This window comes from Psychrobacter sp. AOP7-B1-24 (genome assembly GCF_052376215.1).
Lineage (GTDB): Bacteria > Pseudomonadota > Gammaproteobacteria > Pseudomonadales > Moraxellaceae > Psychrobacter.
Genome location: NZ_JBQSVL010000001.1, coordinates 1 through 57671 on the forward strand (window position 1 = coordinate 1; position 57671 = coordinate 57671).

The window sequence follows — 57671 nt, forward strand, 5'->3', positions numbered from 1 at the left end:
GGAAGTGTCATCGCGGAAGTGTAGAATGAGAAGGTCGTCATCTTCTGTTTCATAGACAGATTTGGCTTTACCTTTGTACAGCAATTTTTGCTTTTGCATTATAGGATTTCCTGTTCGTTCAAGCTTATGTGGTAAAAACGCGCAGCTACCGCTACATCTGATATGAAAAAGTCACTTATAGTGAAACAAGTAATCATAACAAGCTAGCGGTATAAATTGAGAAATATATTTAATTGGAAAGAGTGCTTACCGTACGTTGAGGTTGTGGTAATTGATACTGCTTACCCGACTCATTCTTTAGTTCAAGCGTATTTGCACCTGCGTTAGGCGTTGCGTATAAAGGCACAAAAGGCGCTGTTTCTTTAGCGGCTGGTAGCTCTATTGGATCAAGCTTTGCACTTTGTTGGTATGCTAAGCTACCGTCGTCACGCTTACCAAGTAAGTTTTTAGTCGCTTGGCAACCGCTCAATACTAAGGTACTACCCAATATTAAAGTCAGCATCGCAGGGAATATTTTTGTAGTCGTTGATGATATTTTCATCATATTATCTCTCTGAGTTAACAATCATTGCTCATTTGGTACGGTGTTTTTTACGAATCTATATTAAGTTTGCACGTACTAAGGCTTCATCAATAGTGGCATGATGTTGCTCAGCCAACCAAACCAATGGTAGGCGCATACCAGTATCTATTATGCCCATTTTATTCAATGCATATTTGACAGGAATAGGACTTGATTCGATAAATAAATCACGATGTAAATGCTTGACCACATCATGAGCTTTATTAGCCGCTTCGAAATCACCTCGGAGCGCTGCCGTAAAGGTATCGCTCATTGCCTTCGGTGCGACGTTAGCTGTCACTGAAATATTGCCTTTGCCACCTACTTTCATCAATTCAAGCGCAGTACCATCATCGCCAGACAGGACAACCATTCGATCGCCAACCGCTTTGATCAATTTTTCGCCACGTTCGACAGAGCCCGTCGCATCTTTGATTGCTACGATATTTTCAATATCAGCCAAACGCTCTACGGTTTCTTGAGCAATATCAACGACTGTACGTCCTGGTACATTGTACAACATTTGCGGAATATTCACCGCTTCAGCAATCGCTTTATAATGTTGGTATAAGCCTTCCTGAGGTGGCTTATTATAGTAAGGCGCAACGAGCAATGCACAGTCTGCACCAGCATCAGCAGCATCTTGAGTCAGCTTGATTGCTTCCATTGTGTTATTGGCACCTGTGCCAGCAATGACAGGTACACGACCTTTGACATGCTGTACAAAGTAACGAATCACATCGCTATGCTCTTGCATAGATAGGGTCGCTGACTCACCAGTGGTACCAACTGCAACAAGGCAATGGGTACCTTGCTCAATCTGCCAATCTATGAGGTCTGCCAGACGTTTATAGTCGACCGTGCCGTCAGGATGCATGGGCGTTACCAAAGCTACCATTGAGCCTTGTAGTCGGGTTTTAATCTCGTCGTATGCTGTGCTCATAACCGTGCCTTACTGTATTATCCTAGCTTTTGTCAAAGCTGTCACATGATAGGTCGTTTGCAAGTGTCTGCAGTTTACATGACTACTAATGCATATCTTAACGGATGCATTCATAGATGCTGCTGACTAAATCTTGCTTGATGTTGGTAATAAATTATTTATACATAATAACGTCATAGACGCCACTTTTTATTTACTGCCAATCTAATTGATAGATAACAATAAAAACGCCTGCTAGTGTAGCATATTTTGATTTGACCGCTATCAATCAATTGACTCTCAATACCGTTATTCAATACCATGATTACGTACCAAACCCTGCCAAAGCTTTTTAGCGTCAAGGTTCCTTGTCTGAAAGCCACTGAAAAATAGGCTTGTCATTTGAGCTTAATACTTTAACAGTCAGTTTAGCGCAATGCATAAGTACTGATAAGTCTTTTGGTGCATATTAACGAATCGTCAACACATCGATAGTAGGCCGATACAACCGAAAAGGTAATCCTCGCGTGCCAATGCCACTACTGATAAATATCTGCGCACTCCCATGTTGGTATAAACCACGCTGTTTACCCATACGACTATTATTCAGCATGGTTGATTGCTTATCACTGCGATGAACATCTTGATTTCTTTGACCCAACCATATGGCTTTTTGTGGCGCTTTGGCAGCACCTGTAATCAACAAGGGTCGTGGTTGCAAAGATTTTGGCAAGTCGCTAAGACTATCAAATCGTGATGCCAAAATAATAACAGGCTTAGTAGCATTAGCGATTTTAGCACCAAGCGCTACTTTGGCAGCGGTGTTTGCATTCTCATTATCAGTGAGTTTTTTAGGCATATCTTGCCAGCCACAGAGTGCGGCAACAATTGGTTTAGCGTCTACGTCTTTTTGCCTGATGGCCTCTTGAGTATCGACAGACACACCTGAAGAGTTTGTTAATGGTCGACTGTCCACAGCGCTCATGCACTTAAGTGGCAATGAAGTACACTGCTGGCCAATATAACTGATATCGAGCACATCAAACGCTTTGGCCAACGTATCTTCTAACAGCGGCTGACCTTGATTCGTCGTATTAATCGATTGATAGCACAAATCCGAAGTACTCATTACCGTATAGACAGGCTTATTAACCGCTTTGAACAACATCATTTGTCCAACCAAGTCGGCACTTGGATAATATAGCCAGTCTCCAGTAATTAAAACTGCATCTACCGATAGCTCATTAATAGTAGCAACGAGCTTACGAATATGACGCGGCTTACCGCTATATAACCCAATGCGCAAATCAGCCAGCACAGCTACTGTCAGCGGCGTTGATAAGTTTAAATCAACAGCATGATGCTCTACTCGTAAACGATTGGGTTGCACCACTACGGTATAAAAGTACAGTCCCATTGCTAATATGGCAATCAATACAGATGACACTGACAACTGCGCCAGCACTGGCAGCACATCTTGCGACCAACTTATCACTAACAATACAATCCAAACAGGCATGGTATAGGCCGTGTAATAAAGCAACAGCTTAACCCAAATACGCATAAAGCGCTTGGTGACACTGGCATTGAACGTTTGTAATACTGACCACAGTATGATGTACGCTAGCAGTGCTGCTGACATGGAAGTACAGAGTATATAAAAAACATGGTCAGTCATAATTACCTGATGGTTATGTAACGATATGAGGCTATCAAATGGCTTATCAGTATTAGGCCGTGTCTTCAATTCACCCGATAGTCATCTAAACGGGCTAAAACGGATACAAGGCAGCTGACTGCATATTGTGCCAATAGCACCTCTAAAAGAGATAACACTGTAGTAGCTTAGTATTTCTTTGACTACCCATCTCACTAAAGACACATCCTCTGTCATATGATAAAAAATCAGCCATTATAGAGGTCGATCTCTATGATAGACAAGTACAATTATCGTCTCTCAGCGTCATATTTTGTTCATTTATACTGTTATAACAGCGTTGCTTTCATTGTAGATTGACGAGCTTTTTGTGACTGCCTACTCAATACGCAAACCAATAATAGCCGGAATACCCTGACGGATAACTTCCATGGTCACCACACCTTTTTCAGGTAACGATGAAATGGCACTTGAAAAGTCCGTGACATCCTTAATTTGTTTTTGATGAAAATTGGTAATCACATCCCCTGCCAATATACCTGAACGTGCCGCAAGCCCAGTCGGATCTACAGTAGTAACCAAAACACCTGTTTTATTGTCCGTAGCAATTTCAGCTTGCTCATCAGCGGTCAAATTACGTAGACGCAAGCCCAATTGTATATCATCACTCTGTTGGTCACCGCCTTGCGCCTTGACATCATCAGGAGCATAAGCAAGCTGACCGTTGACAATCATCTGCTTACCATTACGCTGAATCTGTGCACGGAAGGCATCATTTGGCTTCGCACGATTGAGCAAGTTCAATAGATCTGAAGCCTGCTGAATCTGCATATTATTGTATTGCAAAATAATATCACCAGGTTTGAGACCTGCCTTTTGTGCAGGTGAGTCTGGTGACACTCGTGTCAATAACGCACCTTGAGGACGAGCCAGTTTGTAAGCTTCGGCCAAATTACGATCGATATCTTGTGGATAGACGCCCAAATAAGCACGCACCACTTCACCATCCGTTTTTAGCTGCTGATAGATATCCATCGCTGCATCAATCGGTATCGAAAAAGACAGACCCATATAACCACCAGTACCGCTAAAGATACGCGAATTAATACCGATAACCTCACCACGCTGGTTGAATAATGGACCACCTGAATTACCGGGATTGAGTGCCACATCTGTTTGGATAAACGGAACACTGGTCTCACGCGAAAAATTACGGGATTTGGCACTGACAATACCAGCGGAGGCTGAATAATCAAAACCAAATGGTGAACCAATTGCTAATACGGGTTCTCCTACTTTTATGCCGTTTGAATCACCGATAGGCAATGCTGGAAATGGATTGCCCTTCACTTTCAATACTGCAACATCTGAGCGCTCATCACTACCGACCAAGGTTGCATCAAGCTCTGTTCTATCATTGAGTGTAACCGTGATTTTATCAGCACCTTCCACCACATGATGATTGGTTAACATATAGCCATCAGATGTCACAAAAAAAGCCGTGCCATACGCATGCTCAATCGCGGGCATAGTAGCTTGTTCGGGAATACTGAGACGATCGCCAAAGAACTGCCGTAACAATTCAGCAGTCTGTGCCTTGGCAAGCTCAGCTTCGCTCACTGTTTTTGTGACGTTCACACGAGCGACAGCAGGGGTTACTTGTTGTACTAAGTCAGAAAAGTCGGCTGTCGTGACCGCTGCCTGAGCGCTGACCATCGTTGTGGCAGTGATACCAGCAACCATTGATGTGCTGACTGCAAGTGCCAACGCACTACGCTGTAACCAATGCTGCATCTTACATGTAGATTGTGCTGTAAACATATTGATAGGCATATCATCCTCCATATGGGTGATCGTTATTATTTTTAATCGGCATGTCTTGGCTGTTATTAATGGCTATTATAAGATAATGTGGCTTTCGCTCGGATTATTTTAGCAAGACTTTCATCGCTACTTCATTTTTATTATTTATTAAATGACAATCATTTGATGATACTCGCTAGGTGCATGATAAATGCCTCTACTGTATGATAAGCCGTAACATTATCTTTTATCTTATCGTCATTTCGATAATGCAGAATAACCCAGTGCCCAATTATTTCATAACAGTCTATGCAATATGACAGCATAATATGTTGATCAGCCCATCACGATAATGACAAAAATGTATAGCCGGGTGAGGTTAACGTCTTAGTAGTTTTATAGTGAGTATCTATATCGTGGTACAGTCAGCCTCAGTAAGTATGAGATAAAATCATGTTATGATAGCAAGCCAAATAGTTTTATAATTAAACAAAAGTTATCTAGAAAACTCTATTACTGACTGTCATACATTTATACAACTGGCTATCATCACCCTTATTTTCCATCTTTTGCATATCTAGAGGCGCTTTATACCATTTCTAAAAACATAAGTAGCAAGGAAAACAAGTGAACCTACTACCGATAACAAGTTAGTAGAGCAAACAATGTTGACACCGCTAATCGTACTTTTGAAGGTGGTATTATTTATCTAGGCATGCTTTTGTCTTTACTACTTTATAGTATATATATCATATCTGGCTCATGTTGTGATTCATGATAATTATCATTGCTACTATTTAGCTTTGCTAAAAACAGACCTCTACAAAGAGTGATATCAAATCATTTATAGTGCTGCTTATAGCAATTATTCAAGAGCTATTGATAGATATAAAATATGACAAGATTATAAAAGGATCAATTTATGGATACCGCCCTATTATTATCTGGCGTGGTTGGGATCGGCATTGCCGCCCAATGGTTGGCTTGGTATTTAAAGCAACCGTCCATTTTATTTTTATTACTGATTGGTATTATCGTCGGCCCTGTGCTGGGTATCTTCGATCCTGACTTAATATTGGGGGAGCTTATGTTTCCCTTTATTTCTTTGGGTGTGGCAATTATTCTTTTTGAAGGGTCTCTGACCTTAGAGTTCGATGAGATCAAACAGCATGGTACGGTCGTACAAATGCTAGTGTCGGTCGGTGTCTTGATTACCATTGCTATCGTGGCGTTATCGACTTATTTACTATTTGATGTCGATCCATTGATTGCCTTGCTATTCGGCGCACTGGTCTGCGTCACTGGGCCAACGGTGATTATGCCGCTACTGCGCAGTGTGCGACCTAATAAGACGATATCGAACATCCTCAAATGGGAAGGTATTATCATTGATCCAATCGGCGCCATCGCGGTGGTATTAGTCTATGAATATATCATTTCTGGTGGGGAAGCCAGCAGTATCTTACTGTTTGCCAAAATTGTTGTATTAGCGACTGCAATGGGTATGGCAGGTGCTTGGTTGCTCGCATTCCTCATGCGCCGCCATATGATTCCTGAATTCTTGCGCAATGTCTTTACCCTTGCTTTTGTCTTGGTTCTGTTCTCAATATCCAACCACTTAGAGCATGAATCTGGTCTATTAACGGTTACGGTACTGGGTGTGGCCTTGGCAAACTGGCCAAAATTCCCACGTGAGACGATTTTAGAATTTAATGAATCCTTAACGATTCTACTTATCTCGGTACTCTTTATCATTCTTGCTGCCCGTGTGGAGCTGGCAAGCTTGATGAGTGTGGGTTTTGCTGGATTGGTGCTACTCGCTATCGTCATGTTCGTAGCGCGCCCATTGTCTGTTTGGGCATCGGCTATCGGCTCCAATTTAAAAACCAATGAAAAACTGATGATCAGCTGGATTGGCCCACGCGGTATCGTCGCCGCAGCTATTTCATCATTGTTTGCCATTCGTCTACAAGAGTATGATATTCAAGGTGTTGAGCTACTCGTTCCCTTAGTATTTATGGTCATCATTGGCACGGTTATGATTCAGGGCTTAGGCTCAAAAGTGGTCGGCAATTTGCTTGGCGTTCGTGAGCCTGAGACCAACGGTATCCTTATCGTTGGTTCAAACCCCATCGCCCTACTGATAGCCACGTCTTTAAAAGACCAAGGGTTTGATGTCATCGTCGCGCACAACAACTATACCAATATCGCCCGTGCGCGCATGAGTGGTTTGCGTACTTATTTTGGCAACCCCATCTCTGACCATGCCGATCACAATCTCGACCTAATCGGCATCGGTCGTCTGTTTGCCATGAGTATGGATAAAGAGATGAATACCTTGTCCGAGATTCATTATCGTCATGAATTTGGTGAGCGTAAGTTATACCGTCTTAAATTCAGTGATGAAAAAGTCAAAAGTGAGCGTGAAGACAAGCAATCAAACTTCCAATCACAGTGGCTGTTTGGCAAAGACGCGACTTACACTAAGCTTGCCAGTATGCTGTCGAAGAAAGCTCGCATCAAAATCACCAATATCACAGACAGTTATAGCTTTGAACAGTATAAAGCAGATAACAAACAGTTTGTCCCGCTTTATACCATAGACAAAGAAGGTAAATTGCATGTCATCACAGATAAGTTCGATGGCACGGTACCACGTGATCGCAAGCTTATCTCACTGGTAATAGAAGATGAAGTACAGCCAAAGCCAGTCGATGTCACCCCTAAGCAAGAGCAGGCACGTATGGCCGCTGATGCCAGTTTTGAGTCCAGCTCAAAAGCGCCTGAAAAGCGTAAAGAAAAAGAGCTGATCGATGACGCCTCTGAACAAACAGCTGATGATGATAACAATAGTGATGTCATTAAACAGAAAGGCGCTAGTGATGCAGCCATAGATCCAAGCAACAATGCTAAATCTGAAGACTCAACAACGTCACTAGCAAAAAAGACTACTGACAAAACCGTCGAGTCAACAGCAGTGCCTGCTTCTGTGGTAAATACAGGAGTGATGTCAGCAAACTCAACCGCTGTATCCAAGACTAAAGCATCTGCCAGTAGTAATACCAACGGTAACGGTAATGCTCCTAAAACCAAGAAGGGCGCACTTGACCCCAATCGCTTTCCTGACTCTGGTAAAGACACGACTACCCATTCTGAGGTCGATATCACTAAAGACACTGAGCTTAAGAGCGTGGATAGCTGTGTAGATGATAACCTAGATAAATAGACGTCAATCGATAAGGTTGTTTCGTTCAACACGCCCTAGTAACCAAAAAGCCCTAACACAATGTTAGGGCTTTTTATTGCATGTCTATTTATAGTTGATACTAGGGCATGTCCTCAATTCAAACGAGTATCCTCTAAATGGGCTAAAAATAGCTAAATTTTGCCAAACATCGTCAAATAGTTGGTCAATATCTCGATATTATCTGCACTATTTTCCTCGTTTGACGGCAATTTATCTCATTTTTATCACCATTTTTAAAATGAGGACACGCCCTAAAATTATAGGCAATACCATGCACAAAAATTAGAGTAGCAAGGAAAACGAGTGCAAGTACTACTCACTGTAGACTAAACAAGTTTGACACCGCTAATCGTATTTTTTGGGATTGGTATAATACTGCAAATGAAGTTCATGCTGTCAATTTTTATAGTGAGCTCACTTTATTCAATATCCCACTTATTCTGTACCGTTGTCCATATTCGCGCACTCACCTCAGCGGTACTGCCTGAGGCATCAATACGCTGTATACGTTCAGGATAGTCACTGGCAAGCACGCTAAACCCTTGATGAACCCATGTGAAAAACTCAGTCGCCTGCTGCTCAAAACGATCGGCAGCGCTGCGCTTGTTGGCACGTGCCATGCCTTCTAGTACGGGCAAATCCAACCATAAAGTCAGCTCAGGCAACTGCGGCACAAACTGCTCAATAAGCGCATCAATCTTAGCTCGTACCGCTACATCACCATGCGCTCGACCAAATCCTTGATAGGCAATACTTGAATCAGTAAAACGGTCGCATATCACCCATGTGCCGCGTTGTAGTGCTGGCAAAATTACTTTCTGCATATGGTCACAACGTGCGGCAAATAATAGCAACAGCTCAGTATCATCATCTATATCAGTCGTAGGATCTAACAATACGGCACGCAGACGCTCTGCAAACGGACTTCCACCCGGCTCACGGGTACGCAGATAATCGATGCCATGGTCCTGTAGGCGTGAGCACAGTTTCTCAATAGCGGTGGTTTTCCCCACGCCTTCTGTGCCTTCAAAGCTGATAAAACGCCCTTGATTGGACATGATGTCATGGGTTTCTTTAGGTGCGGTTGTTTGAGATAAATGCTCTTGTATCGATGCTGACATGGTATGACCTTATGTCATTGATGAGCGTTATATAGTTATATAATCCATCCTCTATAAACTGGATACGGTGTCAGTCTCATTTAGCCTACTATTCGTAGTACTTTCACTCGGCTTCCTTGTATCCAAATTATATTGAACCGACTATATAGGTAATTACACAACGCTCAGTAAATGATAGGTTTTTAAGAAGCTATAGAGGTGCTGATTTTATAGACGGCTACTGTGATGCTGCTTGTGCTTTCTTTTCACGCATGACTTTTAGATAGTCTTTTACCGCTTGGTTATGCTCAGCCAAGCTGTTGGTAAACTTGTGACCACCATTACCCGTCGCTACAAAATATAATGCCTCGCTGTCTGCTGGATGCAAAGTTGCCTCGATGGAGGCCGCAGATGGCAGTGCGATTGGGGTTGGTGGCAAGCCATCAATTTGATATGTATTATAAGACGTTTTTTCATTGATATCCTTACGACGAATATTGCCGTCATAACGGCTGCCCATACCATAGATAATGGTCGGATCAGTTTGCATGCGCATGCTTTGATTCAGACGGTTTCTGAATACTGCTGCAACCAAAGGACGTTCGTCTGCCACACTGGTTTCCTTTTCGATAATAGATGCCATTATCAGCGCCTCATAAGGTGTCTTATACGGCAAGTCTGGCGCACGGTTTTCCCATGCCTCTGTCAACGCTTGCTGCTGGCGCTTGTACAAGTCGAGCAATACCTGTTTGTCACTCGTATCTTCGCCATAGTAATAAGTGTCAGGGGCAAACCAACCTTCAAGATTATAGTTGACGATGGGGTCACTGCTGTTAATGACGTCATCAGGCAATATAGCACCCAAATCTAACGATTTAGCAATACTGGCATTGTCGCTACCATCGATTAGCACTTCTTTTGTGATGCCATTAGTATCACGCAATGTTTGATACAAGTCTTGAGAGGTTTTGCCTTCGATGATTTGCACTTTTACCATCGCTGCATCTGCCCCCTGTGCTAGTACTTGCAAGGCTTCAGCCATGGTCGGGTTTTCTGGTAGTTGATAAATACCGGCATGTAATGGCGCATCGACTTGCGATTTGACATACATCTTGGCCACGCTCACCGAAAACAGCGGAATCTGCTGTTGCCACTGCGGCAGTAAACCATAATACGTCTGACCCTGCTCAATCGTAACCTTCTGCGCTGGTTGCTCGATACGACCAAACAATGTCTGATAGACCATTACTAGGAAAAATGCGGCAATCAGTCCAAGTACGAGCAATACCTGATAGCCACGCTGCATGAAGAACGACTGATTGTCCACTTTATAGGTACGCGGCTTACTCTCTCCACTGATAAGCGAGACATTGGTCGCAGGCTTATCGTCTCCTGTCGCAGGCTGCTCTTGCTCTTCATCATCGACTGGTTGGGTATCCGACAATGTGGTGTCGATAGGCTCCTCAATGAGTCTATCTTGCTTATTTGATGGCGACTCATTAGGATGTTCAGGAGGTGTTTCAGGTGTGGGCTTGCTCATGGCAACTCGCGGGGCAGAAGTTTGCTAGAATTTAGCACTGAACCGTTCGATTTTCAATGGTATTTGCTTAGCTTATCAATTATCTTGCTACTGATGTCCATTTATATGGCTTAATACTCAGACGCTTTTTCGGTATTTTTAGCTTATCTACTAATAATGAAAACATCTTATGAATCTACATTTCAATAAAAGTCTTGCCAAAAACTATAAATCACCTAGCCAGATAATTCGAGTATTAAGTGAAAACTGGGTCGCAACCAATAGCTACTGCCCTAACTGCAACACCCAACCATTATCAGAATTTACGAATGGTAAACCTGTTGCTGATTTTTATTGCTCACATTGTAGCGAGCAATATGAGCTAAAAAGTAAAAAATCTAAATTAAGTAACATTATTAATGATGGTGCTTATAAAACAATGATTGAACGCATCAATAGTGAAGACAATCCCAATTTTTTCTTCCTGACATACTCAAAAGAGCTTACCGTGAATAACTTTTTGATTATTCCTAAGCAATTTTTTAAGCCTAATATTATTATCAAGCGTAAGCCATTATCAGCGACTGCCAAGCGTGCAGGTTGGGTCGGCTGTAATATCGACTTACGCCAAGTACCAGAATCAGGCAAAGTATTTTTGGTCAAAGACCAGCAGGTCATATCACGCGATGATGTCACCCAGCAATTTCAAAAGACCTTATTTTTACGTGAGCAATCTACTGCTTCTCGTGGTTGGACACTCGATATCTGGCAGTGTATCGATAGACTCGATACGGATTTTTCGCTAAAACAAGTTTATGGTTTTGCTGACGAGTTAAAACTTAAACATCCCGAAAACAACCACATTCCAGATAAAATCCGTCAACAATTACAAATGTTACGCGATAAAGGCATTATTGAATTTGGGAGCCGTGGTCATTATCGAAAGCTATACTAACCGCTTCTCGTTGTAGCGCTCAGGTCTTGGCTTTCCTTTTTTATCACGGTATACATCGGCAATTAGCTCATCTCTATCATCCCATAGTGGTAGTCTTGCAGTAGCAACAAGGCGCTGATGAAACTTATGCGCTGGATACTCCCAATCAATCTCATCATTAATTTTGAAAAAATGCTCTTCACGATAATCAACATAAGCGTGCATTCTATTTTTCACATAATCATTCCACTGCCATAAAAGCTGAACTGCATTGCGAGTAGGTTTGGTAAAAGCTTTTAAGTTGACCGTCAATGCACACATCACTAGCTCATCATTAGGAGTGACAGAAATACGCTGCTCAATAACCTCCTCTCGCGTGTACGCATACTCGAACATACCGCCAAAGGCTACAAACCTTTTAAAGTCTAGTAAATACATCACACCAAATGATAATTGAGTATAAGGCGATAAATGCACAATTTCATCAGGCTTACTTCTAGCCAGTTGGCAAATTTCATCAAAAATCATCAAACGACGGATTTGTAGCGGAATTCGTTTATCTTCATAGACTGAGTGCATGCGATTTTATCCTTTAAAAAAAAGGATCATTGATCGATTTGCTCTAAGACACAAGTCCACGTAACAAAAGACGATCACTTCTTTTGAGCGCTTTTGCTAGTCTAGTGGACATGAATGACTGTAGTGATGTGATTTGTGAGAAATGGAAGTGAATACGATGAAAAAAGATGAGACAGCAGCGCAAAAATTTCAAATAGAGATTGTCGAAACACTAAGTAATATCGTGGAAGTGGTTGCAGAAGATAGTGAAACGGCCCTACTAAAAGCGCGAGAAATATATCGAAACGAAGACATCGTTTTATATCCCGATGATTTTATCGATACTAAATTTAATATTTTTGGGAGAGAGTAGATTGTTTTATTTGGCTGATATGTGACAGTTATTTAAACCCCACAATATCACCCGACAACAACGTCAAACTGCTCATTGGCACAATACCACGCAGTGCATTGCAAAAAAACAACTGCGTTAATTTAGGCAAATCTTCATCTTGTAGCGACCTTATCACGACTGGATATTGTGTCCTTGATAACGCATCAATAATGACTTGACGCATGACACCATCGACACCCGATTGCGCCATAGATGGCGTATACCATTGACCAGCGGTTAAATAATTTTGACTATCCTGATTACCCTTAGCAAAGTTTTTAGAGTTCGATGACGCTGTGTCCAACAGCTGATAAAACACGTTGCTCATTGTACCTTCTACCCACTGCCCGCGCATATCACGCAGCAGACCCTCGCCGATGCTTTTTTCAGTATTGCATTTTGGTATTTGAGCTCTGATATCTTGCAACTCACCACTCGCCAGCACGTTATCTAAGCGATTGAGTGTTTTGAGTCCTGCCAGTGACGGCGGTAGACAAGAAATCTGCGACGACAGGCAAACCGCAGTGCTAATAGGTTGTAGGGGAATTAAGCGATCATCTGGTAGACGCAATTGCTCCGCCGTATCCACCCTCATCGCAGAGGATTTGAGCCACACCTCACAAGCACTACCAGATGTACTTGGCATATAGCCATAACCACGGACATCTTGCGTGCTGCGCGTGACAATCAGCTTGAGCATACCTTGCTGTAGCTGCTGAGCATGCGTCTGTAACTCATTTAACAGTAAGTCGCTGTCTAGCTCAATATGTAATGCCTTGCTATGAGAGGTAAGGCGCTGATGGTGATAATCTAACCACAGTATCTGCCCGTCGATGACACCCATGGTGGTAAAAAACCCATCGCCGTACGCCAATCCACGACTATCCAGTGACATACTGACTGCTGAGGTATCAGAGGTATTCTCTGCAGAGTGCAAACATAACCAGCCAGTCGGCGAGGAATGAGCTGTCACGGTTTAATCATCGTCTTAGCTATCATCGGTTGGGGCCTCAGCTTTGTTAATGACTAACATACAACTGTAGAACTCGCACTTTGCCAATTCTACCTTCTGACCACCGATCGTTTTATTTTTAATGATTTGCACATTGAGCATATCAGACACCAACTTACCGCCTTCATCACCCATCAGTTGACGCGCGAGCTTATAGGCTTTTTCAGCATGCTCTTGGCTCAGCTCTTTTTCTTCATCGGAGTCGGCAGGGTTGGCAAAATACCAACCAAGCTCGAGATATTTTTCAGAATCAATAATATCTAAGTAAGGCGCATCGGTATCCATAAAACGATATTTGGCAGCCGGATTACTGGCATAGTCCAAGCTGTTTTCATCGGTACTCACCACTTTACCAAAAGTCGCTTGGATACCCTCTAAGTCATCAACATTGAGTGATTCTACATTTTCGCTACCCCATGCTGAGATATCATATTGCACTTGTCTGCCTGGCTGAACAGCTGCACCCTCTACGTCAGTATTCGTTGCGGTATTGTCCTCTGCTGATGTAGTTTCCGCGACGGTCTGCTCACTAACTTCCGCATCGACGCCTGCTTTATCTTGGACATCATCTGTGCTGCTATTACAGCCACTCAACGACACACCAACTGCCATTATCGTACCGACCAAAAAGGTCTGTAGGCTATTATTCCACATGGGCAATTTACTCACACTTTTAGATTTATCTCAAAATAATATTAACGAGCTAGCAGATATGCCGCTGTTAATGAATAAGGTTGTTTATAAATAAGTTTTCTGATGACTTTCTTGGATTTACTGAACATCCAAAGTCAATTTTTTATCACTTAATAGGGCGTGTTGAACACCTTGATATCACATTTTTATGTTACATAGTGTACCCAACTGCTTAACACTTGACCACCCTTTACGTTACGGATAACAATCCTAGAAGGTACAGATTTGTTAATTATCTAACAGGTCAAAAAACGCTATCACTCCACGTATTTATTCACGAACGCCTTGGTTTGTCAAACATCACGTTATCCCTTATGATGATAGCGATTCAACGACTTTCTGATAAGCTCTAACTAAGAGTTTTGACCTTTTATAGCCAGCGGACCTTTTATGACTCAGCATTTTATCGTTATTGGCAATCCTATTGCTCACAGTAAATCTCCTGAAATCCATACCCTGTTTTCAGAACAAGCAGGTATTGATATTAGCTACCAGCGCCAATACTGTCCTGACGATGCTGCCAGTTTTATGGCGGTGATTGAAGCATTTTTTCAGGGCGGCGGTGTCGGTGCCAATGTGACAGTACCCTTTAAACAAGTTGCTTATAACTGCTGCTTAGCACGTGGTGGTTTGTCTGAACATGCCAAAGTTGCAGGGGCAGCTAATACGCTATCATTGAACCAAACACTGCTAGACAGCGGCACACCCATCGCAGAAGCAATCTATGGTGATAATACCGATGGTCAAGGGTTGGTCAATCACATTACAAGCTTGGACTGGCCGCTTACAGGCGCGCGTGTGGCACTCATTGGTGCAGGCGGTGCAGCCCGCGGTGTCGTACTACCGCTGATTCAGGCAGGTATTTCATCCCTGACCATTGCCAATCGTACTGTGAGCAAGGCTGTCAATTTGGTCACTGGGCTAAGCGAATCTAGTGAGACGATCGATAAACACAGTATCGAAACCTGTGCAACTAGTGAATTAACTGGACAGTTTGATATCATTATTAATGCCACATCTATTGGACTGTCAGGCGATACATTGCCATTGAATGATGATTTAGACTGCCATTATGCTTATGACATGATGTATGGTCGCACGTTACCGTTTTTGCAGCACTTTGTCACGCGTGGTGCGCAGACTTCTGATGGTTATGGCATGCTTATCGGACAAGCAGCCTTGAGCTTTGAGCGTTGGACGGGTTACAACATTGATGTGGCAACAGCGACTGACGCATTGATCAACCGATAAGCAATCTATAGTCAGTCCAATATACAACAGACACAGCGAGATTGGGATGAATTTTTTGCAGCCTCTGTCTGCGTAGGCGCAGCACGCCAGAAAAATTTATACCAGTTTCGCGTTATTAGATACTGTACCTTTTTTATTGCGTATCGACTATAGCCCGAGTCTTCATTTTGAAAGTAATGATAGGCATAAGATAAAAAGCCGTTAAACAAAAGGAATAGCACAGATAATATCGAGATGTTATAAGGAATAGCACAGATAATATCGAGATGTTATTGTGCTACTTGGTGATGCTTGACAGGACTTAGCCATTTTCAGCCTATTTATATGGTGAGTGAACTGAAAACACGCTCTAGCTAAAATGTCCCAGTAGCCAATTTTCTAAGCGGCGTAACGGTATACGCAGTCTCTCCGAATGAATGGCCAATCCACCACTCAGACCAACTGCACAGCCGAGTGCTGTATCGAGTATACGTGCTTGTATGATTGCCTCAGCAACAAGTGGTGTCGCCGTCATGCTGCCATACTCTGCGATAAATATCGTCAGCGGCGTGATAAATATCACAGCCATGCCATAATGCCTATCGACCAATGACTCAATCAACAACATCATGACTAGTATAGATATAGCCACACCCCATATCGACAGCCCCCATGACAACATCCAACCAGCGACAGCCATCCCCGCTACAGTGCCTAATAGCCGATGCAACTGTTTAATCCACATCGTTCGTAGCTGCATGCCTTGAATAATGATAAAACAACTCATCGCCGCCCAATACGGGTAAGGCATCTCAAACAGTACAGCGATGGCCAATGTCAAGCTAACAAAGCCCGCTACAATTAGGCTGTCACCAATGGTATCTGCCTCATATCGATAGACAGGAGCAGGCAGAACAGGCCGCGATATTAATAAAAACAGCGTATATAACAGGGCGAGTAACATCGAAAAGCCACTGCCTAACATCACTAGCCCAATCGCAGATAATACTTGTGTTAGCGGTACCGTTATAAATAATGCTATCGCTCCTGCCATCATCATAAATAGACCTGCAGGTGGTGGCTGCCGATAATAACGACCCAACATCACAACACAAAACGCGATCAGAGCAAATACTGGCAACCGAAGCCAAGGCAACTGCTGAGCAATCAAACCTAATGCAAAACTGAGTGCCATAGCAAAGCCCCAAGCCATGACTGTAACCAACCGATATGGTAGTGCACCTGATAATGGTAAGTTCAAGATAATCATTGCACCTAGCGATGCTTTGATACCTGCAGACAAAGCATCAAAATACGCCCCAGTAAATACTGGGAAACTAATCGCAATTGCCGCGATAATGGGCATGTGCCACGGTCTTTGACTACGGTTAACAGTGAGTAAGTGTCCTAGCTCACCTTTCATTAACATCTTTATGCGAGTCAATAATCTGGTCAGCCACGATACTTGATTTTTCTTGTGCATAAATGCACTCATAACTGTCTTTCCTTATGCCATAAGTACAATGAATGACATTTTTCTACTACGATTTTATTTGTGATAAATATACACTCAGTCATAAGTCTTAATAAAAAGTGACATTTTAAACACAACTAATTTTTTTAATTTAACTTAAAATACATGAATATTAGTTATTAGTTATATATTTGTGGCTATAGAAGACTTATACTGATATCAGTGCCACAACAAACATTTTAGCTAAGACACCTTAACGGCAATCAAAGTGGATGAGCTGTTCTTTATAGATTTTACCGACAATCACTGATACTACCTACCTTTACTAAAATAACTAAATAATCGTTGATATAAACCGTGGCTTATATGCCAAGCCAACAGTCTATGTTAGCGAACAACCAAAGAGAATGATTATGTTAACTTATAAAGCACCTCTACGTGATATCAAGTTTTTGATCAATGATGTTTTTGACTTTCAAACCCATTATAAAGACTTGGATAACGGTGAGAACGCAGACTCTGAAACAGTTGATATGATTTTGCAAGGCATGGCTGATTTCGCTGAAAACGTCCTCGCTCCGATCTATCAGCCAGCTGATGCAGAAGGCTGTCATTTTGACAATGGTGAAGTCACCACGCCTAAAGGCTTCAAAGAAGCCTATGATCAGTTTGTCGAAGGCGGTTGGCAAGGTATTTCGTACCCTGAAGAGTTTGGTGGCATGAACTTACCTATGTCTATCAACCTAATCAAAGCAGAAATCATCGGTACGGCTAACTGGCCTTGGGCAATGTATCCTGGTTTATCAACAGGTTGTATCAATACCATTTTGCAATATGGTACAGATGAGCAAAAAGAAACTTACTTGCACAAACTGGTTGAAGGCTCTTGGGCTGGTACTATGTGCTTGACTGAACCACAATGTGGAACAGATTTGGGACAAGTCAAATCAAAAGCCATTCCACAAGATGATGGCTCTTACAAACTTAGCGGTACCAAAATTTTCATCTCAAGCGGTGAACATGACCTAACGGAAAACATCGTACATATCGTATTGGCTCGCCTACCAAATGCACCAGAAGGCACACGTGGTATCTCGCTATTTATCGTACCGAAATTTTTGCCAAATACTGATGGCGAAATAGGCGAACGTAATGGCGTCACTTGTGGTTCTATCGAGCACAAAATGGGTATTAGCTCATCAGCGACTTGTGTATTGAACTTTGATGACGCAGTCGGTTACCTAATTGGTGAACCAAACAAAGGCTTAAAAGCCATGTTTACCTTTATGAACACCGCACGTATCGGTACTGGTATCCAAGGTTTGGCGCATACAGAATTGTCATTCCAAAATGCACTACCGTATGCAAAAGACCGTCGTTCTATGCGTACGCTATCTGGCACTAAAGAACCTAAAAAAGTAGCGGATGCCATCATCCATCATGCTGACGTACGTCGTATGCTACTGACCCAAAAAGCCTTTGCTGAAGGTGGTCGCTCGATGATTTATCACTCAGCGCGCTATGCGGACAAAATGGCACAAGGTATCGCCAACGGCAATGACGAAGAGTTTGAAAAGTGGGATGACAAATTAGGTTTCTACACCCCTATTTTAAAAGGCTTCTTAACCGAGCTAGGTATCGAAGCTGCCAAACACGGCCAGCAAGTATACGGTGGCCATGGTTATATTAAAGAATGGGGTATGGAGCTGATTGCTCGTGATGCCCGTATCGCGACCATGTACGAAGGCACCACTGGCATTCAAGCATTAGATTTGTTAGGTCGTAAAGTCATCTTACAGTCTAAAGGTAAGATCATTCGCGACTACACCTCAAGTATCATGAAATGGTGTGGCGAGTATGCGCTTGATAAAGACATGCGCAAGTTTGTATGGGCACTGACTAAGCTGTGTGCTGAGTGGAATACTTTAACAGTACGTTTGATGCTAATGGCACGTAAAGATCGTGAAATTATCTCTGCTGCTTCAGAGGATTTCTTAATGTACTCAGGCTATGTGATGATGGGTTATCATTGGGCACGTATGGCGGCGGTTGCTTACGACAAGCTTGAAAACGGTGGTACTGAAGCGCCAGAATTCTACAAAGCAAAAATCCAGACTGCGGAATTCTACTTTGATAAGCTGTTGCCACGTACCTCAGGTCATGCTGAATCAATGGTCGCACCAAGTGAAAGCATGACGTCAATGGATATCGAAAACTTTGCTTTCCTAGACTAGGATTAAAAAACTAATCAACGATGCATAAAAAAGCGCCTAAATATAGGCGCTTTTTTGTACGTAACAGATATTCATTGAGATATTTGGCTCAATCGTTCTGACCTTAGCTGCCTAAAACTTTTTTCTTATACACTGCACTTAACTCTACAACCTCAACACATATTTGTAGAGAGGTACGATCTGATTGTGCTGTTGCCAGCTCTGCTTCTAATGTCGTCATTAATATCTCAGACAACTCATTACGTATGGTCATATCACGGCCTGCCATCAATTTAAAATTAGCATAGACAAATCCATTCACCTGTTCATCATCTTCTACGCCAACCAAAAATGTCTCAAGAGGTACGATGCGTGCTTTGATATCCGTTGGCTTACCAAAATGTCCACTATTCCATAGTGCTTGATTTAGAGACTTAAGCAATGACTCTTCATGAGGGATAGTGACATTAGGAGTCGCTTGCAAGGTTAAGTGTGGCATGAGTATATCCTTATAAAACATGAGTAAAAGTAAAATTATTATAAAAGAATAAACGTATTTGATATCAGCGACAATACTTTTTAGTCATCAGCAATCTAGTCAACAATCTAATCATCAATAATGTTACTAAAATGTGCCTTAAGCGTGCTAGCCAACTGTAAAGGTGGTAACTCAATCTCTAATCCTCGGCGACCAGCACTGACATAAATCGTAGGTTGAGACTCTGCTGAGCTATCGATGATAGTCGCTAAGCGTTTCTTTTGACCTAATGGGCTAACACCGCCCAACACATAACCAGTACTGCGCTCCACTTGTTTTGGCTCTGCCATTTGCACTTTTTTGCACGATAGCACTTTATTAGCAGATAAGGCTTTCGCCATTTTCTTAAAATTCAGCGTTTTATGAACTGGCAAGATAGCAACAGCCAATGTACCCGACTCTGTCATGACGACCAAAGTTTTAAAAACTTGTGTGACATCCACTCCGAGCTTTTCTGCAGCTTCTAAACCAAAGGAAGGCGCATTACTGTCATGAATATATTCGTACAATTGATAGTCAAGATTTCGCTGTTTGGCAAGATTGATAGCTGGAGTCATAGTGATTTAAGGTGTTTGAGTGAAATAAATAAGTAAATAACAATGCCATTGAGGACATACTCTAGGACGTGTCTTCATTTTAAAAATGGTGATAAAAGTGAGATCAACTACCATCAAACTAGAAAAATAGCACAGATTATATCGGGATATTGACCAACTATTTAACGATGCTTGGCCATTTTTAGTCCAGTTAGATGACCATCGTTTGAATTGAGAACAGACCCTATTAAAACCATTGGAAGGTGTATAAAACAAATTTTAGCTCACAAATGGGTAATCCCTCAATACTAATATTAGCAGTATATATCGCTTTGATGGCTTTTATGGCATTATAAGCACAATATATTTAACTACTTTTGATACCCATTATGATACCCAGTTTCGTAAAGAATAAGTTTCTAAAAAAACGGATTGTCAAAGCGCCAGCCACAAATGACAAAGCGGCTACTACTGCTGCCAACCCAAGCACCACTAGCCCTTATTCGAGTGCGCCAATCAATCAACTATATCGCAAGCTGTCCGGTCAAATGCTCGATGTGGCTGTCAAACCTAAGCTATTAGGTGAGTTACCGGAGTTTGATGCTGACGATCAGACGATCAGTTTTTACGTACTGCAAGAGTATTCACGCTCCAATAGTATTTTGATTGACTTACAGACACAAGAGTACAATTTGCCACCAGCATTAGTTGGCGTAGAGGATACTGCTCATAATATTAAAGAAAATGCAGCCATTATCTTTTTAAACCATCCAAATGCTAAAGACAGTCAGTTGTCACCGCGCCTATCACGTCTCGTATCTGCTGTACTACAATATCCAGATCTCAAAGTGCGTTTGATACCAGTATCTATCCTATGGGGACGTGCACCAGAAAAAGAAGACTCCCTATTTAAGCTACTGACCGCCGATAACTGGCAAGATCCTAGTATCACCAAACAGTTATTTAATATTGGCGTAATGGGACGCGATACCTTTGTGCAATTTCACCCACCACAAAATTTGCGTACCTTCATCAATGACAGCCTCACAGGCAATATAGAAGGGCCTGCTATTTTTGATTCTCTAGCGGCTGATTTAAAAGATAGCCACCCAGACAATGATAATGGTGTAGAACAGACTAACAAAGCACCAAATTATGCGCTAGTGGAAACCGCTGATAGTAATCGCGAACTGATTCGTATATTGCAGCAACAGCTGTCGATTTATTTAGACAAACAACGTGCCAGCATGCTTGGTCCTGATTTGTCAGACCGCCGTAACTTGGTAGATAAACTGGTATATTCACCCGCTATCAAGCATGCAATAGAGACAGAAGCTGCAGAAACAGGCACAACGACCCGCGAAGCTCGAAGCGTGGCAAAAGGCTATGCCAATGAGATGGTCAATGACTACTCTTACCCTATTATTCGTGTCTTTGATCGCTTTTTAACCTGGTTGTGGACGCAGTTGTATGATGGCGTAGATGTGCATCATTTTGAGCGAGTGCGCGAATTGGCCACCGATTATGAAATTATTTATGTGCCGTCTCATCGTAGTCATATCGACTATATGTTGCTGTCTTATGTGATTTATAAACGCGGATTAAGTATTCCTTATGTGGCGGCAGGTGATAACCTGGACGTGCCAGTATTAGGGCCGATGCTACGCGGTGCAGTGGCCTTCTTTATTCGTCGTAGTTTCCGTGGCAATGCGTTATACACCTCTGTATTACGTGAATATATGCACACATTAATCACTCGAAATACGCCCATCGAATACTTTATTGAAGGTGGCCGCTCACGTTCCGGTCGACTACTGCCACCGAAGATGGGTATGCTGGCCATGACCGTACATAGCCAATTGCGCCAAACCAATAAGCCTGTGGTCTTTATTCCCACCTATATTGGCTACGAGCGCATTATGGAAGGCGGCACTTATATTGGTGAGCTGAAAGGTAAGCCAAAAGAGTCTGAATCTTTGATTGGGTTAATCAAAGCGGGTCGTAAAATTGAGCGTATTTTTGGCAACGTACACTTAAGCTTTGGTACGCCACTACACCTCACCGAGTTTATGAAAAAATTCGATGTGACAGCCAATAGCTTACCGGCAGATCGCACGGATACACCTATGGATGACAAGGCCAGCGCTATGGTCGATAACATCGGTGTAAAAATCATGCAGCATATTAATAAAGCAGCGGTGGTGACTCCCGTATCACTGTTATCGTTAGTGCTACTATCGGCACCTAAAGCAGCTCTAGATGAAAATAGCTGCCGAGAGCAAATTGCGCTCTATCAAGGTTTGGCTCAACAACTGGCTTACTCAGATGATACCGTAGTTACCGACATGACTCCGCAGCAAATCATCGATTACGGTATTAAGCTCAAGCTTATCGAACGAATCCCGCATATCCTAGGTGATATCATTCAGGTCGCAGGCAAGCAAGCGGCACTGCTCAGTTATTTCCGTAATAATATCTTGCATGTGTTTATTTTACTGTCTTTCTTATCTGCATTAGTGGCTCGCAATGGCCGTATCAAACGCAGCCGTTTAGACAGTATCGCTGAGCAGTTATATCCATTCTTACAGACCGAACTGTTTTTGTACTATCCAGCACATAGCTTAGCCGATACGCTCGACAAAAAAGTCGATAATTTACTCTCTCATGGGCTAATTGTAGAACTCGGTGACGACATACTCAGTGTTCCTGAGTCGAATAGCAAGCACTACCAACAACTGCAAGCACTTGCAACGCCCGTTGGACAGAGTCTTGAGCGTTACTTTATGACCCTTGCTCTACTCGCCCAGCAAGGCTCGGGTAATCTAACCGAAAATGAAGTTGTAGACTTGTGCCATCTACTTGGACAGCGTCTGTCGGTGCTATATGCCGATGACATTCCTGATTTCTTTGATCGTGCCTTGTTCACCAGCTTCATCAGTGCACTAACGCGACTCGACTATCTACAAAAAGACAGTGAAACAGGCGTGCTTACTTTTGATCAACGTATCCATGACATCGCTCATCATGCTAAATACGTGCTGACGCCTGATATGATGAAAATTTTGCAACAGGTCGCCAGCTTAGACGATGCCGAAATCACCCATGCTATTACTGAAATTAGTAATAAAAAGCAGCGTAAATTTGGCCGTAAGCGTTAGGTTTTGCGATCATCATAAAAAGAGTCAAGCTTCTATGCTTGGCTCTTTTTTTATGAAAATACCTAGCAACTTAAAAAATAGGATAAGCATCGACATGTAGCCAAAGGCAAATATGGCACCAGTAACAGGTGCCAACGCCCTACCTGTATCTGAAGTCATCCTCATCATAGCCTGATGCTGTGCCTCACTCCTTTCATCCGACGTAAAAAAGCCGTTTCCATCTAAATCAAAGGCATCAAGCTCAGCTTGTAGATAGGTATCGGTAAAATAAACACCGACTTGAACCAACAACCAAACCACGACTATACCAATAACAAATACTTGCCAAGAAGCCAGACGAGATTTCTGCGAAAACTGATGTTTATAAACCATCACGATAGGCAATACTATCATTGCAAACATAGATGCCAGACTTAAAATATCGAGTATTTTTTCCATGATTTATCTCTTAAACAACAAAAAAGGCATAACCTAAGTTATGCCTTTTTTTTGCAACAATAATGTATTATTCGTGGTTTTTCGTTGAATTTACTCTAAGTCGAAATCTTCTTATATTTAGCACGCTTCGGACTGGCATCATCACCCATCGTCTTTTTGCGATAGGCTTCAAACTCAGTGTAGTTACCATCGAACCAAACTGGGCCTTCTTCTTCGAATGCCAATATATGAGTAGCAATACGATCAAGGAACCAGCGATCATGCGATACGACCATTACTGTACCTGGGAATACTTGAACCGCATCCTCTAGTGCACGTAAGGTTTCGATATCCAAATCGTTTGATGGTTCATCGAGCAGCAATACGTTTGCGCCTTGCTTTAGCGTTTTCGCCAATTGCAGACGGTTACGCTCACCACCTGATAATTGACCCACGTGTTTTTGCTGATCTGAGCCTTTAAAATTAAAGCGACCGATATAGGCACGACTTGGTGTGGTGTAGTCACCAACGGTAATGATATCGAGGCCGTCAGAAACTTCTTCCCAAACAGTTTTGTTGTCGTCTAAGCGGTCACGTACCTGACCGACATAGGCAACTTTAACACTTTCACCCAAATCAACTGAACCAGTATCTGGGGTATCGCGCTCGGTAATCATATTAAATAGCGTGGTTTTACCTGCACCGTTAGGGCCAATAATACCTACGATTGCGCCAGCTGGTACATTAAAGCTTAGGTTTTCATAAAGCAAACGATCGCCAAATGACTTGGAGATATCATTAACTTCGATAACTTTATTACCCAAACGTGGACCAGGCGGAATATAAATCTCAGAGGTCTCATTACGTTTTTGGAACTCTGTTGAGTTCAACTCTTCAAAACGCTGGACACGAGATTTAGACTTGGCTTGTTGACCTTTTTGGTTTTTTCGAATCCACTCAAGCTCTTTTTTCAGCGCTTTAGCAAATGACTCTTCTTGCTTATTCTGTTGCTCTAGACGCGTGTTCTTTTGCTCTAGCCACTCAGTATAGTTGCCTTCATACGGATAGCCGTGGCCACGGTCAAGCTCTAATATCCACTGCGCCACATTGTCTAAGAAATACCTATCATGCGTAATGGCAACGATAGTACCGCTGTAGTTTTGCAAGAACTGCTCAAGCCATGCAACTGATTCGGCATCCAAATGGTTGGTCGGTTCATCAAGTAACAGCATATCAGGACGAGACAATAACAGACGACACAATGCCACACGGCGTTTTTCACCACCAGATAGCTTGCTGACATCAGCATCCCATGGTGGCAGACGCAATGCATCAGCCGCTTTTTCCAATTGGGTGTTTAGATTATGCGCATCCCAAGATTGGATAATGTCTTCCATCTTGCCTTGTTCTTCAGCCAACTTATCAAAGTCAGCATCAGGCTCGGCATATTCAGCATAAATAGCATCTAAACGTGCCAGCGCATCTAGCGCTTCACGCATACCATCTTCAACGTTACCGCGTACATCTTTACTGTCATCAAGCTGTGGTTCCTGCGGCAAATAACCGACTTTGGTACCTGCTTGCGCGCGTGCTTCGCCACTAAATTCAGTATCCACGCCTGCCATAATGCGCAGTAAGGTTGATTTACCTGAACCATTGATACCCAATACACCAATTTTGGCACCTGGGAAAAATGATAGGTTGATATTTTTTAGAATTTCACGCTTAGGGGGAACAAGTTTTGACACGTTGTTCATCGTGTAGATATATTGAGCCATTCACACTCCGATAGACTGCATAGAAGAGGCTAGCAAATCATACTTAGCAATGATGCCAAGCACGCCATACCTCAAAATCAGGGTTACACATTATAAGTCATTATCGCATTGTGGCGCATACCCTGCAAGCCAACAGATTGTTTTAGCGTTTGTTTTACTGCTTTTGTCACTGAGTATGACGCTTTCCAACAAAAAGCAGAAATGAAATGGACTGTCGAATTGTCTTGTTTAACATTTTGATTCATAACTGTTTTATAAAGACCACAAAAAGCAGTATCAAATCTTACGAAAAATTAATCAATAACCTTTAAAATATTAGATTATCTTAACAAGATGGTCTGACATAGTTTAAACAGCACTCACTCAGAAAGCATCAAAGCATCAAAAAAGGTAACGTGTTTATGGCTATTGGCTATCGCCCTGAAATTATCCAACGTGCGTTTATTGACTTTGTTGGCTCACACGTGAATCCATTTTGGTCATGGACCCAGCCTAAGTTGCGACTGATTGCACGGCAAGTACTCAATCATGACTTAATTGCTTTACATTTCGAAGGCAACTATGCCTTTAATCGACAAGTATTTGATCGACAGAATGGCTGGCATGGTGGTCAATACATTGGCTTAACGGTCATTATCAATGGCGTTCATCATCAGCGTCATTACTCATTGGTTGGGTTACCGAAGCAACCGTTATATTTATATTCTGGCATCGACAATACTAAGAATAAACAGTCACATATCATTACTATTGCCATCAAACCTCAAGGATTGGTATCTAATTATCTAACACAGCAAGCCGAACTCGGTACGATATTCGATAGTGGTTTACCAAGTGGCGAGTTTACGCTCACACAGTCAAAACTCAATGTACAGTCAAAAATTGATACACCGCCAACTAAACATCAGCAAACTTTACCGACGTCATTACCCTTATTATTCATAGCCGGCGGCAGTGGCATTACTCCGATGTTGGGACTTATTACACAAGCACTGGAGGCTGGTCATGCGGCTACCTTGCTGTACTACAGTCGCATGCCACTGGCAGAGACACCTTTTTTAGAACATTGGCGGCAATTAAAAGATCGTTATCCAAATTTTAACTATCACTTTATCAATACAGAAGACCCCAATAGTTATTTGGCTGGCACACGATATCTCAGCTCTGACAGCTTGCGCGCGCTCAATTTGCCATTAGCAGAGACGCAGATATTTGTGTGTGGATCGCAAGCATTGTTAGCTGGCTTATATAAAGCTACCGCAGAAATACCCTCCCCTATAAATAAGCAGCTACGTGATAACATCATAGTAGAGAGCTTTGGTAATGCTCTAGTTGGTTTCAACATAGATGACTATCAAACATTCGATAAAACGGTATCTGTAGAAGAACACACTGTCTATTTACGGTCTCGGCACAGGCAGTTTAGCAGTGACACGACCATACTGATTGCTGCTGAAAATGCAGACGTAAGACTGGCGAACGGTTGTAGGCAGGGTATTTGCCAGTTATGCCGCTGTAATAAAGTTAGCGGTGTGGTAAAAAACATTCAAACAGGCAAGATCAGCCATGAGGGCTACGAGTCTATTCAAACCTGCATCAATATCGCTATGACCGATGTGGTATTAGATATTTGAGATATATGCAACATGTACAAGCATTCTTAAACATTCGTTGTCTCATCCGATATTAGTCGCCTTAGTTAAGGAGTTTTTATGCGTTTATTACCGCCTATGTTCATTGCACGGTCTGCCGTATCTGCATTTTCGACAGCTACGGATATACCATCGAAACAAAAGCTCTATCCAACATTAACAGGTGCACAGCTACCAAAAGCACGCAGTGACGCACTGGCTGATGAATTAAACACGCTATATAAAGACATTATGAGTTCATTAGGCAGCGAAGATGCACGTTATATTCAACGTGTACACGCCACCGTGGTCTACAGCGAGATTGTCTCACGTGGTTTACTCGCGGCGGCTGGACGTATGCCATCCAAACGTGGCCTGATAGCGACTTGGCTACTTGGCACCTCTTTACTCAGCTTCAGCAAAATTTTGAACAATATGGAGCTGGGACATAATGTCATGCATGGGCAATATGACTGGATGCAACACCCTTATCTAAATAGCCAAAAATTTGATTGGGACATCGTTTGCCCTGCCCCACTATGGCAGCATTCGCACAATTATTTGCATCACACATTTACCAATATCGTTGGTCGTGACCACGATGTCGGTTATCACTTAATTCGTGTGACGGATGAGCAACCTTGGACACCAAGCGATCGCTACAATTTACTTAATACGATGTTTTTGGCGTTAGGGTTTGAGTGGGCAGTGGCCTTTCATGATATTCAAATCAGTGCTGATGAGTATGCTGAGTCTCCACAGCTAGCAGCAATCATGCAGCCCAAATCTCGCGGTTTATTTGCCAAAATGGCAAGGCAGGTAGGCAAAGACTATATTTCATTGCCTGCTGCAGCAGGACTGTTATTAGGTCGGCGTAGTGCTATGACGACATTGAGTGGCAATGTCACGGCCAATATTGCTCGTAATTTATGGACTTGGGCAGTGATATTTTGTGGTCACTTCACTGAGCAGGCTCATATTTATACTGAACTTGATGAAAATGAAAGCAAGGGTGAGTGGTATGTGCGCCAGATTCTTGGCTCTAGCAATATCGCAGGTAATAAATTATTTCACCTCTTGACGGGAAATTTGTCGCATCAGATTGAACATCATCTTTTTCCTGATATGCCTGCCAGACACTATGCTCGCATCGCTCCGAAAATACAGGCCATATGCCAAAAATACGAGCTACCTTATAATACTGGGCGCTTTGGTCGTCAACTTCGACAAGTCATCGGGCGCATCCATCACTTTAGCAAACCAAGCACAGCAGAATGGCAAGCTTATTTAAAATCACAATCACCCGCATCGACTCATGCCGTCAAAGAAGAGACTAAAGACGTTCCTGTCATACGTGGGTTGGGGAAATACCTTCCCCCAGTCATGCGCCAAGCTTTATTTTATGCTTAACGCATTAAGGTGTATTGCATGTACTTCATGCTTTAGATCGCTTAGATAATGAAAATATGTATCGACTTTAAAAATCAGGTCGCCTTATAATCATAGTACCTAATAACAAATGACATTTTATAATAACGGAGAGTAGCAATGAGCAATCAAACTGCTGAACAACCTATAAATATCACCCATGATATAGAAGCCAAACGATTTGAGACTGCTATCGATGACCATATTGGCTATATAAGTTATCAAGAGCAAGATGATAAGCTAGTCTACGATCACACCATCGTACCGCAAGCACTAGGTGGACGCGGCGTCGGATCAGCATTGGTCAAGCACGCGCTTAATTATGCACGTGAGAATGGCAAAGAAGTCGTACCTCAATGCTCGTTTGTATCATCATACATCAGTAAACACCCTGAATATCAAGACTTACTCTAACCTAACTCCAAAATATATCAGCTATCAAAAATAAACTTATTAACACTACACCACCCTCCTGCTAATTTGTTATCTAATCCGATGTATTTATCTTTAAATGTATGGCAAGATAGCAAATAAAGGCGGGTTTTCTACCCTATAATTATTACAAAATAAAGCCCGCTTAAATTTCTTTAGTACCGTTGATGGTAGGATAAAAAGTGTGATAGATATGATGTTAGATAGCAGCTGTAGTCATAATGTTGCGACTAATATTTTTAAAAAACCACTTTATAGTTGGTACAAAACAATTTAGATATAAGAAAGGCATGCGAAACTATGTCAAATAATAGACTGAGCAAGCCTAACACTATATTTACTTATATAGGGCTGGCTATAATATAACAATAAAGGTTATTCATATGAGCAGTTTATCTCAAGAACAAGTTGACCTACAATTAGAAGAACTGACTGGTTGGGAACGCGATGGCAACGCTATCGTGAAAACCTATCATTTTAGCGATTTTATTGAAGCTATGAGCTTTATGAATCAAGCGGCATTTTATGCAGAAACACTTGAGCACCACCCAGAATGGCGCAATATATACAATATTGTAGAAGTACGTTTAACAACCAATGACAGTAACAGCATCACCAGTCATGATATTCGTCTCGCCAAACGCATGGAGTATATTATTCAACCAAAAAGCTTATAACCGAATTCAATTGACAGTCATACGCTTAGAATTTTGATGCTTATACTTTTCATAGTGACATAGTTGGTGCTCAGATAAATATTTTAAAATAAACACTTCAGAAAAATCAGCCATAAAAAAGTCCTCATAATATTATGAGGACTTTTTTTGTTTAACGATTTTTTATTTAATCTTCTATGTCTCATTATCACATCTTGCGACTTATGAACGCGACGATGAATAGAATAACAGCAACCGCTAAGAAAATATATGCCAAATTAGCAGATAGTCCAGCGACACCACCAAAGCCTAAAAAACTTGCCAACAACGCGATTACAGCAAAAATAATAGCCCAGCGAAACATAATCTTCTCCTTAAATTATTATTAATAAATATCAGACAGTAAAAGTCATACCACTAGTATCTATCAATAGATATCAAATAATATATAGCAACGTTTTTCTCTTTCTGCTTGATATTAGTTTTATTTTTTAGTATTGATTACAAATACTTATACCTATAGGCTAACAAGATATATTTTTAAAAGACGTTCAGTTTGGTAATAAAGTCGGTAAGTTATGTAATCTTTGTATTGAATTTTCGTCTTCTACAGATTTTTCTAAGGCTTATGTGTAGTGATGGTGAAGAACGCCTTATTCATTGTTATTTCATTGTTATTTTTATCCTATAATCTGTTATAAATAGTAGGCGAAGAATACTTTTTTAGTCTGTTCAGCCCCTGAGTCATTTATAACAAACCATTCATCTAAAAAACTCGTTTAACAATATCTTGTCAAAAATCTATTAAGGACAATCAATATGGATAACAATACCGACACTAAAAACAATACCAAACATAATTTTATTAAAAACCGCCCTTATGCAGTTGTCTTGTATGGTGCCACCAGTTTTGTAGGAAAAATCACAGCTCACTATTTAGCAGATTTTTTGTCTAACGAAAAGGACGACCATGGTACGCAAATCACATGGGCAATAGCAGGTCGTGATGAGACAAAGCTCAATGAATTACAATCTGAGCTGACAAGTAAGGTAGATATTATTATTGCTAACAGCAACGATGACGCTAGCCTGAATAACATGACCACACAAACGCAAGTCATTATTTCAACCGTCGGCCCTTATCTCAAATACGGTGAGCCTTTAATTAAGGCTTGTACCGCCAATGGTACCGATTATGTCGATCTCACTGGTGAAGCCATTTTTATCAAAGATATGATGGATAAATATCAAGATGCAGCCGAGCAGAGCGGCGCTCGTATCATTAACTCATGTGGCTTTGACTCTATTCCATCAGACTTGGGCGTCTACTTTACCCAGACCAAAGCAGAAGAAAGTTTCGGTGATACTTGCCATGTCATTCACATGCGCGTAAAAGCCGCAAAAGGCGGCCTATCAGGTGGGACGATTGCATCAATGGCAACTATCTTTGAAGAAGCAGGAAAGAGTAAAGCTCGTCGTGAGCAGGTAGCAAACCCCTATCTACTCAACAATGACACAGATGCACCACGGGTACGCCAAGATAACATCAGCAAGCCAGAATACGATAATGAGCACAAACGTTGGCTAGCCCCCTTTGTGATGGCCAGTATTAATACTCGTATTGTGCACCACAGCAACCAATTACTTGGTTATGAATATGGACGTGATTTTAAATACGATGAAGCCATGTGGATGCAAGATGGTGTGAAAGGTCAACTATCGAGCTACGCCTTGAGTGCAGGCTTGTTTGGATTTTCCACCGCTATGATGATCACCCCGAGCCGTGAGTTACTATCTAAACATGTATTGCCCAAATCAGGATCTGGTCCGTCTGAAGAAGAGCAAAAAAATGGCTATTATGATATTCGCTTTTTTGGAAAAACCGCAAAAAAACAGACTATTAACACCAAAGTAACGGGGGATAAAGACCCTGGCTACGGCAGTACCTCACGTATGCTAGCTCAAGCAGCACTGTGTTTGGCACAAGATATCAGTAAAGAAACTGTTGGTGGTGGGTTTTGGACACCAGCATCTGCAATGGGTGAGCATCTGTTAGCACGCTTAGAGAAGTATGCAGGACTTAGCTTCGAGGTCATTAATGACTAATAGTCGACTTATCTCAAACGCATATAACCATCATTGGTACATTGATATTCTCTCTATCACGGTACTGACAGAGACTATTCATAAATGTTTAACAGACTTTAATATGTAACAATATGAATACATTGATTTCACAATGTCACATGAAAACATTAAGCTGTTAGAATATTAATTCATGTACCACTTATGTACCACTGAACCATCAAGAGCTTAATTGCTATTCTGCATTTCAGAATTTATGTTTGGTTATTAGTTAATTAATAAGACCTTTATCCTATGCAATCATGATAGTCAGTATGATGGTTATCATGATTTTATTTTATCTGCATCTTATTAGAACATGCCTCCAAATCAATCAATAGTCCTTTAAATGGGCTAAATATATATTTTATCAACATACTAAGTCTATGTGCAGCAGCATTAGATACTGGTTAAATTAAATATTTCTTTAAATTAATATACAAAATCTGTAAACCAAGGAACCAACCCATGCAAAAACGTACTTTAGCAATACTTATCAGTGCAGCGCTTACTATCCCAAGCTTGGCAATGGCAGCTCCTGCAGATACCACACCAGCAGACGTGCAAACAGCAATGGCTGATAGCGCAGTGCAATCTGACGTTGAAAATGCCGAAAGCGGGCTAAACTCAGTTGAATCTAGCCCTTTTCAAATCAGTGAGACTCAAACTATTTCAATTGCAAGAACCAATGGTAATGCAAACATAGCTCAAGTAGAAGAAATGCCACAGCCAGGCATGCAACAACCAGACATGCAACAACCAGACATGCAACAGCCAGATATGCAACAGCCAGACATGCAACAGCCAGATATGCAACAACCAGACATGCAACAGCCAAACATGCAGCAACCAGATATGCAACAGCCAGATATGCAACAGCCAGATATGCAACAACCAGACATGCAACAACCAGACATGCAACAGCCAGACATGCAACAGCCAGACATGCAACAACCAGACATGCAACAACCAGACATGCAACAACCAGACATGCAACAGCTAGGTATGTAATCAGTCATTAGATAATTAAGTATTCGGCTACTGATGATTGGTTTTTATCAGTAGCTTTTTCAGAATAGGATACAAAAAATAAAAAAGGCAGCCTAATGGCTGCCTTTTTTATTTTGCAAATAATTTACAATTTTTTATTTCTTGGTTTTAGTCACACCTGCTTCTTGCAGTAACGCACCAAATGTACCCATTTTACTAGGTGTCTCAGTTTTCTCAGATCTTGGTGCCTTGCTACGATTACTACTAGCGCTTCCTTTATCCTGACGATCGCTACGTGGCTTGCTTGATCGCTTGTCAGCAGATTTTGGGCGACTATTACGTGAACGATTGGTTTTATCATCAGAACCAGTATCTTTGGCAGTAGGTTTAGCTGCTGAACGTGCTGGTTTTTCAGACTCAGGTTTCATACTAAAGCCAATACGACCACGCTTCTCATCAATAGAGATGACACGTACTGAGACAATATCACCTGGCTTCACACGATTCATCGGATCAGCGACGAAATCATTGGCCATTTGTGAGATATGAACTAAACCATCTTGGTGAACACCAACATCAACAAAACAACCAAAGGCTGTAACGTTAGTCACGACACCTTCAAGCTGCATGCCTTCTTCTAGATCTTTGATGCTATTTACGTCATCACGGAAACTGGCTGTCTTAAACTCGGGACGTGGATCGCGTGCTGGTTTAGCAAGTTCGTCTAAGATTGCTTTTATGCTGATATTTTCATCGTTAGCAGCAACTGCAGTGGTATCGATAGTATTGAGTATTCCATCGTTACCGATAATTTCTGGCAAGGCTCTGCCAGTTTGCGCAAGTAAGCTCTCAACCAATGCATAGCTTTCTGGATGCACACCAGTGGCATCAAGTGGATTGCTACCATCATGGATACGCAAGAAGCCCGCTGCTTGTTCAAAAGTCTTAGCACCCAAGCGTGGGACATTTTTCAATGATTCACGACTGTCAAACGCACCGTTTTCTTTACGGTAGGTGACGATTTGCTGAGCGACATTACGATTCAGACCCGCGATATGTGCCAAGATAGCGGGGCTCGCCGTATTCACATCGACACCAACAGCGTTTACACTATCTTGTGTTACTTTATCGAGACTATCTGCCAATTGAGTTTGGTTCACGTCATGCTGGTATTGCCCCACACCAATGGCTTTTGGATCAACCTTGACAAGCTCTGATAATGGATCTTGTAAACGACGAGCGATAGATACTGCGCCACGCACAGAGACATCCAAATTAGCCAACTCATCACTGGCAAGCTCACTGGCTGAATAGACAGATGCACCCGACTCATTAACGATAACGGCTTTGGCTTTTAGCTCAGAATTGGCTGCCAAAATCTCTTTAATCATTGCATCTGTTTCACGACTTGCCGTACCGTTGCCGATAGCGACCAAATCAACGTTATAAGTATTTAGTAGCGCACCAATGATTTTTTTGGCCTCGCTCATCTTATTATCAGGTGCAAATGGATAGACAGTAGCAACAACAGGTTTGTCTTCACTGTCTAGCATGACATGGCCTTGCGCATCGACAATCGCCATTTTGACACCATGACGGATGCCTGGATCAACGCCTAAAATAACTTTGCGACCGGCAGGCGCTGACATTAATAAATGCTGCAGATTATTTGCAAATACATCAATGGCATCCGCTTCAGCCGTCAGACGCTTTTCGGTCAGCAAACGATGTTCTATATGCGGACGCCATTTGTCTTTCCACAAGCTACTAGCTGCTTCTGTTAAAAATGCACAACGATCAGCAGGCACTTTTGTATTAATATCAAAATAACTGATAATTTTTTCAATAAAAGGAGTGTCTTCACCTTCAATTTTTAGACCTAAGACGTTTTCTTGGCGACCACGTAACATCGCTAATAGACGATGATTAGGCAGACGCGCTAAGCTTTCACTATGCTCAAAGTAATCTTTGAATTTTTCACCAACTTCACGTTTTTCATCACTAGCAACAGTAGACACGATACTAGCAGTTTTGGCAAAACCACTACGTAAGTTATCTAGCAAGTCTAGCGCTTGCGTCCATTCGTCAACGATGATGGCCTGTACACCTGCTAGTTGTTTGTCGATATCACTGAAATCAACCTCAATTTCATTACCGCTATCATCAGTAATACTGGATGGCAATTGATAGTCTGCTAACGCATCCTTTGGAGTAATCTCTTGCGTCAACACTGCTTGAGCAGCTATATCAAGGCCAGCAACTCGTGCTTTGGCAGCTGGTGAACGGCGGCGCGGACGATATGGCAGATAGATGTCTTCTAGCTCAAGTTTCGATGTCGCATTATCAATACGCGTCTGCAGCTCATCAGTAAAATTACCTTGCGTGCTGAGCAGCTCAGTAATTTTTAGGCGACGGGTGGCCATATCACGCTCATAATTGAGAGACTTCTCTAACGCTCGTAGTTGTGCATCATCAAGATTCTGAGTCTTTTCTTTGCGGTAACGGGCAATAAACGGAACAGTCGCGCCTTCATCGTAAAGTTTGACAAACGCATTGACTTGAGCAGTCTTAATGCCAAGCGCGCGAGCAAGCTTGTCGTGAATATTCGCGTGTGTGGTTGCATCCAAAACCTTTGCATTTGTCGAGGTTTGAGATGGCGTTAAGGTATCAGTGCTACTCATATACGTATCAATCGTTGAGAAATGTAGTTTTGCATTATAGCAAAAGCTGCATGAATAAAAATCCTTTTTATCTTTTCGTTATTTATCGGGGGTTTTATAGCAAAAAATGCCGAATATCATAGGTTTTATCACCTTGTTAAACAAACGCATACAGCATTTGTCCTTATGAGTGATGCAATTCGTTGTGCAATCTTATACACTAAAGTATCAATAACTAGAATATCGGTATGTTCTGATACATTAAACAATAGTTTTCAATTATAGGAAAATATTGCTTCTGACCAATAATTGGATAATGATACTATTTTGCTGATAGCCCTTCACACACGATTTTTATGTATGATATCTACTAATAATAATTTTTATAAGAGGATGCCTGTATGACTGATAATAACAGCCCTGATACTTTGACTCAGCGTATTTTAGTCGTCGATGATGATGCACGTTTACGCTCGTTGCTACAACGCTTTCTGGAAGACGACGGTTTTGTCGTCCGTACTGCCCACGATGGTAATCAGATGGACAAGTTAATGCAGCGCGAACTATTTTCGTTGGTAGTATTAGACTTGATGCTACCTGGTGAAGACGGTATCAGTATTTGTCAGCGTTTGCGTGAAGATAATGGTGACATTCCTATTATTATGCTGACAGCTAAAGGCGGCGATGCGGATCGTATCGCAGGACTCGAAGCGGGTGCTGATGATTATCTACCCAAGCCATTTAACCCTAAAGAATTATTGGCACGTATTAAAGCAGTACTCCGTCGCCAAAACCGTGAGCTGCCTGGCGCACCAAGTCATCAGCTTGAAGTGGTTGAGTTTGGACCATGGACGCTGGATCTATCGACTCGTACGCTCAAACGCGATGGTAATGTTGTTACCTTAACAACCGGTGAGTTTTCAGTATTAAAGGCATTAGTACAGCATCCACGTGAGCCATTGACTCGTGACAAGCTAATGAATCTGGCACGTGGTCGTGAATGGGGGGCAATGGAGCGCTCTATCGACGTCCAAGTGTCACGCCTACGCCGTCTGATTGAAGATAACCCTTCACAAGCACGCTACATTCAGACCGTTTGGGGTGTGGGTTACGTCTTTGTACCAGATGAAACAGAAGGGGAAACCGCTAAGAGTGAGTAACCTTTGATGCATGCATGTCATGATTTTAAAAATGACATGCACGCATTGAGTTACAAACACGTAATGACATAATTTCTTTTTAATATAAGCCGTATTTGATAGTTTTCAAACACGCGCTAATATGACGAGTATTTCTGTGAAAAAACCGATTATTTTTCAAAATATACCCTGCACCTTGGTGACAGGGTTTTTGGGTGCCGGAAAGACGACCGTAATCAATGAATTACTGGCTACAAAGCCTAGTGATGAGCGTTGGGCATTGCTGATTAATGAGTTTGGTCATATCGGCATTGATGGTTCGTTACTAGCAAGCTCACAAGACAATAATTTTGAACAACAAAAAATTGCTATTCGTGAAGTCAGTGGTGGCTGTATTTGTTGTACCAGTCAGCTCCCGTTACAAATCGCAATTAGCAGGCTACTCAGTGAGCACAACCCGCAGCGGCTACTCATAGAACCGACAGGACTGGCGCATCCACGCGAGTTAATCAATCAACTCGGTGCTCCTCATTGGCAAACAGCACTAAAAATGCAAGCCGTGATAACGGTACTCAGCGGCAGTCATTGGCAACAGGAGAAGTATCGCAACCAAGATGGTTTTCAGGCCCATGTCCGTGATGCGGATGCTTTGGTCATTAATCGTTACGCTCAATTGCAAGATACCGATAAACAAGCATTAATAGCGTGGATTACCAATCTAAATTCGTACGTAACAATCATTTGGGCACCAGATGAGCAAGCCACAGCTGATATTCAAAGTGCATACTTACTGAGATTGAACGATCAACTAAATAACGCTAGCCAAATAATCTCGAAACAACGCAAAATCAATATTACTCACACTCAAAAATCAGTCATGGGCTTGCAGCCTCCTAGAGCAGCTAAATCGATGTCACCGTTATCGGACTCTTCAGCAGAGAGTGATAGTGATCAACACGATACAGATATCGACCAACCCTACCGCTATCATGAAAAACAACAAGATATACTCTTAGCAGGCTGGCGATTGCCAGCGCACTATAAATTAGATGCGCATGAGTTGCAGAATTGGTTGTTGAAACTACCCAACTGGCTACGTATCAAAGGCGTTGTCAATACGACTGACGGCTGGCTACAGATTAACTTCACCCCTGACAGCTTAACCACCAAGACGGCCAGCGTGCAGGTTGATAGCCGAATAGAGATGATTTTGCAGTTAGATGAAGATGCAGCTAAAGAAGAGGTAGATATTGAACTGAAACCTGAGTTATCTGCAACCTCTATAAATTGGAATACCTGTGATCAAGAGCTGATGGCTATGGTTGTATAGCTCATAACAGTAACGTATATACTAAAATACGGAGTCGATATTCAAACTGACTGAAAAATGAATACGCCATAGCCAAGGAAAACCACTGCTAGTTTTTGGGCTGTAATTCAACCACTTGCCCGCGCACGCCAATGCTCGCATCACTCATCAAGCAAACGTAGCCTGCCATAATATCTTCTGGCGTTTTGAGACTCATAGGGTTTTCACCTGGATAAGCATGGGCGCGCATATTGGTACGCGTACCACCAGGATTGATACAGTTAAAACGCAGATTAGTCGTGTTCTGAGTTTCCTGAGTAAAGATATCACTCATCCCTTCTACTGCTTGCTTTGAGAGCGCATAAGCGCCCCAAAATGCACGAGGATGTGTACCAACTGTGCTAGAAGTAAATACAATGGAGCCATTATTTGCGTCTTTTAGTAGCGGTAGCAACGCTTGGGTGAGCATAAACGTCGATGTAAAGTTAACCTTCATCACTTGAGCAAAAGTATCTACATCATACATCTCAAGCGGCGTCAGCTGTCCAAGCAAACCTGCGTTATGCAACACACCATCCAATTGACCGATTTCTTTGTCAATTAATCCTTCGAGCTGCTGCATTTCGGCATAGGTGGCCCCTTCTAGATTCATTGGTAGCATCGCTGGCTGCTTACCACCAAAGCTTTCTATCTCATCATAAACATACTCAAGCTTACTACTGGTACGACCCAATAGCAGCACTGTTGCACCATAACGCGCATAGGTTAAAGCAGCAACACGACCAATACCATCACCAGCGCCTGTCACTAAAATGGTCTTACCATCCAAACAGTTCTCAGATGGTACAAAATCACGAATTTCATCATGAGTTAGAGGTTGAGTAGGGTTTTGACTGGTTTGCTGATTGTTATCACTCATGGCATTACTCACTGCTTATCGTTTACTAGTTAAATATCAATAAAATTAAGTACTCATACATTTAAATAATAAAACTTATAAATAATAGAACTTAATTAAGAATACGGATGTTCGGCGGGTCTATCTATAAATAATCAAACTTACCAGAGGATAGTAGTAGTTTATTTAACTGCTCAGGAGTTTCGGTAATGTAGTCTGCGCCCCACTTTTTTAGGTTTTTCTGATCTTCAGGTGGAATATAACCATACGCCGCCAAAATAGTTGGCATGCCAGCTGCATTGCCAGCTTCAATATCACGTATATGATCGCCGACATATAGCACACAACCAGCAGCACCACGAGGAATAGCGAGTTTTTCTAACGCCACATACATTGGCTCTGGATCAGGTTTTGAGCGTGAGACATCATCAGGACACACCAAAACAGCGCAGCGCGAATCTAACTGCATTTGCATTAATAACTGCTCTGCCAAATAACGTGGCTTATTGGTGACAATACCCCATGGCACCTTCTTTTCTTCGAGCGTTGTAAGCACTTCTTCAAGCGCGCCGAATACGCAACTATCAACACATATCTCAGCTTCATAGTCATCTAAAAATTGCTGACGAAACTCAAGCAATGTTTCTTCACTGAGATCAAGTTGATCGTTATACCTTAGCATCAATTGCACCATGGCTGAGGCGCCCGCGGAAACCTGCTCACGAATCTCAATTTCAGGTGGTGCTTGCCAATTATTTTCGCGACTCATTTTACCGATGATACGGACAAAATCAGCAGCAGTATCGATCAATGTCCCATCAAGGTCAAATAAAACTGCTTTCACAAATTGGGCCATAGTAAATACTCTTAAATTAAATAATAAAGTTAATAAAATATGATGTCACCGAAACAACCAAGCACAGTACCAAAGGTCTAAGCCATTGGCTTTTGTACCGCTATCATATAATTGACATCGACATTTTGTGCGAGCCAGTAACGCTTGGTCAATGGATTATAATGCAGCCCAATGATGTCTTTACGCACAAAACCTGCATTGGTTGCCATTTGGTCTAATTCTGCTGGAGTAATAAATTTGGCATAATCGTGTGTACCACGATCAAGCAAACGTAATACATATTCTGCACCAACGATGGCAAATAAGTATGATTTAGGGTTTCTATTAATCGTCGATAATACACAAACACCGCCTGGTGCTAATAAATCAAAACACGCTTGCACAATCGAGCTTGGATCAGGTACGTGCTCCAGCATTTCCATACAAGTCACCACATCAAACTGACCGGCATGCGTTTTTGCCAAATCTTCTACTGGAATATGCTGATAGCGCAAAGTATTTTCTAAGCCGCTCTGCTCTGCATGTAACGCCGCCGCTTTCAGGTTTTCAGTACCCAAATCAACACCTGTTACATCAGCGCCACGACGTGCCATCGACTCTGACAATATACCGCCTCCACAACCAACATCAAGCACTTTTTTACCAGCCAAACCTGTCTCAGCTGTTTGGCTATCATTGTCGCTTTGATAGCTGCGCTTAATATGTTCTTCTATCCAATTCAGACGCAATGGATTAATTTCATGCAAGGTTGCAAACGCACCGCTATTGCTCCACCACTCGCTAGCCAATTTATTAAATTTTTCAACTTCGCTAGGATCAACATTTATAGCATGAGCCTTTGTATCATCGAGAGGGGTCTTCACTTTCTCATTCAAAGAGGGCGAGTAATGTAGAGCTGAGCTCATAGCGTTTTTCCTTTATTGTCATTATCATATACAGTATGCAATTGTGTGCTTAATATTAGCATGAGAGCAGCAACTTTGTCGTAAAGACATCGTCACCGATTGTGAATGATCTGCGCACACTCTGGCTTATTACAATATTCGATTACCAATTTTCTCTGGCCTATAATAAATGAGTGCACCTTCAATAATAGGTTGAAACCGTCCAAGCCTCAAATGACGAAACCCTAGGATGTGTCCTCATTTTAAAAATGGTGATCAATTGCCGTCAAACAAGGAAAATAGCGCAGATAAGATCGAGATATTAGTCAGCTATTTGATGCCGTTTGGCAAGATTTAGCCATTTTCAACCCATTTAGAGGGCTATCGATTGAATTGAGGACACACCCCAACAAGCAATATAGCTTAAATAATAGCTAACAGCTTTACAACTCTCAGTTAAGAATCAGACTCACAAGTACACATGTTTTACATTATCATGGTCGATACGCTATTATAGTTAGATTATAATTGACACTATACGTTTATCACTCTAAAACGATAGCTATCAAAGCACTCTAACACACCCTAAGTCTCTACATCTCAAGGATAAAGTATGAAACGTCTCATCACATTGACTGGTCTGGCCATGGCTATTGGACTCGCCACTACTGGTGCTCAAGCTGCCGACTATGTCGCTGGAAAAGACTATCGCGTGCTAGACAATCCAGAAAAAATTAGCGGTGATGCTATCATTGTTCGTGAATTCTTCTGGTATGGCTGCCCGCATTGTAACGTGCTTAACCCACATATGGAAAAATGGGCTGCATCAAAAGATAAAGATGTCGCATTTTTCAAAACGCCAGCAGCAATGAATGATGTTTGGGAAACCAATGCTCGCGGGTTCTATGCAGCGCAACTACTAGGTTTTGAAGACAAAACTCATGATGCACTATTTGATGCTATTCAAAAAGATGGTCAAAAACTGTTTGACCAACAATCATTAAGCAAATGGTATGCCTCACAAGGCGTGGACGAGAAGAAGTTCAACAGTCTTTATAATTCGTTCGCGGTTGGCACAAAAATTGGTCGCTCACAAGCAGGTGCTAAACGTTATCAAGTTACAGGTGTCCCAACTGTCGTGGTACAAGGAAAATACGTAATCAGCGGTCAAGATGCTACTGTGCCTAAAATCGTTGACTATTTAGTTGATAAAGTACGCGCTGATAAAAAGAAATAATAGATATATTAGGTTAAATGACATAAAAAAAGCCAATCACATGATTGGCTTTTTTTATGTCGGTTACACTGACTAACTCTTTTAATCGATATGTGAATCAGTTACACATTTGACCCAACTACACACCTAACTCATCAAGCTTGTGTGCTTATTATTTTTTTAATTGCGATAAAATAGCGACTTCACGAATATAACTGGCCAAATCTTCTTCCGACTCTGCCATCAGCTCATCATCTTGTATATGCTTGGCGTATTCAATCCATAATAGCAGCTGATACATACTATTATGTTCAGAAGCTTTGTATTGCTTGACGAACTGCTTGAGCGTCCCTTCGTCATTGATATTCAAACGTTCATACCAACTTTCTATCTTAGAGATTTGTTCTTTCGGAAAAAATGCATCAAACAATGCTTTGACCAACTCATGGCGATTTTCTTCGCTAATCAGCTTACCAACTCGTTTGGTTTGGCGATTGCGTGCATTGGCACTGGTAATATCCGCTAGTGCCATCAACTCTGCCATAAAATAATCACTGGCAGGCAGGGTTTTTAGCTGTTTTTTTGATAAGCTAGCAAGTGGTATCGATAACTGTTGCAAGCGCTCATGGGCTTTTTTGAGCTCTGTGCGCGAAACACGCATGTCCTGTTCTTTCCAGTCAATCATAAAAGCTTTCCAAAATAATGAGTAATAAAATCAATAATCATAGTAATAACAACCAATGACTACCAACGGTTTTTTTCGCGATGCTTCGCCAGTATTTTTACGCCTTTCGGCATCGTATCTGTCAGACGACGCTGTAATGTATTAGTGATAAATACAGAGCGATGCTTACCACCTGTGCAACCAATCGCCACTGTCACCGTATGCCTATTATTGTGTAAAAAATCTGGCAGCCAACGTGTTAAGAATTTCTCAAGATCATCCGTCATTTCAGCTACTTCTGGATAATCCGCAAAAAATGCTGCAACCTCTGCATCTAAACCTGTCGAACCACGTAGCTCAGGGTTCCAATGCGGATTGGGCAAAATCCTCACATCAAAGATAAAATCGGCATCAATAGGACTGCCATATTTAAAACCAAAGGACAGCAAATTAATGACAATCTGATTATCCACACCAATATGTTCACGCAAGCGATCTTTTAATTGATGAATATTTAGCGTGCTTGTGTCAATTCTGATATCAGCATGGCTCGCAATTGGCTCTAATAGTTCAATCTCTTTTTTGATCGCGGCAGGCAGATTAAAAGCAATGTGCCTAGCATTATCACTGTCAACATCCTGTGACATCAAAGGATGTACACGGCGAGTCGCATTAAAACGTGCTATCAAGGTATTTTCTTGCGCAGTCACATAAACAACTTTTACTACGCTTGCTCCATAAATTGCCTTCAACGACGCATACGTCTCTGCAAAATTAGAGAGATCGGCACGCGGCGTTCGGATATCAACACCGAGCGCAATACGGCGAATATCACTTTCGTTCACTAGCTTATGCGCAGTTACTGGCAGTAGCGATAACGGTAAATTATCAATAGAGTAATATCCCAGATCTTCCAAAATATTTAAGACGGAGGTCTTACCCGATCCTGAACGACCTGATACGACTAAAATACTGAGCTTCTCGGTCGCTACTTTATGTGCCGCCTGCTCAGGCTGAGCTGTACTATCACTTTGATTGACATCCATGCTCCACCCACCCCATTAGTTCATCGCATTTAGTAAACTACTATGTCACAACAGCTAACCCAACGTTACCAATTGATTGTCTAACAAACGAGCACGCCCTAGCCAAGCTGCCACCAAGATAATCAAATTCTTGTTTTCTACATTAAAAATAGCAGACTCACTCACAACTGGCTCTAACGTATCCGTTTTTATTTCTAAATAATCAATCGTAAAACCAGCATCAGTGATATCTTGCTGAGTTTCTGCTAACAATGTCTGAACAGCTTGTTGGCTATGTTTGCCCTGCTGTAGCTGCTTTGCTAACGCTTGCAATGCTTGGTGTAATACTGGTGCTACTTGACGCTCAGTCACGCTTAAGTATTGATTACGCGACGATAGTGCCAAGCCGTCAACAGCACGAACAATGGGCGCACCAATGATTTCAATCGGATAACTTAAGTCACGTACCAATTGCTTAATAATTGCTAACTGTTGATAGTCTTTTTGTCCAAAAACAGCAGTGTCAGGTTGTACGATATTAAACAATTTAGAAACGACAATACCGACACCGTCAAAATGCCCCGGACGTGACTGACCGCATAACTGAGTGGTAATAGCGCCAGCGAGCACAGAAGTTGGTGGTGGCATGACTGGATACATCTCTTCGACACTAGGAGCAAAAACATAGTCGGCTCCCACCGTTGATAGTTTTGCAACATCTTTATCTAGCGTACGAGGGTAGCTGTCAAAGTCCTCTCCTTCTCCAAACTGAGTCGGATTGACAAAAACACTCACCACTACGATATCAGCATGCTGTTTGGCAATTTTTACCAGCTCAAGATGACCATCATGCAGATTGCCCATCGTAGGTACTAAAGCAATACGTTGTTGGCTATTTTGGTTGTCGTGTTTTTGACCACGATAAGGCCGTAAAGCGGCACGCAGTTCTGAGATTTGGTGATAAATAATTGGCATGATGAAGTATTCTTTTATCTATAATCTTAAATAAAGTTAGCTAAACTGATGCTGCTCCTGTGGGAAACTGCCATCACGTACTGACTGCTGGTAAAGCGCAAAAGCACCCTCGATACTGTGCGCACTATTGCGCTCATCGGTTAGGAAGTCATGGACAAAGCGCGGCACACGCCCGTGAACCATACCGAGCATGTCATGCATGACCAACACTTGACCGTCAGTATCTGCACCTGCGCCAATACCTATAACGGGCACGGCAACGGCTTGCGTTACTGCTTTAGCAAGCTCAGCAGGCACACATTCCAACACTAACAATGCAGCACCTGCAGCCACCACTGCTTCGGCATCAGCAAGCAGTTTGTCCGCTGCTTCGTCACCACGGCCTTGGATTTTGTAACCACCAAACACGTTGACCGACTGCGGTGTTAAGCCAAGATGTACACAAGTTGGCGTACCCGCTTGCGCTAAAGTCGTAACCAACTCACAAAGCTCGCTACCACCTTCAATTTTGATCACATGCGCACCTGCTTGCATCAGCTTTCGACTATTAGAAACCGCTTCTGATAACGTCACATAACTCATAAATGGTAGATCAGATAAGATGAGTGCATGGTTATTGCTGCGAGCAATATTGGCCGTATGATAAGCCATATCGTCAACTGTCACAGGTAGTGTTGAGTCATGCCCTTGCACGACCATACCCAAACTATCACCAACTAAGATAGTATCAATTTCTGCCTTATTCATCATCCGCGCAAACATAGAGTCATAGCAGGTTAAACAAGTAAACTTGGTACCGTCTTTTTTGAATTTGTTTAACGTAGATAACGTCGTCATATGACCCTCAATTAATACTTTTAATGATTAAGGCTTTTACCGATCAATAGCTCTAACAGCTGTATAGTCAGTCCTAAATAAAAGAGATACAAATACGGCCACGCGATACAGAGATACATTTTTCTTGCTTGCTGTGCCTACGCAGACAGATGCCGCGCAAAATGTAACCCGTATCGCTGTTTTTTTATAGTGGATCGCCTATATAGAGTTAGAAAAATCAGCTACCGCTTGATAATGATTTTAAGCCTGTCCAATCGGAACTCTGCGGATAATCGCCGATCGACGTACCTGTAATAACCAAGTTTGGATCCAACTCTTGTAGCGGTATCAGTACAAAATTACGCTCAGTCAATCCAACATGCGGTATGGTTAGCTGTGGCTCTACAATTTTGGCGTCGCCATATAACAAAATATCGACATCAAGACTACGCTCGCCCCAATGTCGTAGGCGGGTCCGCTTGGCCTCTGCTTCTAGCTGTTGGCAAAATGCGAGTAACTCAAACGCGGGTAACCTCGTCTCAAAACCAGCAACCGCATTGACAAAATCAGGCTGATCTTGTGGCCCCATAGGAGCGGATGCATAATATGACGAAACACGCACATTCCGTATGTCCTGATGCATCTGCATACTTGTAATCGCTTGCTGCAAATGCTCTATAGGTGAGCCTAACTCATTGGTCAAATTACTACCCAAACCGACGTAGCAGGTTATCCAATGAGTATTATCAGCACTGTGATTCATATTACACATTTTCCGTACTGGGCTGACGACGACGACGCTTCGATGGTACAGGGCCTTTATCATTGCTCAATACACCAGAGATCGCTTGGCTACTACCAGCTTTACTACTCGCTGATTTTCTTTTCACTGCTTGAGTAGGTTTTTTAGCGTCAGAAACTGCTGTATCAGTAGACGAATCGGTAGATTTCGGCACTTTTTTCGCGTACGTCTTAGCGACTTTTGGCGCTTTTTCTACAGTCGGTATTTCTACGCTTTCATCATTGCTTGCCAGCTCTACAGTAGGCTCACGACGGCGACGCTTATACGGAATTGGCTCGTTGTTCATACTGACTAGCGCAGGCGATCTGGCTATCGAACGAGTTATATTTGCTTTGGTAGGTGATGAATTCTCCTCTGATGGCGCAGTCTTATTCTGCTGTTTACTATTTGAACGAACACGACTTGAGTGTTCAGTATCCAGCGTCACCTCTTGCTTCTGTACAGTTTTTTCAGCCGCGCGCTTAGTACGCTTAGGCTTATCATCAACTGATAGCTGCTTTTGTAATGGTGGCACCACACTTTCGTGTTCGATGACAAATAATGGTGCAGGTTTAGAGTGATGCTTTTTACTAGAACCTTGATTACTATTGGCAAGAGATAACTGCTGTAGCTGGGCAAGCTCATTGCTGTCTTGTTTTACTTGCTGTTTGTTGTAGTCTTGATTGCCAACAGCCTGTTTAGTCACCGTAGATTGACTGGCCGCACGGCGGCGACGCGATGGGATATTAGACGGATCATTTACCACCAATTGATCATTGCCACCTTGCTTAGTACTGTCATTGGCTTTATTTGTCTGTGCTTTACTTTGCTGAGATGCTGCGTTGTCAGTCATATTTGACTCTGACTTTTGGCGATTTCGCCCGCGACCACGCTGTGGTTGTTTGTAAGCACCGCGGCGAATATTTTCATCAAACTCATCAACCGCTTGCTGCTGTTCTTGTACAGACAATGCCTGATACGTCTGCCACCACTCACCCATACCATTGGTTGACTCTGATAATGGATGTTCAGCATCACCGCACTGTTCACGCAATAGCAAGAAATCAAAACCTGCGCGGAAACGTGGATGTTCAGATAACTGCGCGATTTGCTTGCTACGCGGGGCTGCAAGTTTCGGCTGCAATATCCAAATATCTCGGATAAACTGCTCAGCAAACTTAGGAATCGCCGTCTTAATACGTTGACGATCAATGACTTTAACAGCAGCATTCATCTGCGCTTCAGCAAATGGCATATTGCGCTTTTTGGCTTTTGCCAACTGATGCAGGTAATTTTCCCATAATAGCGCCGCATAAAAGAATGCAGGGTTAATACTTTTACCCGCCGCAATACGTTTATCCGTATTGATCGCCACTTGCTTGACGAGCGCACTTGGCTCAGCTGGCGGATAGACGATTAAGCTATCTATCGCACCTGACTCAAATAATAACGGTAACAATGGTACTAAATAGCCACCCGTAAACATCTTCTGTGTTTCATCATAAAGACGATGCGGAGATATTTGCTCAAGTAATGCCCAATTACCATCATGAAACTGGTCAGCCAATGCATCATCAAACTCAAAACCAAGTTTGGCCTTAAAACGCAACGCACGTAACAAACGTACTGGATCTTCTTCAATACGCACGGGCGCATTACCCAATAGACGAATGATTTTGTTATCAATATCATCAAGCGCACCACAAAAATCATGAACCACACCTTTAAGTGGTTGATAATAGAGCGCGTTGATAGAAAAATCACGACGAGAGAAATCTTGTTTGATGTCACCCCAAACATTGTCGCGTAAAATCATACCATCTTGGTTGGTATTGGCATCATTGGTTGGTGGGCCACGAAAGGTTGCAACCTCTATTAACTCACGACCTGAATACACATGTGCCAACTGAAAGCGACGGCCGATAATGCGGCAGCGCTTACCAAAAACGTCTTTTATTTCATGCGGCTTGGCATCGGTGACAGCGTCAAAGTCTTTTGGACGCAGACCCAATAAGGTATCGCGCACACCACCACCGACGATATAAGCGTCAAACCCAGCTCGGGTTAAAGTGGCAATTACTTCAGTAATGGAATTGGGTAATTCAGATTTATTCAGTTCTAACTGCTTGGCGGCACGCTCGGCCATGCATCTACTCCTCGCCGGTATTCTTTGACCACCCCTGATGAACACAGCGTTTATCAGGCGGATGTACTCACTAGTTTAACAAATTTTGCACGTGGTAGGTGTGTTATGACAGTTACTTACGTGCTATTTTGTCAATATCGGGGTTAATTAATACAGAATAGGGTCATTAATCCTGTACACTTAAACGCTCTCTATTCTTTTCAACTGTTTTTTCACCGATGCCTTTAACTTTCGATAATTCATCGATAGTGATAAAACCACCAAACATCTCACGATATAAAATTATCGCCTGCGCTTTACTACTACCGATACCATCTAGCGACACCAACTCGCCTTCGCTAGCACGATTGATATTGACGATAGCTTGCTCACGGGACTGCATTTTGGCATCCTCTTGTGCCAATAGATATTCATAGGCACGTTGAGGGTCATCAAAACAGGGCGCTGCATGCACACTATTGGGCATTACAATAGCCAAAGCGCAGCCTAAAACAGCAGCCTTGAATAAGCCAACAAAATCTAAATGCATAAAAGCAGCGTTATGATGAGCGTTCATGTTGTTTCGCCGCTTCCCATAATGCGTCCATTTCGGTTATGTCACTGTCTTCTAGACGTTTACCAGCGATAGCTAACTGATCCTCAATATAGCCAAACCGTGACTTAAATTTATGCACACACGTCAAAGCTGCTGTTTCTGCATCAAGGTTCAATTTTCGTGCGACATTGACTAGGGCAAACATACAATCCCCCATTTCTTTTTCAATATCTTTAATATTGTTTTTCATTTGTTCTTTGGACTTAGCAACAGTCTCAGCCTTTAACTCAGCAACTTCTTCATCCAGTTTTTCAAATGCCCCTGCTATGCCTTCCCAATCAAATCCCAGTTTTGACGCCTGTTTCTGTACATCTTGTGCCTGCATTAACGCACTGCCCGCCTTGATATTATCCAACCGATGCTTAGGTTTGCCGCGTGCCTCTCGTGCTTGCTTTTCTTCTGCCTTGATTTCATCCCAGCGTGTTTTTACCGCTGCATCATCTGTAAGCGTTTCGGCCTCAAACACATGTGGGTGACGGCGAATCAACTTCTCTTGCAAAGTGGTGATCACATCACTCATATCAAAGCGACCTTGTTCGGCATACATTTGGCAATGAAAGACAACTTGCAGCAGTACATCACCAAGCTCACCTTTGATGTCTTCATCATCATCACTTTGTACCGCCTCACCCAGCTCATACGCTTCTTCAATAGCATACGGAATGAGGCTATGATTGCTTTGTTTTTTATCCCACGGGCAGTCGATGCGTAACCGTGCCATCAATGCCAACAAATCATGAATCTGGCCTGTGGCTTCTGGTGTTCCTTGTACAGGTGTAGGCATGGTGGTGGTGTTATTTGAAATACTCATAAGGGCTGCTCTTATCATTTTATGTGATGTTTACCGATTCATCTCATAGTCAGTGTATCATTGAAAGCTAATTGGCCTATAATTGTGCTATCTATTTTATTATTTTGCCACTGCTCACGCGCAAGGAATTTTTACCATTATGTCTACTTCTGCGACCATTGGCTATCAGCCAAAAACTGAATTCAATCCTATTACGATTAGCTCATTCAAAGCTTATGATATTCGCGGCGAGCTTGGCGTAAACCTTGATGAAGCCATCGCTTATCGTATTGGCCGTGCCTTTGCGCAAATTTTATTCCAGCGTTATAACGCTGCTCTTGCCAGCAATCAGGCGCATGAACTGACAGCACTAAAGCCTACGATTGTCATTGGTAGCGATATTCGTCATTCAAGCGAGCAGTTAAAACAAGCTGCTATCAAAGGCATGATAGACGCAGGTGTCGATGTGATTGATTTGGGCATGACAGGCACTGAAGAGGTTTACTTTGCCACCAGTCACTATCAAGCACTGGGCGGTATCGAAGTCACTGCCAGTCACAACCCCATCAATTATAATGGCTTAAAACTGGTCAAAGAATACTCAAAACCTATCAGTGCTGATGATGGTCTGGCAGAAATTCAAGCACTCGCAGAATCAGGGCAATTCACCACTGACAGTCAATCAGGAAACTTACAATTATTGACAGATAAAAGTGCGTATATCGACCATGTCATGACCTTTATCGATACTGATAAGTTAAAGCCGCTCAAGCTAGTCATTAACTCAGGCAATGGTAGCGCAGGACCTGTGGTTGACCTATTAATTGATAAGCTGAAACAAGCAGCTGCACCGATTGAAGTCATTAAATTGCATCACACTCCTGATGGCAGCTTTCCCAATGGCATCCCCAACCCCATGATTGAAGCCAATAGAGTGGCTACCCAGCAAGCGGTGTTAGAAAATAAAGCCGACCTTGGTATTGCCTTTGATGGTGATTTCGATCGCTGCTTTTTGTTTGATGAAAACGGTGAGTTTATTGATGGCAGCTATGTGGTTGGCATGCTTGCTCAAGCATTTCTGAATAAGTATCAACATCAAGAACAGAACGAATCAATCGTCTACGATCCACGAGTGATATACAATACTGAAGCAGTCATTAAAGCACATAATGGCAAGGCGGCCATCAGTAAATCTGGACACTCATTCATTAAGCAAGTCATGCGTGACTCTGGTGCTGTATACGGTGGCGAGATGTCTGCCCATCATTATTTCCGTGACTTTTTCTATTGTGATAGCGGCATGATTCCTTGGCTACTCACTATTGAGCTATTATCTATCACAGGCAAAACTTTGTCAGAATTGGTCACAGGCTATATTGCAGACTATCCAAGCTCAGGTGAGCTAAATTTTCGTCTCACCACTCATGATGCACCGACGATTATTAGCGCGATTGAAAATAAATTTAGTACCGACAATCCAACTAAATCGATGCTTGACGGTCTCAGTCTGAATTTTGGTGACTGGCGTTTTAATATACGTGCATCAAATACCGAACCACTGATCAGATTAAATATTGAAACTCGTGGTGATAAGCCATTATTAAGTAAGAAAGCGAAAGAAATAAAAACATGGTTAAGTGAGCAAGGTGCTGTGATAGCTTGAATAATGTCCATTACACCAAAATAAAGTATTAAGTCATGATATAGTCGATGCACTATCAAATAAACACAGCGATACTGGGTACATTTTGCTGCGCAGGCACAGTAAGCAAGGAAAATGTATGCCTGTATCGCATGGTTTTATTTGGGACTGACTATACTTGCGGTCAGGAATCAAGAAGAGCTCGCTAATGATATTAGCGAGCTTTCTTGATTAAAAGGTGTTTTTAGAAGCTTATACCATTCACAAGAATAGGATTCGCTGTGTCAAAATCGCTTAGCCTACAATGTGTAGTACTTGCACTCTTTTTCCTTGCTACTCTAATTTTTGTGAATGGTATTACTTAGTACGGCCGATACCCCTATAATCACCCACCAGACTATCAATCTGTATACGCGTCAATGCATTTTGCGCATCGAACACTGGCATGGCTTGCTGGTTGATTTTGGCAACATCTAACTGGTCTCGCGGCGACCAACTAATGATAAAGATTGCTTGAGCCTGATCTAACTGCTGATATGGACTGTTGATCAACTCTAACAACGGCTGCTGTTTATAAAGCGCCGCCAGTTCAGCCTGTGCATTGTCACTATAAACCAATGTACGAATATTATAAGACCACAATAGCGCTAACAAGGGATGGATGGCTGAACCGGCCGTACGCCCAGATCCTGCCTTATAACTACCACCCCATATCATCACGGTTTTATTATCAATAAAACCATCAAAATACTGCCAAAATTTACGGAAAACTAGCTCTTTTTGGTCTTCATTAATATGCATTATAGACTGTAACAGTGGCATATCTAAGCTGTGCGTTTGGCTTGATTGCTGCAACTTAGCCAATTCAGTCGGTAACGTATTACCACCAAACCCCCAACCTGCTTGCAAATAACTGCTACCGACACGCTCGTCCAAGCCCATGATACGACTGACTTGTTTGATATCAACCTGCTGACTGTCAGCCAAGCGTGACATCTCATTCATAAAGCTCACTCTAGTCGCGAGCATCGCCATGATACTACTACGTGCAAACTCTATCGTTGCGATATCAGCATGATGAGACGCGCTTGCATGCTGCATGATAGATTTTAGTATCTCTAAATGTTGGCTACTATCTGCTGTTTTTTCACCCAGTAACCACAATGAGGGACTTAACATCGAGCTATATGCATCACCATCTTTTAAAAATACAAACGGCACATAGTATACCCAGGCACGCTGCAAACGTTGAGCCAATGCTGATACTTTTCCTAGCGGTTCAATACCGCTCATAATAACGGGCAAAGACTGCTGATGACTATGGTTAAAAGCCGTAACCCAACTGTCTTCTGTCCATATTGACTTAATACTGTCTAAAAACAACCAGTACAGCGCCACAGCGCTTTGTTCCTCAGCAGCATGATAACTAGCCGATTCATAGTATTTTATTAAGGTATCAGCACTATCTGGCAAACCTTCACAAACAATAACCTGCTGCTGCTCATACATTTGCCAAAGCGCTTGCAAATGATGCTCAAAACCATATTGCTGTAGCTGCTGCGTCAATAAACCCATATCCGCATATAGATGAATGCGCTGACCTAAGCTTGCTAGCACCACGGCACTGGCAATGGCTTCAATGCTGTGACCAATCAGCACACAAACGTCACTATTATTAGCGCCTTGTAGCTTATCCGCGTGCATATATTTAGGTGTATTGTCATTTATAGAATCAGCGCTCATAAGCTTACCTTTTTAGCTTCATTGTCGTATCCTCAGAACCATCAAGACATCTGTTTGATATGATGCAGTAACTGGTCAGTAGAAGTATCAAACTGACCAGTAATCTCTTGTTGCATAGCGTGATGCACCGACTCTGCCATTTGCTTACCCATCTCAACACCCCATTGATCAAAAGGGTTGATATCCCAGATACTGGCCATGACATAGACTTTATGCTCATAGAGAGCGATCAGTGCGCCCAAACTATGCGGTGTGAGTTCATCCATCAGCAAAGTGGTTGACGGTTGGTTACCACGGTAGTATTTGTATTTGTCTGCATCAGAGACCGTGTTGGTATCCGCAACAGCGGCATTACCAAACGCCAATACCCGACTTTGTGCCAAACAATTGGCTAAAGACAGCTCATGCTGCTGTTGTAACGATGATTTTTTTGTTTCGTCACTATAACGGCGTACACAAGCAATGAAATCACAAGAGACCTGCTGCGTACCTTGATGCAATAATTGATAAAATGCATGCTGCGCATTTGAGCCAATTTCACCCCACAAAATCGGGCAAGTATCGTAATCAATACGCTCGCCATGTTGAGTGACGGACTTACCATTACTTTCCATTTCTAGCTGAGTTAAGTAACTTGGCAAATAGCTGAGACGACCATCATAAGGCAGTACCGTATGCGCATTTACTTGTAAAAACGTACTGTTCCATACTGCCAGCAGCCCTAATAACACTGGTAAGTTCTCTGAAAAGTCAGCTTGAGAAAAATGCTCATCCATACTATGAGCGCCAGCCAATAGCGCTTTAAACCCAGACATACCTATACGTATAGCAATCGCTAGCCCAATCGCCGACCATAAGGAAAAACGACCGCCGACCCATTCCCAAAACTGTAACTGGTTTTCAGGATGAATACCCCACGCACCCATTTTCTCACTATTGGTCGAAATACCAATAAAGTGGCGACGTAGCACGCTGTCTTCTGTACCTGCCCGCAGCTTTGCCGTCGCCAATAACCATGACAACGCTGTCTTTGCATTGGATAAGGTGTCAACGGTACCAAAGGACTTGGATGAGATAATAAATAAAGTTGTTTCCGGGTTGAGATGTTTCAGCAGATTATCTAGCTGAGTACCATCCATATTAGAAACAAAATGCACGGCAATACTCGTATCCGCCCACTCGTCAAGTGCCGTTGTCGCCATCAGCGGCCCAAGATCAGAGCCACCAACACCGATATTCACCACATCAGTAATGGCTTGACCAGAAAAACCACGCCATATACCACTACGTATGCGCTCGGACAGCTTTGCCACTTGAGTCAAACTACGATGTACATCAGCAACAATATCTTGCCCAGCAACTTGTAACGTCGCCGTTTCTGGTAGACGTAACGCTGTATGTAGCGCAGCCCGTGCTTCACTAGTATTGACCATCGCACCTTGCATCAATGCATCAATACGTGTCGATAATTCACAGCTACTCGCCAAATCCAATAAACTGGCCAAGACTGTTTCATCAATACATTGCTTGCTATACTCCATATACAATGCACCAGCTTGTGTACTAAAGCGCTTAGCACGGGTATCATCTTGTGCAAATAGCTGTGCAAGTGACCAAGGCTGTTTGGCAAGCGATTGCAATTGCTGCCAATAGTGAGAGCTACGAGCATTGTTGTAGGCGGTGTTGTTCTTTATCTCATCCATCAGCTACTCATCATCTACTAATTGCTGCTGCGCAAAATAGATAAACGCCTGCATATAAGAGCGCATATCACCGGCATCATAGCTCTTACCACGCATGGTTGTGACATTGACTCCATACTCACTAATCAAGGCATCAATGGCATCGGTCAGTTGAATCTCACCACCAACTGAAGCTTTGGTCTTGCTCAAGTAATCAAAGATTTGATTACTAAAGACATAACGACCAACGACGGCCAATCGCGATGGCGCATCGGCTAAATTGGGCTTTTCTACAAATCCAGCCACTTTAAAGCTGGCATTACCATCGTTACCACCTGCCTCATTATTTATTTCACTCGAGTCACTCAACTTAGCAATGCCGTACTTATGAACATCTTCGTCTGCAACTTTATCGACCAATATCTGTGAATGCTTGTCTTGGTTAAAAGCGTCAATCATAAACGCTAAGTTATCAGTAGTCATATCACCGGTAAAGGGATCTAACACCACATCTGGTAGTAATACGGCAAAATCATTATCACCAATGACAGGACGCGCTGCCAATACTGCATGACCCAACCCCAATGGTTTACCCTGACGTATCATCGATACCGTCACACCTTCGGGTAGCCAGTTTAGGCTGTCAGCAAGCGTATCTTTGCCTTTAGCACGTAGTTGATTGTCTAGCTCAGCATTGGTATCAAAGTAGTTTTCTATCGCGCTTTTTTGCGCATGACCGACTAAGACAATATGCTTAATACCTGCAGCGATGGCCTCTTCGACTACGTAGTGAATGGCAGGACGATTGCCAAGTGGTAATAGCTCTTTTGGCACAGACTTAGACAGCGGCAGCATACGTGTACCAAAGCCTGCGACAGGGATAACGGCGTGAGTGATTTTTTTCATAATATTCAAACTGTATTAAAAGTAAAGGTAGTATAAAGATGACCATAATTAAACATAGCGAGACAACCATGACTCGATAAAAATCAAGAGGCCTGATAACCATTTGGGTTCATATTTTGCCATCGCCAAGTATCTTGACACATGTCGGTGATAGATAGCTTAGCTTGCCACCCCAATAATGCTTGCGCTTTATCAGCACTGGCATAACAACTAGCAATATCACCTGCCCGACGTTCAACGAATTGATAAGCAATCGGCTGTTTAGAAACTTCAGCAAATGCGGTAACCAATTCTAAAACAGAAGTACCTTTACCAGTGCCTAAGTTAATCGGTAAAAAACCAACTGAACCAGATTTTGCACTGGTTTGCTTTGCAATAGCTGTATTCAAACAATTCTCTTCTGGAGATATTTGCTGCTCTAAATAACTCAATGCCGCCACATGACCTTGCGCCAAATCAGTGACATGAATAAAGTCACGGACACCTGTTCCATCTACGGTAGGGTAATCATTACCAAAGATACTGAGCTTATCAAGTTTGCCGACGGCCACTTGAGAAATATAAGGCATCAGGTTATTCGGAATGTCATTAGGGTCTTCGCCAATCTGCCCTGATGGATGCGCCCCTACAGGATTAAAGTACCTCAAAGCAATCAGATTCCAACTTTTATCCGATATGGCCAAGTCCTCTAATATGTACTCAACTGCCAGTTTACTTTGTCCATACGGGTTGGTACAAGAGCGCTTTGACAGCTCATGGATGGGTAACGTTTCAGGGTCACCATAAACCGTTGCAGAAGACGAAAAAACAAAGTTTTTGATATCATACTCTGCCATGACTTCTAATAAGGCAATGGTACCACTGACATTATTGTTATAATACAGTAATGGCTTTGTGACGGATTCACCAACGGCTTTTAAGCCTGCGAAATGAATCACACCAAAAAACTGATGCGCAGCAAATACTTGTTTGAGTGAGTCAACATCTCGAATATCACCTTTGATAAACTCAACTGGTTGACCTATGAGCCTAGAAACACGATTGATCGCTTCATCGCTACTATTGGATAAGTTATCATACACAACGATATCATAACCTGCTTCATACAAGGCGACACAAGTATGAGAGCCTATGTACCCTGCACCACCAGTGACTAATATTTTTTTATTCATGAATTCACCCAATCATTTTTCGAATTTCTTTTCTCAAAGTAGGTATTCATTTTGACTCGCACATGCAACTATACTGGGAACGATAAACTATTGCCAACATGAATATCCCAATAATACATATCTGCTCTCTATCAATCTAAGCCTATAACTTAAACAATCAACCTAAGCCAACAACTCTACTATGAAACTCAACGCTTACATTCGACCTCTTCTATCGGGCTACTATAAACATTACCGCCAGCCAAGCCAGCGTTTGGCGTTAGTCGTTGGTATGCAGCCATGGCGAGATATGGTTGGTGAATGGGTGTTAGAGTCAGCACATATCCAAATACAAAGGCATTTTGATAAGATTTATTTTAATCTATGGCTCAAACCTTTTATCAAGCTGGTCAACCCTGTTATCTATATTTGGGGCTATAAAGCGCCTGATTACTTTATCGAATACATCCGCGAGCAAAGCCTAGATGTTTTCTTTTTAGAAGATGGTTTTATCCGCTCAGGCCCTAATGAGGATAGTAGCGTGCCGCCATTATCTATCGTCATGGATAGCCAAGCACCGTATTTTGATACCACTCGCCCAAACGATTTGACCGACTTGATTGCCAATTTTGATGCTGAGCAAGACGATTATGATGACGTACTAGCCCAAGAAATGCTCGATTACTATGTCGCGCATAGAGTGAGCAAATACAATCATCAGCCATATGTCGATGTCGCACCTATCTATGGTGTGAAAAATAAAAAACGTGTATTAGTACTTGGGCAA

Annotated in this window: 49 protein-coding genes (1 of these 49 running past the window's edge); 17 read left to right on the forward strand and 32 right to left on the reverse strand. The window is 42.3% G+C overall.

All coding sequences use genetic code 11. The features are described 5' to 3' along the window. From ACT3QP_RS00005 to ACT3QP_RS00025, 5 genes are all read right to left on the reverse strand, one after another. Positions 1 to 99, reverse strand: a 99-nt coding sequence (locus tag ACT3QP_RS00005) for a phosphoribosylaminoimidazolesuccinocarboxamide synthase (protein ID WP_444524049.1), incomplete at its 3' end; no start/stop codon positions are given. 130 nt (positions 100 to 229) lie between these two features. Beyond that, a complete protein-coding gene (locus tag ACT3QP_RS00010; RefSeq protein ID WP_444523995.1) occupies positions 230 to 544 on the reverse strand; it encodes a hypothetical protein in 315 nt (104 codons plus the stop codon). A gap of 55 nt (positions 545 to 599) precedes the next feature. Further along, positions 600 to 1505 (reverse strand): 4-hydroxy-tetrahydrodipicolinate synthase, encoded by a 906-nt coding sequence (dapA, locus tag ACT3QP_RS00015; RefSeq protein WP_444523996.1) that lies wholly within the window; start codon positions 1503 to 1505, stop codon positions 600 to 602. A 448-nt stretch (positions 1506 to 1953) separates the two neighbouring features. Next, positions 1954 to 3162: a hypothetical protein gene (locus ACT3QP_RS00020; RefSeq protein ID WP_444523997.1), complete on the reverse strand. Its 1209-nt coding sequence runs from the start codon at positions 3160 to 3162 to the stop codon at positions 1954 to 1956. Positions 3163 to 3519: 357 nt separating this feature from the next. Then, positions 3520 to 4884, reverse strand: coding sequence for a Do family serine endopeptidase (locus ACT3QP_RS00025; RefSeq protein WP_444524050.1), 1365 nt, complete (start codon positions 4882 to 4884; stop codon positions 3520 to 3522). A gap of 982 nt (positions 4885 to 5866) precedes the next feature. Between ACT3QP_RS00025 and ACT3QP_RS00030 the strand changes: the two genes are divergently transcribed. Continuing rightward, the gene (locus ACT3QP_RS00030) at positions 5867 to 8170 is read left to right on the forward strand and encodes a cation:proton antiporter (protein WP_444523998.1); all 2304 of its coding nucleotides are present in this window, start codon (positions 5867 to 5869) and stop codon (positions 8168 to 8170) included. A 440-nt stretch (positions 8171 to 8610) separates the two neighbouring features. Here the strand turns inward: ACT3QP_RS00030 and tmk are convergent, their stop codons facing one another. After that, complete coding sequence (gene tmk, locus ACT3QP_RS00035; RefSeq protein WP_444523999.1) at positions 8611 to 9312, reverse strand: dTMP kinase; 702 nt, start codon at positions 9310 to 9312, stop codon at positions 8611 to 8613. A 217-nt stretch (positions 9313 to 9529) separates the two neighbouring features. After that, the gene (gene mltG / locus ACT3QP_RS00040; RefSeq protein WP_444524000.1) at positions 9530 to 10831 is read right to left on the reverse strand and encodes an endolytic transglycosylase MltG; all 1302 of its coding nucleotides are present in this window, start codon (positions 10829 to 10831) and stop codon (positions 9530 to 9532) included. 169 nt (positions 10832 to 11000) lie between these two features. On the opposite strand from mltG, the gene ACT3QP_RS00045 reads away from it, so the two are divergent. Then, positions 11001 to 11765 (forward strand): DpnI domain-containing protein, encoded by a 765-nt coding sequence (locus tag ACT3QP_RS00045; RefSeq protein WP_444524001.1) that lies wholly within the window; start codon positions 11001 to 11003, stop codon positions 11763 to 11765. On the opposite strand, the gene ACT3QP_RS00050 is transcribed toward ACT3QP_RS00045, so the two are convergent. After that, positions 11757 to 12323 carry a hypothetical protein gene (locus tag ACT3QP_RS00050; RefSeq protein WP_444524002.1) on the reverse strand — a complete coding sequence of 189 codons (567 nt, stop codon included), beginning with the start codon at positions 12321 to 12323 and terminating at the stop codon, positions 11757 to 11759. The two genes, ACT3QP_RS00045 and ACT3QP_RS00050, sit on opposite strands and share 9 nt — an antisense overlap. A 157-nt stretch (positions 12324 to 12480) precedes the next feature. Between ACT3QP_RS00050 and ACT3QP_RS00055 the strand changes: the two genes are divergently transcribed. Next, positions 12481 to 12675 (forward strand): DpnD/PcfM family protein, encoded by a 195-nt coding sequence (locus tag ACT3QP_RS00055; RefSeq protein WP_444524003.1) that lies wholly within the window; start codon positions 12481 to 12483, stop codon positions 12673 to 12675. Positions 12676 to 12703: 28 nt separating this feature from the next. On the opposite strand, the gene ACT3QP_RS00060 is transcribed toward ACT3QP_RS00055, so the two are convergent. Together ACT3QP_RS00060 and ACT3QP_RS00065 are read right to left on the reverse strand one after the other, a co-directional pair. After that, on the reverse strand, positions 12704 to 13669 hold the full coding sequence (locus ACT3QP_RS00060) for an aminotransferase class IV (protein ID WP_444524004.1): 966 nt from the start codon (positions 13667 to 13669) through the stop codon (positions 12704 to 12706). 15 nt (positions 13670 to 13684) lie between these two features. Next, the gene (locus ACT3QP_RS00065) at positions 13685 to 14362 is read right to left on the reverse strand and encodes a hypothetical protein (protein ID WP_444524005.1); all 678 of its coding nucleotides are present in this window, start codon (positions 14360 to 14362) and stop codon (positions 13685 to 13687) included. A gap of 429 nt (positions 14363 to 14791) precedes the next feature. On the opposite strand from ACT3QP_RS00065, the gene aroE reads away from it, so the two are divergent. Next, a complete protein-coding gene (aroE, locus tag ACT3QP_RS00070) occupies positions 14792 to 15652 on the forward strand; it encodes a shikimate dehydrogenase (RefSeq protein ID WP_444524006.1) in 861 nt (286 codons plus the stop codon). A 349-nt stretch (positions 15653 to 16001) separates the two neighbouring features. On the opposite strand, the gene ACT3QP_RS00075 is transcribed toward aroE, so the two are convergent. Beyond that, on the reverse strand, positions 16002 to 17126 hold the full coding sequence (locus ACT3QP_RS00075; protein ID WP_444524007.1) for an FUSC family protein: 1125 nt from the start codon (positions 17124 to 17126) through the stop codon (positions 16002 to 16004). A 392-nt stretch (positions 17127 to 17518) separates the two neighbouring features. On the opposite strand from ACT3QP_RS00075, the gene ACT3QP_RS00080 reads away from it, so the two are divergent. After that, positions 17519 to 19339: an acyl-CoA dehydrogenase C-terminal domain-containing protein gene (locus ACT3QP_RS00080; protein ID WP_192519814.1), complete on the forward strand. Its 1821-nt coding sequence runs from the start codon at positions 17519 to 17521 to the stop codon at positions 19337 to 19339. Positions 19340 to 19442: 103 nt separating this feature from the next. On the opposite strand, the gene ACT3QP_RS00085 is transcribed toward ACT3QP_RS00080, so the two are convergent. Both ACT3QP_RS00085 and ybaK read right to left on the reverse strand, forming a co-directional pair. Next, positions 19443 to 19817 (reverse strand): 5-carboxymethyl-2-hydroxymuconate Delta-isomerase, encoded by a 375-nt coding sequence (locus tag ACT3QP_RS00085; RefSeq protein ID WP_444524008.1) that lies wholly within the window; start codon positions 19815 to 19817, stop codon positions 19443 to 19445. Positions 19818 to 19924: 107 nt separating this feature from the next. Then, positions 19925 to 20413: a Cys-tRNA(Pro) deacylase gene (gene ybaK / locus ACT3QP_RS00090; protein ID WP_444524009.1), complete on the reverse strand. Its 489-nt coding sequence runs from the start codon at positions 20411 to 20413 to the stop codon at positions 19925 to 19927. A gap of 368 nt (positions 20414 to 20781) precedes the next feature. Here ybaK and plsB point away from each other — a divergent pair, with 368 nt between their 5' ends. Further along, positions 20782 to 23550 carry a glycerol-3-phosphate 1-O-acyltransferase PlsB gene (plsB, locus tag ACT3QP_RS00095; RefSeq protein WP_444524010.1) on the forward strand — a complete coding sequence of 923 codons (2769 nt, stop codon included), beginning with the start codon at positions 20782 to 20784 and terminating at the stop codon, positions 23548 to 23550. A 24-nt stretch (positions 23551 to 23574) separates the two neighbouring features. On the opposite strand, the gene ACT3QP_RS00100 is transcribed toward plsB, so the two are convergent. Both ACT3QP_RS00100 and ettA read right to left on the reverse strand, forming a co-directional pair. After that, positions 23575 to 23988, reverse strand: coding sequence for a hypothetical protein (locus ACT3QP_RS00100; RefSeq protein ID WP_444524011.1), 414 nt, complete (start codon positions 23986 to 23988; stop codon positions 23575 to 23577). 95 nt (positions 23989 to 24083) lie between these two features. Further along, positions 24084 to 25745: an energy-dependent translational throttle protein EttA gene (ettA, locus tag ACT3QP_RS00105; protein WP_444524012.1), complete on the reverse strand. Its 1662-nt coding sequence runs from the start codon at positions 25743 to 25745 to the stop codon at positions 24084 to 24086. Between the two features lie 401 nt (positions 25746 to 26146). Here ettA and ACT3QP_RS00110 point away from each other — a divergent pair, with 401 nt between their 5' ends. The 4 genes from ACT3QP_RS00110 to ACT3QP_RS00125 all read left to right on the forward strand — a co-directional run bounded on the left by ACT3QP_RS00110 (position 26147) and on the right by ACT3QP_RS00125 (position 29913). Then, a complete protein-coding gene (locus tag ACT3QP_RS00110) occupies positions 26147 to 27379 on the forward strand; it encodes a flavin reductase family protein (protein ID WP_444524013.1) in 1233 nt (410 codons plus the stop codon). Between the two features lie 78 nt (positions 27380 to 27457). After that, entirely contained in the window at positions 27458 to 28786 is a 1329-nt protein-coding gene (locus ACT3QP_RS00115) for a fatty acid desaturase family protein (RefSeq protein ID WP_444524014.1), read from the forward strand. A gap of 138 nt (positions 28787 to 28924) precedes the next feature. After that, positions 28925 to 29218, forward strand: a complete 294-nt coding sequence (locus tag ACT3QP_RS00120; RefSeq protein WP_444524015.1) for a GNAT family N-acetyltransferase — start codon at positions 28925 to 28927, stop codon at positions 29216 to 29218. Between the two features lie 401 nt (positions 29219 to 29619). Beyond that, positions 29620 to 29913, forward strand: coding sequence for a 4a-hydroxytetrahydrobiopterin dehydratase (locus tag ACT3QP_RS00125; RefSeq protein ID WP_444524016.1), 294 nt, complete (start codon positions 29620 to 29622; stop codon positions 29911 to 29913). A 187-nt stretch (positions 29914 to 30100) separates the two neighbouring features. Here the strand turns inward: ACT3QP_RS00125 and ACT3QP_RS00130 are convergent, their stop codons facing one another. After that, positions 30101 to 30256: a DUF1328 domain-containing protein gene (locus ACT3QP_RS00130; RefSeq protein WP_194196142.1), complete on the reverse strand. Its 156-nt coding sequence runs from the start codon at positions 30254 to 30256 to the stop codon at positions 30101 to 30103. 455 nt (positions 30257 to 30711) lie between these two features. On the opposite strand from ACT3QP_RS00130, the gene ACT3QP_RS00135 reads away from it, so the two are divergent. Beyond that, positions 30712 to 31998 (forward strand): saccharopine dehydrogenase family protein, encoded by a 1287-nt coding sequence (locus tag ACT3QP_RS00135; RefSeq protein WP_442069533.1) that lies wholly within the window; start codon positions 30712 to 30714, stop codon positions 31996 to 31998. A gap of 486 nt (positions 31999 to 32484) precedes the next feature. After that, positions 32485 to 33027, forward strand: a complete 543-nt coding sequence (locus ACT3QP_RS00140; protein ID WP_444524017.1) for a hypothetical protein — start codon at positions 32485 to 32487, stop codon at positions 33025 to 33027. Positions 33028 to 33161: 134 nt separating this feature from the next. Here the strand turns inward: ACT3QP_RS00140 and ACT3QP_RS00145 are convergent, their stop codons facing one another. Continuing rightward, complete coding sequence (locus ACT3QP_RS00145; protein ID WP_444524018.1) at positions 33162 to 35687, reverse strand: Tex family protein; 2526 nt, start codon at positions 35685 to 35687, stop codon at positions 33162 to 33164. A gap of 380 nt (positions 35688 to 36067) precedes the next feature. On the opposite strand from ACT3QP_RS00145, the gene ompR reads away from it, so the two are divergent. Next, positions 36068 to 36826, forward strand: coding sequence for an osmolarity response regulator transcription factor OmpR (gene ompR / locus ACT3QP_RS00150; protein ID WP_192520358.1), 759 nt, complete (start codon positions 36068 to 36070; stop codon positions 36824 to 36826). A gap of 121 nt (positions 36827 to 36947) precedes the next feature. After that, positions 36948 to 38135: a CobW family GTP-binding protein gene (locus ACT3QP_RS00155; protein WP_192992447.1), complete on the forward strand. Its 1188-nt coding sequence runs from the start codon at positions 36948 to 36950 to the stop codon at positions 38133 to 38135. An 88-nt stretch (positions 38136 to 38223) separates the two neighbouring features. Here the strand turns inward: ACT3QP_RS00155 and ACT3QP_RS00160 are convergent, their stop codons facing one another. The 3 genes from ACT3QP_RS00160 to ubiG all read right to left on the reverse strand — a co-directional run bounded on the left by ACT3QP_RS00160 (position 38224) and on the right by ubiG (position 40773). Continuing rightward, positions 38224 to 39033: a YciK family oxidoreductase gene (locus tag ACT3QP_RS00160; protein WP_192520356.1), complete on the reverse strand. Its 810-nt coding sequence runs from the start codon at positions 39031 to 39033 to the stop codon at positions 38224 to 38226. A gap of 124 nt (positions 39034 to 39157) precedes the next feature. Beyond that, positions 39158 to 39868, reverse strand: coding sequence for an HAD family hydrolase (locus ACT3QP_RS00165; RefSeq protein WP_192991746.1), 711 nt, complete (start codon positions 39866 to 39868; stop codon positions 39158 to 39160). Between the two features lie 77 nt (positions 39869 to 39945). After that, positions 39946 to 40773, reverse strand: coding sequence for a bifunctional 2-polyprenyl-6-hydroxyphenol methylase/3-demethylubiquinol 3-O-methyltransferase UbiG (gene ubiG, locus ACT3QP_RS00170; RefSeq protein WP_192520930.1), 828 nt, complete (start codon positions 40771 to 40773; stop codon positions 39946 to 39948). Positions 40774 to 41365: 592 nt separating this feature from the next. Here ubiG and ACT3QP_RS00175 point away from each other — a divergent pair. Continuing rightward, a complete protein-coding gene (locus tag ACT3QP_RS00175; protein WP_192518405.1) occupies positions 41366 to 41989 on the forward strand; it encodes a thiol:disulfide interchange protein DsbA/DsbL in 624 nt (207 codons plus the stop codon). A gap of 151 nt (positions 41990 to 42140) precedes the next feature. Here ACT3QP_RS00175 and yjgA read toward each other — a convergent pair whose 3' ends face one another. From yjgA to mazG, 8 genes are all read right to left on the reverse strand, one after another. After that, on the reverse strand, positions 42141 to 42653 hold the full coding sequence (gene yjgA, locus ACT3QP_RS00180; protein WP_192518404.1) for a ribosome biogenesis factor YjgA: 513 nt from the start codon (positions 42651 to 42653) through the stop codon (positions 42141 to 42143). A 59-nt stretch (positions 42654 to 42712) separates the two neighbouring features. After that, positions 42713 to 43678: an RNase adapter RapZ gene (rapZ, locus tag ACT3QP_RS00185; RefSeq protein ID WP_192518403.1), complete on the reverse strand. Its 966-nt coding sequence runs from the start codon at positions 43676 to 43678 to the stop codon at positions 42713 to 42715. 54 nt (positions 43679 to 43732) lie between these two features. Further along, complete coding sequence (panC, locus tag ACT3QP_RS00190; protein WP_192518402.1) at positions 43733 to 44632, reverse strand: pantoate--beta-alanine ligase; 900 nt, start codon at positions 44630 to 44632, stop codon at positions 43733 to 43735. Between the two features lie 36 nt (positions 44633 to 44668). Continuing rightward, the gene (gene panB, locus ACT3QP_RS00195) at positions 44669 to 45469 is read right to left on the reverse strand and encodes a 3-methyl-2-oxobutanoate hydroxymethyltransferase (RefSeq protein WP_192518401.1); all 801 of its coding nucleotides are present in this window, start codon (positions 45467 to 45469) and stop codon (positions 44669 to 44671) included. A 217-nt stretch (positions 45470 to 45686) separates the two neighbouring features. After that, positions 45687 to 46211, reverse strand: a complete 525-nt coding sequence (folK, locus tag ACT3QP_RS00200; protein ID WP_192518400.1) for a 2-amino-4-hydroxy-6-hydroxymethyldihydropteridine diphosphokinase — start codon at positions 46209 to 46211, stop codon at positions 45687 to 45689. A 1-nt stretch (position 46212) separates the two neighbouring features. Continuing rightward, the gene (gene pcnB / locus ACT3QP_RS00205) at positions 46213 to 48375 is read right to left on the reverse strand and encodes a polynucleotide adenylyltransferase PcnB (RefSeq protein WP_192518399.1); all 2163 of its coding nucleotides are present in this window, start codon (positions 48373 to 48375) and stop codon (positions 46213 to 46215) included. Between the two features lie 166 nt (positions 48376 to 48541). After that, on the reverse strand, positions 48542 to 48931 hold the full coding sequence (locus ACT3QP_RS00210; protein ID WP_192518398.1) for a ComEA family DNA-binding protein: 390 nt from the start codon (positions 48929 to 48931) through the stop codon (positions 48542 to 48544). Then, positions 48915 to 49781, reverse strand: a complete 867-nt coding sequence (gene mazG / locus ACT3QP_RS00215) for a nucleoside triphosphate pyrophosphohydrolase (protein ID WP_442074653.1) — start codon at positions 49779 to 49781, stop codon at positions 48915 to 48917. The genes ACT3QP_RS00210 and mazG overlap by 17 nt, the downstream gene beginning before the upstream one ends. A gap of 139 nt (positions 49782 to 49920) precedes the next feature. Here mazG and ACT3QP_RS00220 point away from each other — a divergent pair, with 139 nt between their 5' ends. Further along, entirely contained in the window at positions 49921 to 51423 is a 1503-nt protein-coding gene (locus ACT3QP_RS00220; protein WP_444524019.1) for a phosphomannomutase CpsG, read from the forward strand. A gap of 336 nt (positions 51424 to 51759) precedes the next feature. Here ACT3QP_RS00220 and ACT3QP_RS00225 read toward each other — a convergent pair whose 3' ends face one another. From ACT3QP_RS00225 to galE, 4 genes are all read right to left on the reverse strand, one after another. After that, positions 51760 to 53106, reverse strand: a complete 1347-nt coding sequence (locus ACT3QP_RS00225) for a UDP-glucose/GDP-mannose dehydrogenase family protein (RefSeq protein WP_442072894.1) — start codon at positions 53104 to 53106, stop codon at positions 51760 to 51762. A gap of 80 nt (positions 53107 to 53186) precedes the next feature. Continuing rightward, positions 53187 to 54848 (reverse strand): glucose-6-phosphate isomerase, encoded by a 1662-nt coding sequence (pgi, locus tag ACT3QP_RS00230; protein WP_444524020.1) that lies wholly within the window; start codon positions 54846 to 54848, stop codon positions 53187 to 53189. A gap of 3 nt (positions 54849 to 54851) precedes the next feature. Next, positions 54852 to 55733, reverse strand: a complete 882-nt coding sequence (locus ACT3QP_RS00235; RefSeq protein ID WP_192518393.1) for a UTP--glucose-1-phosphate uridylyltransferase — start codon at positions 55731 to 55733, stop codon at positions 54852 to 54854. An 83-nt stretch (positions 55734 to 55816) separates the two neighbouring features. After that, positions 55817 to 56905: a UDP-glucose 4-epimerase GalE gene (gene galE, locus ACT3QP_RS00240; RefSeq protein ID WP_444524021.1), complete on the reverse strand. Its 1089-nt coding sequence runs from the start codon at positions 56903 to 56905 to the stop codon at positions 55817 to 55819. Positions 56906 to 57086: 181 nt separating this feature from the next. Between galE and ACT3QP_RS00245 the strand changes: the two genes are divergently transcribed. Continuing rightward, a protein-coding gene (locus ACT3QP_RS00245) for a capsular polysaccharide export protein, LipB/KpsS family (RefSeq protein ID WP_442440043.1) crosses the window boundary here: on the forward strand, positions 57087 to 57671 show its 5' portion. It continues 396 nt past the right edge of the window; 585 of the gene's 981 nt are visible here — the first part of the coding sequence; its start codon is at positions 57087 to 57089; its stop codon lies off the right edge, out of view.

Coding starts and splice junctions, on each gene's coding strand:
- ACT3QP_RS00020 (WP_444523997.1), bottom strand. CDS start 3,162: ATGACTGACCATGTTTTTTATATACTCTGTACTTCCATGTCAGCAGCA.
- panB (WP_192518401.1), bottom strand. CDS start 45,469: ATGACGACGTTATCTACGTTAAACAAATTCAAAAAAGACGGTACCAAG.
- galE (WP_444524021.1), bottom strand. CDS start 56,905: ATGAATAAAAAAATATTAGTCACTGGTGGTGCAGGGTACATAGGCTCT.
- panC (WP_192518402.1), bottom strand. CDS start 44,632: ATGCCAATTATTTATCACCAAATCTCAGAACTGCGTGCCGCTTTACGG.
- ACT3QP_RS00115 (WP_444524014.1), top strand. CDS start 27,458: ATGCGTTTATTACCGCCTATGTTCATTGCACGGTCTGCCGTATCTGCA.
- ACT3QP_RS00030 (WP_444523998.1), top strand. CDS start 5,867: ATGGATACCGCCCTATTATTATCTGGCGTGGTTGGGATCGGCATTGCC.
- ACT3QP_RS00085 (WP_444524008.1), bottom strand. CDS start 19,817: ATGCCACACTTAACCTTGCAAGCGACTCCTAATGTCACTATCCCTCAT.
- folK (WP_192518400.1), bottom strand. CDS start 46,211: ATGAATCACAGTGCTGATAATACTCATTGGATAACCTGCTACGTCGGT.
- dapA (WP_444523996.1), bottom strand. CDS start 1,505: ATGAGCACAGCATACGACGAGATTAAAACCCGACTACAAGGCTCAATG.
- ACT3QP_RS00140 (WP_444524017.1), top strand. CDS start 32,485: ATGCAAAAACGTACTTTAGCAATACTTATCAGTGCAGCGCTTACTATC.
- ACT3QP_RS00120 (WP_444524015.1), top strand. CDS start 28,925: ATGAGCAATCAAACTGCTGAACAACCTATAAATATCACCCATGATATA.
- ACT3QP_RS00225 (WP_442072894.1), bottom strand. CDS start 53,106: ATGCACGCGGATAAGCTACAAGGCGCTAATAATAGTGACGTTTGTGTG.
- ACT3QP_RS00055 (WP_444524003.1), top strand. CDS start 12,481: ATGAAAAAAGATGAGACAGCAGCGCAAAAATTTCAAATAGAGATTGTC.
- ACT3QP_RS00065 (WP_444524005.1), bottom strand. CDS start 14,362: ATGTGGAATAATAGCCTACAGACCTTTTTGGTCGGTACGATAATGGCA.
- ACT3QP_RS00145 (WP_444524018.1), bottom strand. CDS start 35,687: ATGAGTAGCACTGATACCTTAACGCCATCTCAAACCTCGACAAATGCA.
- ybaK (WP_444524009.1), bottom strand. CDS start 20,413: ATGACTCCAGCTATCAATCTTGCCAAACAGCGAAATCTTGACTATCAA.
- ACT3QP_RS00210 (WP_192518398.1), bottom strand. CDS start 48,931: ATGAACGCTCATCATAACGCTGCTTTTATGCATTTAGATTTTGTTGGC.
- ACT3QP_RS00135 (WP_442069533.1), top strand. CDS start 30,712: ATGGATAACAATACCGACACTAAAAACAATACCAAACATAATTTTATT.
- ACT3QP_RS00080 (WP_192519814.1), top strand. CDS start 17,519: ATGTTAACTTATAAAGCACCTCTACGTGATATCAAGTTTTTGATCAAT.
- ompR (WP_192520358.1), top strand. CDS start 36,068: ATGACTGATAATAACAGCCCTGATACTTTGACTCAGCGTATTTTAGTC.
- pgi (WP_444524020.1), bottom strand. CDS start 54,848: ATGGATGAGATAAAGAACAACACCGCCTACAACAATGCTCGTAGCTCT.
- aroE (WP_444524006.1), top strand. CDS start 14,792: ATGACTCAGCATTTTATCGTTATTGGCAATCCTATTGCTCACAGTAAA.
- ubiG (WP_192520930.1), bottom strand. CDS start 40,773: ATGAGCTCAGCTCTACATTACTCGCCCTCTTTGAATGAGAAAGTGAAG.
- ACT3QP_RS00165 (WP_192991746.1), bottom strand. CDS start 39,868: ATGGCCCAATTTGTGAAAGCAGTTTTATTTGACCTTGATGGGACATTG.
- tmk (WP_444523999.1), bottom strand. CDS start 9,312: ATGTCAGCATCGATACAAGAGCATTTATCTCAAACAACCGCACCTAAA.
- ACT3QP_RS00025 (WP_444524050.1), bottom strand. CDS start 4,884: ATGGTTGCTGGTATCACTGCCACAACGATGGTCAGCGCTCAGGCAGCG.
- ettA (WP_444524012.1), bottom strand. CDS start 25,745: ATGGCTCAATATATCTACACGATGAACAACGTGTCAAAACTTGTTCCC.
- ACT3QP_RS00130 (WP_194196142.1), bottom strand. CDS start 30,256: ATGTTTCGCTGGGCTATTATTTTTGCTGTAATCGCGTTGTTGGCAAGT.
- ACT3QP_RS00175 (WP_192518405.1), top strand. CDS start 41,366: ATGAAACGTCTCATCACATTGACTGGTCTGGCCATGGCTATTGGACTC.
- ACT3QP_RS00125 (WP_444524016.1), top strand. CDS start 29,620: ATGAGCAGTTTATCTCAAGAACAAGTTGACCTACAATTAGAAGAACTG.
- ACT3QP_RS00110 (WP_444524013.1), top strand. CDS start 26,147: ATGGCTATTGGCTATCGCCCTGAAATTATCCAACGTGCGTTTATTGAC.
- ACT3QP_RS00155 (WP_192992447.1), top strand. CDS start 36,948: ATGACGAGTATTTCTGTGAAAAAACCGATTATTTTTCAAAATATACCC.
- rapZ (WP_192518403.1), bottom strand. CDS start 43,678: ATGGATGTCAATCAAAGTGATAGTACAGCTCAGCCTGAGCAGGCGGCA.
- mltG (WP_444524000.1), bottom strand. CDS start 10,831: ATGAGCAAGCCCACACCTGAAACACCTCCTGAACATCCTAATGAGTCG.
- ACT3QP_RS00235 (WP_192518393.1), bottom strand. CDS start 55,733: ATGAAAAAAATCACTCACGCCGTTATCCCTGTCGCAGGCTTTGGTACA.
- ACT3QP_RS00045 (WP_444524001.1), top strand. CDS start 11,001: ATGAATCTACATTTCAATAAAAGTCTTGCCAAAAACTATAAATCACCT.
- plsB (WP_444524010.1), top strand. CDS start 20,782: ATGATACCCAGTTTCGTAAAGAATAAGTTTCTAAAAAAACGGATTGTC.
- mazG (WP_442074653.1), bottom strand. CDS start 49,781: ATGAGTATTTCAAATAACACCACCACCATGCCTACACCTGTACAAGGA.
- ACT3QP_RS00010 (WP_444523995.1), bottom strand. CDS start 544: ATGATGAAAATATCATCAACGACTACAAAAATATTCCCTGCGATGCTG.
- ACT3QP_RS00160 (WP_192520356.1), bottom strand. CDS start 39,033: ATGAGTGATAACAATCAGCAAACCAGTCAAAACCCTACTCAACCTCTA.
- ACT3QP_RS00100 (WP_444524011.1), bottom strand. CDS start 23,988: ATGGAAAAAATACTCGATATTTTAAGTCTGGCATCTATGTTTGCAATG.
- ACT3QP_RS00075 (WP_444524007.1), bottom strand. CDS start 17,126: ATGAGTGCATTTATGCACAAGAAAAATCAAGTATCGTGGCTGACCAGA.
- ACT3QP_RS00050 (WP_444524002.1), bottom strand. CDS start 12,323: ATGCACTCAGTCTATGAAGATAAACGAATTCCGCTACAAATCCGTCGT.
- ACT3QP_RS00220 (WP_444524019.1), top strand. CDS start 49,921: ATGTCTACTTCTGCGACCATTGGCTATCAGCCAAAAACTGAATTCAAT.
- yjgA (WP_192518404.1), bottom strand. CDS start 42,653: ATGATTGACTGGAAAGAACAGGACATGCGTGTTTCGCGCACAGAGCTC.
- pcnB (WP_192518399.1), bottom strand. CDS start 48,375: ATGGCCGAGCGTGCCGCCAAGCAGTTAGAACTGAATAAATCTGAATTA.